Origin of the sequence: Kitasatospora sp. NPDC057940 (assembly GCF_042887425.1) — a bacterium.
Taxonomy (GTDB): domain Bacteria; phylum Actinomycetota; class Actinomycetes; order Streptomycetales; family Streptomycetaceae; genus Kitasatospora.
The window spans coordinates 110,147-165,943 of record NZ_JBHVPH010000004.1; the positions used below are offsets into that span (position 1 = coordinate 110,147).

Genomic DNA, 55,797 nt, shown 5'->3' on the forward strand with positions numbered 1-55,797 from the left:
CGGGCGAGGTCGCCCATCCAGCGGTCGCCGGAGGTGGTGACCGGCACCACCTCGGTGCGCAGGCCCGGGTGCAGGGCGGCGAGTTCGGCGCGGACCCGCTCGACCTGGGCGAGCGCCATGGGCGAGGAGCGGGAGACGATGCGGATCAGCTCAGCGGTGGCCATGGCGCGATGATAGGCGCTCGAACGCCGGGCCCTGATCCTGCGTCAGCCAAGCGGCCGAAGGCGTGGCGAACCTGACGGACACGCCGGACGGCCGGGCGACGAACCGCCCGGCCGCCCTCGCGCCGCCCCCGCTCACTCGTTGTGCAGCACCTCGGCGATCGGCAGCCGGGCCGCCGAGCGGGCCGGGACGAGGGCGCCGAGGACGGCGATCGCGACGCCCGCCAGCGCGAGCCCGGCCAGCAGCGGGGCACCCCAGACGTCGATCATGTGCTCCGGGAAGGCCAGGATCCGGACGTTCTCGGCGATCAGCCGGTGCACCACGATCCCGACCGGGATGCCGATGACGCCGCTGAGCGCGCCCTGCCAGGCCACCGAGGTGACCGTCATCGCGACGACCTGGCGGGGCGTCATGCCGATGGACTTCAGCATGCCGATGTCCCGGCGGCGCTCGCGGATGGTGAGCAGCAGGGTGTTGAAGACGCCCAGCGAGGCGACCACCGACAGCAGGACGGTGAAGGTCGTGCTGAAGGTCTGGATCGCGACGACGGGCCCCGCCGAACTCTCCGCGACCACCGAGGGCGTCAGGCTCGGGTCGGCGTCGGTGACCGCCTTCCGGTAGGCGGCGGCGTCGGCGCCGTCGGCGAGCCGCACGTCGTACTCGACCGTGTGCGGGTCGGGGGTGAGCGCGGCCCGGGTGGCGTCGTTGGAGGTGATCGCGTTCGCGTTGCCCTGGATCTCCTCGCCGACGATGGTGACGGCCCGCTGTCGTCCCTCCAGGGTCAGGGTGATCCGGTCGCCGAGCCTGAGCCCGCGCTGGTCGAGGAAGGCCGGCCCGGCCTGGACCTCGTCCGGCCCGGTCGCCGGGCGGCCCTTGACCACCCGCAGCCACCTGGTGCCGGCGATGTCGTCGCCGCCGTAGAAGTCCATGAAGACGGGCTGGGTGTGGCCGACCACGCCCACCCGGACCAGCCCCCGGGTGACGACCTGCGCGGCCCCCGGGGTGGCGCGCAGCATCGCCTCGGTCTGGGCCGGGGTCAGCCGCGGCTCGACCGTGTTGCCCTGGAAGTGGCCGGTCTGCACGTTGACGTGGGTCTTGTCGTCGGCCGGGGCCATGCTCCTGGCCAGGGTGCTGCTCAGGCCGGTGGTGACCGTCACGGTGACCACGCCGAGCACGATCGCCGCCATGGTCAGCGCCGTCCGGCCCGGGCGGGCGAAGGGCTGGCCGAGGCCGAGGCTGACGGCGCGCGGCAGCCGGGTGCCGCTCAGCCGGCGCTGGACCTTCAGCCCACGCCCGGTGCGCGGGGCGCTGCCGGCCGAGATCGCCTGGGCGGCGGAGAGCCGGTGGGCGCGCGAGGCCGGGACGAACGCGGCGGCGACGACCAGCAGCGGGACGCCGACCAGGGTGGCGGCGGGCAGCCAGCCGGCCGGCTCGATCACGGCGGTGCCGGTCGAGATGCCGCTGAAGGCGGTCTCCAGGATCGGGTACGCCCCCGCCCAGCCGGCCGCCGTCCCGAGGACCGTGCCGACGACCGCGGGCACCGAGACCATGGTCAGGTAGACCGTGACCACCTGGCGCGGGGTGAAGCCGATCGACTTCAGCACGCCGATGTGCCGGTAGCCGGAGACCACCGCGCCGCTCACCACGTTGCCGACGATCAGCGCCGCGACGACCAGGCCGAGCACGCCGAAGACCGTCATCACCGGCAGGTAGGCGTCGGCGCCGGCGGAGAAGGCCTGCTTGAGCACCAGGTACGACTGCGCGCTGGCGAGCGCGCCCTCGGGCAGTCCCTCGGTGGCCGCGCCGAGGGAGGCCGTCAGCCGCTGCTCGGTGTCCGCGTCGGCGAAGCGGTAGAGCATCTGACGGCCGGTGGGGTGCAGGGCGGCCGCCTGCTCGGGGACGACCCAGCCGCCGGCGGACTGGCTCATGCCGCTGGCGAAGCCGACGATGGTGAGCTTCAGCCCGGTGGCGGTGGTGAGCGAGGTGCCGAGGAACATCGTCGCGGCGCCGCCGCCCGGCTGCTGGATGACCACCTCTCCGGGCGCCGTGGCCCAGCGGCCGCCCAGCAGCTGCACCCGGTCCACCGGCCCGGCCGGATCGGCCCGGCCGACCAGGGTCAGCGGGCCCGGCGGGCGGCCGACCCAGTCGGTGGGGATCTCCACCACGGCCTGGTCGAACGGCCCGGCGGCCGCCTCCACGCCCGGCCGGTGGGCGGTGGCGGCCAGCTGCTCCGCCGAGACCCTGGCCGGGTCGAAGGCCGCCACGACGTGCGCGCCGCGCTCGGCGTCGAAGGCGTCGTCGAAGGGGGCCCGGGCGGCGCTGATCACCGCCAGGGCGAGCAGCACGGTCGTGGTGGAGCAGAAGACGACCAGGCCGATCACGAAGGTCTGCACCCGGCGGCGCTTCACGGCCGCCCGGGACGCCCGCCACACGGCGCCGGTCATGCGGACGCCTCCAGGGCCCGCTCGCGCGCCACCTTGCCGTCCGCGACCTCGACCAGGCGGCTGGCGCAGCGGGTGGCCAGGTTGGGGTCGTGGGTGACGATCAGCAGGGTCTGGCCGATCTGGTTGAGGTCGATCAGCAGGTCCATCACCTGCTCGCCGGAGCGGCTGTCCAGTGCGCCGGTCGGCTCGTCGGCGAGCAGCAGCGCCGGGCGGTTCATCAGGGCCCGGGCCACCGCGACCCGCTGGCGCTCGCCGCCGCTGAGCGCGGCCGGGTAGGTGTCCTTGCGGTGCGCGACGCCGAGTTCGTCCAGCAGTTCCAGGGCGCGGCGGCGCGCCTGGCGGGCCGTGGTGCCGGTCAGCTGGGCGGCCAGGGCGACGTTGTCGAGGGCGGGCAGGTCGTCGATCAGGTTGAAGAACTGGAAGATCATGCCGATGTGGCGGCGGCGGAACAGGGCCAGCCCGGTCTCGTTCAGCTGCCCGAGGTCCTGGCCGTGCACCCGGACGGTGCCGGAGGTCGGCCGGTCCAGCCCGGCGACCATGTTCAGCAGGGTGGACTTGCCGCACCCGGAGGGGCCCATCACGGCGACCGCCTCGCCCGCCCGGATCCGCAGGTCGACGCCGTCGAGCGCCTTGGCGTCGCCGAACTCCTTGTGGACCCCGGACAGCTCGACGACGGTCTGCACGTCGTCCGGCGGGGTGGTCCCGTCGTGGTCGTTGCTCATGGTGGACGACGGTAGGCGCGGGCCCCCGGGCCGGGCGTCCCACCCGGGGTGTAGCCGGGGCGGCCGTAGTACCCGGGATGTACGCGGGCGGCACCCCCGGATGATGTCGATCATGGCCTGGACTGGGAAACTGGCGGCGTGTGGGGAACGGGGACGGACTGGGCCGCCGTAGCGGTGGCGAGTGCGGCGGTGGCGGGTACGGCGGTCGCGGCGGCCGGCTGGCTGGGCGTCGCGCTCGCCCGGGCGCGGCGGCTGCACCGGGCGGCCATCGGCGAGCGCGGCTGGCTGCTGGAACGGGAGCGGGAGAGCGCCGCCCGTACCGCCGTGGACGCCGAACGGGCGCGCATCGCGGCCGAGTTGCACGACATCGTCAGCCACAACGTGAGTCTGATGGTGGTCCAGGCCGGGGCCGCGCGCGAGGTGATCACCACCCTGCCCGGGGAGGCGGCGGCGGCGATGGGCGCCGTCGAGGCCGCCGGGCGCGACGCGATGACCGAGCTGCGGCACCTGCTCGGGCTGCTCGCCCCGGCCGCCGACGGCACCGAGGAGGAGGCGGACGGTTTCGCGCCGCAGCCCAGTCTGAGCCGGCTCGGGCCGCTGATCGACCGGTTCGCCTTCGCCGGGCTGCCGGTGGAGGTGCGGATCTCGGGTGAGCCGAGACCGCTGCCCGGCGGCGTCGACGTGACGGCGTACCGGATCATCCAGGAGGCGCTGACCAACGCGCTCAAGCACGGGGACGGGGTGACGGCCGAGGTGACGGTGCGCTACGCGGACCACTACCTGCGGGTGGAGGTGCTCAACAGCGGGCCGAGCGTGCTGGCGGGCGCCCACGCCGGGCCCGCGCGGCCCGCCGACGCCGGGTCCGCGCAGCCCGCCCGGCCGGCCGACGGCGCCGGGCGCGGGCTGCTCGGCCTGCGCGAGCGCGTCGCCGTGTACGGCGGCGACCTCGACGCCCGGCGCCGGCTCGGCGGCGGCTACCGGGTCCGCGCCCGCATCCCGCTGGACCGGCCGTGACCGGGGCCGGCGTGGAGCGGGGGCCGGAGCAGCAGCCGGAGCGGGAGCGCCGCCCCCGGGTGGTGATCGCCGACGACCAGGAGCTCGTCCGCACCGGCTTCCGGATGATCCTCACCGCGCGCGGCATCGACGTGGTCGCCGAGGCCGCCGACGGCGCCGAGGCGGTGGCGGCCGCCGTCGCGCACCGGCCGGACGTCGCGCTGCTGGACATCCGGATGCCCGGCATGGACGGCCTGGAGGCCGCCCGCCGGATCCTCGCCCGGGCGCCCGGTTGCCGGGTGATCATGCTGACCACCTTCGACCTCGACCACTACGTCTACGCCGCCCTCGCCGCCGGGGCCAGCGGCTTCCTGCTCAAGGACGTCACCTCCGCCCATCTCGCCGCCGCCGTGCGCCTGGTGGACACCGGGGACGCCCTGCTCGCCCCCTCGATCACCCGGCGGCTGGTCGAACGCTTCGCGGCCGGCGCCCCGCGCCCCGCCCCCGGCGCCGACGGCCCGCCGCTGCACCGCAACCTCGCCCCGCTCACCCCGCGCGAGGCGGAGGTGCTGGCACTGCTCGGACGCGGGCTGTCCAACGCCGAGTTGGCGATGGAACTGACGCTCAGCGAGTCGACGGTGAAGACGCACGTCGCCCGGATCTTCGCCAAGCTCGACCTGCGCGACCGGGCCCAGGCGGTCGTCCTCGCGTACGAGACCGGGCTGGTCTCGCCGGGAGGCGGCACCGAATGACGTCCGGTCAACTCCCCTAATTCGCATGACAATCATCTATCTAACTCGTTAGAGCTAACTCCCGGTCTGATTCACATTTTTGCCAGTTCATGGGGGAACATCTCTCTGTCCGCGCCCGAACCAGAAATGACCGTTCGGGCGGCATTTCCAAGACATCTGGACAGGCCCGTGACTACCTCCGCCCCCGTGTGGGACTGCCCCTTCAACCACACCGACGGCCTGGAGTTCGACCCGCTCCTCAAGCGGCTGCTCACCGAGGCCCCGATCGCCAGGATCCGACTGCCGCACGGCGAGGGCGAGGCCTGGCTGGCCACCCGCTACGAGGACGTCCGGATCGTCACCACCGACCGGCGGTTCAGCCGCGCCGCGGGCATCGGGCGCGACCTGCCCCGGATGACGCCCGCCGCGATCGCCCAGGCCGAGGCGATCAACCTGATGGACCCGCCGGCCCACAACCGGCTGCGCCGCCTCGTCGCCCAGGGCTTCACCAACCGCCAGGTCGAGCGGATGCGCCCCGCCACCCAGCGGATCGTCGACGGCTACCTCGACGAGATGGCCGAACACGGCTCCCCCGCCGACCTGGTGCACTTCCTCTCCAGCCGGCTCCCGCTCACCACCATCTGCGAGCTGCTGGACATCCCCGAGCAGGACCGCGCCGAACTGCGCGGCCACGCCGTCGCCATGATGACGATGGGCCCCGGCAGCCGGGCCGGCCAGGAAGCCGCCAAGGCCGCGCTGCGCGGCTACTTCACCGAGCTGACCGCCGCCCGCCGCGCCCACCCCGGCGAGGACCTGATCAGCTCCCTCGCCACCGCCCGCGACGGCGACGAACTGCTGGACGACCAGGAGCTGGCCGTCATGGCGATGGTCCTGCTGGTCACCGGCCACGACACCAGCACCTACCAGCTCAGCAACATCACCTACACCCTGCTCACCCACCCCGAACAGCTCGCCAAGCTGCGCGCCCAGCCCGAACTGCTGCCGCGCGGGCTGGAGGAGCTGCTGCGCTTCATCCCGTTCCGCCAGGGCGTCGGCATCGCCCGGGTCGCCACCGAGGACGTCGAGCTGGGCGGCGTGCTGATCCGGGCCGGCGAGGCCGTCCACGTCTCCTACCTCACCGCCAACCGCGACCCGGCGATGTACGAGCGCCCCGACGAACTCGACCTCGACCGCGGCGCCCCCACCCACATGGCCTTCGGCCACGGCCAGCACCACTGCCTCGGCGCGCACCTGGCCCGGATGGAGCTCCAGGTCGCCATCGGCACCCTGCTGCGGCGCTTCCCCGGCCTGCGGCTCGCCGTCCCGCCGTCCGAACTCGACTGGCACACCGGGTCGATCTGGCGCTACCCCCGCACCCTGCCGCTCGCCTGGTGACCTCCTCCCCGCGCCGCCGCCTCCGCCACGGAGCACCGCACGGCGCCCGTTCGACGCATCCGTAGGCCGCCTGCCCGGGCCGCTCGCCAGCCCGCCCGGCCAGGCCACCCAGGGGAGACCCGCACCATGGCAACACTCTGCCGCCCTGCCGTCGCCGTACCCGAGAACGTCATCACCCTCGACCAGACCCTCGACCTGGCCCGCAGCCTGCACGCCGGCCACCCGCAACTCGGCCTCGCCCTGCGGCTGATCGAGAACACCGGGGTGCGGACCAGGCACCTGGTCCAGCCGATCGAGCAGACCCTCACCCACCCGGGCTTCACCGCCCGCAACGCGGTCTACGAGCGGGAGGCCAAGCTCCGCGTCCCCGAGGTGGTCGAACGGGCGCTGCGGCACGCCGAGTTGGGCGCCCGGGACATCGACCTGATCATCTACGTGTCCTGCACCGGCTTCATGATGCCGTCGCTGACCGCCTGGCTGATCAACGCCCTGGGCTTCCGCTGCGACACCCGCCAGATGCCGATCGCCCAGCTCGGCTGCGCGGCCGGCGGCGCCGCCGTCAACCGGGCGCACGACTTCTGCCGCGCCTACCCGGGCGCCAACGTGCTGATCGTGTCCTGCGAGTTCTGCTCGCTCTGCTACCAGCCGACCGACCTCGGCGTCGGCTCGCTGCTCTCCAACGGCCTGTTCGGGGACGCCGTCGCCGCCGTGGTGATGCGCGGACACGGCGGCACCGGCGTGCACGTCGAGCGCAACGGCTCGCACCTCGTCCCGGACACCGAGAACTGGATCTCCTACGGGGTCAAGGACACCGGCTTCCACTTCCAGCTGGACAAGCGGGTGCCCGGCACCATGGAGATGCTCGCCCCGGCGCTGCGCGGCCTGGCCGTCGAACACGGCTGGGACGTCTCCGGGTTGGGCTTCTACATCGTGCACGCCGGCGGCCCGCGCATCCTCGACGACCTCTGCCACTTCCTCAACCTGGAGCCGGCCACCTTCCGGTACAGCCGCGCGACGCTGACCGAGCGCGGCAACATCGCCAGCGCCGTCGTCTTCGACGCGCTCGCCCGGCTGTTCGCCGACGGCGGCGTGGCCGACGGCACCACCGGCCTGATCGCCGGTTTCGGGCCGGGCATCACCGCCGAGATCTCGCTGGGGAGTTGGGTCGGCGAGCCGGTCGAGGCCACCCGCCGCCGGCCGCGGGCCATCTCCACCTCGGACATCACACTCGTCCATCCGAGCGCCCCCCGGCGTTTCCCGGCCGGCACTACGATCACCGAATGACTGACACCACGCACCGGGCGGACACCGACGACAGATCCGCCGAACTCGCCACCCTCTTCCCCGCGTTGCACGCCCCGCAGTACTGGACCTGGGGCCGGTACGACGCGCTGTTCTCCACCGTGCTGCCGCCGGACGAGCTGGTGACCAACATCCACCTGGTGGGCTTCGCGGACGACAAGGTGGTCCTCTGCCGGGACGACCGGGACCACTGGTTCCTGCCCGGCGGCACCCGGGAGCAGGACGAGAGCATCGCCACCTGTCTGGCCCGCGAGCTGCGCGAGGAGGCCGGCGCCCGGCTGCTCGGCGAGCCGGACTGGCTCGGCGCGCACCGCTGCCGCACCGAGGACCCGACGCCGTACCGGCCGTGGCAGCCGCACCCGGAGAAGGCGTGGCTGTGGGGCTGGGCGGAGGTCGCGGTGGACTCGACGCCGACCAACCCGGCGGACGGCGAGCAGGTCGTCGAGGTACGGGCGGTGTCGGCGGACGAGGCGCAGCGGCTGCTGCTGGCCGGGCACGACGCCTGGTGGGGCGAGCTGATCGGGCTGGCCGTGGAGCTGCGGCGGCGGGCCGGGCGGGGCTGACCCCCGCCCCTCCGAGCCCCAGCTCCGAGCCCCGCTCCGAGATATTCCCGCTGGGCCGGAAGATCACTGGAACGGCCGAACAGCAGAGAGCATTGTCCGTTTTGCGGTGATATGACTCGGCCATGGACACCAACATGCTGGCCGTGGACTACCCGGTGCTCAACATCTTCTGGACGATGCTGGAGCTGTTCCTCTGGATCCTCTGGTTCTTCCTGCTGTTCAAGATCATCACAGACGTCTTCCGCAGCCACGACCTGGGCGGCTGGGCCAAGGCCGGCTGGCTGCTCCTGGTGATCGTGCTGCCGCTGATCGGTGTGCTGGTCTACGTGATCGCCCGCGGGAAGTCGATGAGCGAGCGGGACGCCGCCCAGGTCCGGCAGAGCGAGGCCGCCGTCAAGGCCTACATCCGGGAGGCGGCCGGAACCGGCACACCCGGGGGCGGCGGCAGCCACGTCGACGACCTGGCGAGACTGGCGGACCTGAAGGAGAAGGGCGCCATCTCCGAGGAGGAGTACCAGAAGGCCAAGGACAAGCTCCTGACCTGACCCTGCCCGACCCGACCCGCACGGCGGCCGGGGCCGGCGGACGCGCAGACGTCCACCGGCCCCGGCCGCGGCGGTCAGCCGCTCAGCTACTCAGCGCCGCAGCGCCGCAGCGCCTCAGCGCCTCAGCCGCTCAGTGCCTCAGCCGCTCAGCGCCGCCCGGAGCGGCGGTCACCCGAGGCGTCGCCGCCGGTCAGGCCCGCCCGGCGCAGCGCGTCCGCCATCGCGCTGTTCGCCAGCGGCGCGCCGCCGCCGGAACCGCCCGAGCCGCCGGAGCCGCCGCCCTGGCCGCGCCGGTCCTGGCCGCCGCCCCGGCGCTCCTGGCGCGGCGGGCGGGCCTGCCGGTCCCCGCGCTCGCCGCCCCGGCCACGGTCGCCGCCGCGCTCACCGCGCTCGCCCCGGTCACCGCGGTCACCGCCCCGGTCGCGACCGACCTCGTCGTCCAGCCGCAGGGTCAGCCCGATGCGCTTGCGCGGCACGTCCACCGAGACGACCCGGACCTTCACGATGTCGCCCGGCTTGACCACCTCGCGCGGATCCTTCACGAAGGTCCTCGACAGCGCCGAGACGTGCACCAGCCCGTCCTGGTGGACGCCCACGTCGACGAAGGCGCCGAACGCAGCCACATTGGTGACCACGCCCTCCAGTACCATCCCGACCTCCAGGTCGCCGATCTTGTCGACGCCCTCCTTGAAGGTCGCGGTGCGGAACGCCGGGCGCGGGTCGCGGCCCGGCTTGTCCAGCTCGCCGAGGATGTCGGTGACGGTCGGGATGCCGAAGACCTCGTCGGCGAAGTCGCCCGGGCGCAGGGCCCGCAGCCGTTCGCCGTTGCCGATCAGCCCGCTCAGCTCCCCGCCGGTGGACGCCAGGATGCGGCGCACCACCGGGTACGCCTCGGGGTGCACGCTGGAGGCGTCCAGCGGGTCGTCGCCGTCGGGGATGCGCAGGAAGCCCGCGCACTGCTCGAAGGCCTTCGGGCCCAGCCGGGAGACGTCCTTGAGCTGGCGGCGGGTGCGGAACGGGCCGTTGGCGTCGCGGTGGGCCACGATGTTGTCGGCGAGCGTGCCGGTGATGCCGGAGACCCTGGTCAGCAGCGGCGCCGAGGCGGTGTTGACGTCCACGCCCACGGCGTTGACGCAGTCCTCGACCACCGCGTCCAGCGAGCGGGAGAGCTTCACCTCGCTCAGGTCGTGCTGGTACTGGCCGACCCCGATCGACTTCGGGTCGATCTTGACCAGTTCGGCCAGCGGGTCCTGGAGACGGCGGGCGATCGAGACCGCGCCGCGGATCGACACGTCCAGCTCCGGCAGCTCCTGCGAGGCGAACGCGGAGGCCGAGTAGACCGAGGCGCCCGCCTCGCTGACCATCGCCTTGGTGAGCTTCAGCTCGGGGTGGCGCTTGAGCAGGTCCTCGGCGAGCTTGTCCGTCTCCCGGGAGGCGGTGCCGTTGCCGATCGCCACCAGGTCGACGGCGTGCTTCTTCGCCAGCGCGGCCAGGGTCGCGAGCGCGGCGTCCCACTTGTTGGCGGGCTGGTGCGGGTAGATCGTGTCGTACGCGACGACCTTGCCGGTGGCGTCCACCACCGCGACCTTCACCCCCGTCCGGAAGCCCGGGTCCAGGCCCATGGTGGCGCGGGTGCCGGCCGGCGCGGCCAGCAGCAGATCGCGCAGGTTGGCGGCGAAGACGCGCACCGCCTCCTCCTCCGCCTCGGCCCGCAGCCGCGACCGCAGGTCGATGCCGAGCCGGACCAGGACGCGGGTGCGCCAGGCCCAACGGACGGTGTCGCCCAGCCACTTGTCGGCCGGGCGGCCGTGGTCGGCGATGCCGAAGCGGGCCGCGATCCGCCGCTCGTAGTCGCTCTCGCCGGGCAGATCGCCCTCCTCGCCGTCGTACGGCGAGAGGTCGAGGTCCAGCACCTCCTCCTTCTCGCCGCGCAGCATCGCCAGGATTCGGTGCGAGGGGAGCTTGGTGTACGGCTCGGCGAAGTCGAAGTAGTCGGCGAACTTGGCGCCGTCCTGCTCCTTGCCGTCACGCACGGTGGCCACCAGGCGGCCCCTGGTCCACATCCGCTCGCGCAGCGAACCGACCAGGTCGGCGTCCTCGCCGAAGCGCTCCACCAGGATCGCCCGAGCGCCCTCCAGCGCGGCGGCCGGCTCGGCGACGGACTCGTTCAGGAACCGGGCGGCCAGCGCCGCCGGATCCTGCGAGGGATCGGCGAGCAGCGTCTCGGCGAGCGGCTCCAGGCCCGCCTCGCGGGCAATCTGCGCCTTGGTGCGCCGCTTCGGCTTGAACGGCAGGTAGATGTCCTCCAGCCGGGCCTTGGAATCGGCGGCCAGCACCTGCGCGCGCAGCGCGTCGTCCAGCTTGCCCTGGGCCTCGATCGACTCCAGGACGGCCGCCCGGCGGTCCTCCAGCTCCCGCAGGTAGCGCAGCCGCTCCTCCAGGGTGCGCAGCTGGGCGTCGTCCAGGGAGCCGGTGACCTCCTTGCGGTAGCGGGCCACGAAGGGCACGGTCGCGCCGCCGTCGAGCAGCTCGACCGCGGACTTCACCTGCCCGTCGCGAACGCCCAGTTCCTCGGCGATCTTGCGCTCGATCGCCTGCTGGGCCTGCCGGGCCACCTGTTCGACTGGCGTGGTCACGAAGCCGGTCACCTTCTCCTTCAGTGCTTTCGCCGTACGCCCTGCATTCTGGCAGGTACCGGGGACAGCTCCCGGCCGCACCCGGGGCGGCCGGGCGTGGCGCCCGCCGCCCGCGGCCCCAACCAGACTCAAGCGGTGCCCCGTTGCGCCTTCCTACGCTGACGCGCATGGACACCTCCCCCGCACTGGACGCCTCCCGCGCGCCGGACGCCGCCGCCCGGCTGGAAGAACTCGCCGCCGCCAAGTACCTGCTGTTCACCACCCACCGCAAGAACGGCACCCCCGTGCCCACCCCGGTCTGGGTGGCGCGCGACGGCGACGCGCTGGTCTTCACCACCGTCACCCGCACCGGCAAGGTCAAGCGGCTGCGCAACCGCTCCGACGTGCTGGTCGGGCCGAGCGACATCCGCGGCACCCTGCTCGGCGAGCAGGTCCCGGCCACCGCCGTCCTCGACCCCGGCCGCGCGCCCGCCTACCGGAAGCTGCTGCGCCGCAAGTACGGGCTGCTGTGCGCGATCGCGCTGACCGCGAACGTGCTGCGCTTCGGCAAGGGCGGGACGATCGGCGTGCGGGTCACGCTGAGCTGAGGCCGGCCGTACGCATTCCGGGAATCCGCTGAAGGGCACCGATCCGCGCTGTACGCTGCCGGGCATGTGCGCTGCCACCCGGATGCACCCCGACGGACTGGTCATCGACGCGGCCCTGGTAAGGCGGTTGATCTCCGCCCAGTTCCCGGACTGGGTCGGGCTGCCGGTCACGCCGGTCGCCTCCACCGGGACGGACAACGCGATGTTCCGCCTCGGACCCGAACTCGCCGTCCGGCTCCCCCGGGTGGAATGGGCGGCCGGGGACGTCCGCCGCGAGAAGCAGTGGCTGCCCGCGCTGGCCCCCCGACTGCCGCGGCCGATACCCGCCCCGCTCGCGGTCGGCCGGCCCGCCGCCGGCTACCCCTGGGAGTGGTCGGTGCTCCGCTGGTTCGAGGGCGCCAACCCGGTCGTCGGCGCCCTCGCCGCTCCCGGCGCGCTCGCCCGCGACCTCGCCGCCTTCGTCAACGCCCTGCGCGCCGTCAACCCGGCCGGCGGCCCGGCCGGCCACCGCAGCGTCCCGCTCGCCTCCCGCGACGGCGCCACCCGCGCGGCCATCGCCCAACTCGCCGGAGCGGTCGACACCCACGCCGCAACCGCCCTGTGGGACAAGGCACTTCGCCTCTCCGAGTACGCCGGCCCGCCCTCCTGGATGCACGGCGACCTCACCCCCGGGAACCTCCTGCTCGACCGGTCCGGCCGGCTCGGCGCCGTCCTCGACTTCGGCCTGATGGGCGTCGGCGACCCCACCGCCGACCTGATCGTCGCCTGGAACCTGCTGCCCGCCTCGGCCCGCCCCGCCTTCCGCGCCGCGCTCCACGCCGATGACGCCATGTGGGCCCGCGGCCGCGCCTGGGCCTTCTCCATCGCGCTGGTGACGATCCCCTACTACCGTCACACCAATCCGGGCCTCACCGCCAACGCCCGCCACGTCGTCCGCGAGGTGCTCGCCGACCGCAGCACCTGAGCGGGCCCCGCTGCCGACCGGGCCCCGCTGCCGACCGCGCACCGCCGCCTGACCAGCGGGGCGGCACTCCCGTCGGCACCGTCGGCGGCCGTTGCTATGGTTCTCCCCGCCACTACGGGTAGGGGGACGCCTTGGCACGCAGAAGCAGTGTGATCGACGTCAGAGTCAGCCGGCGGGTGCTGTGGGTGGGCGGCGACGCCTATCCGCTCCACAACATCGCCCGGGCCCGGCAGTTCCAGCTGCTGCCGCCCAAACGCGCGCGGGTGATCATCCGGTTCTCCCGGCAGGTGATCGGCCTGCTGGTGGCCACCGCCCTCCTCGGTTCGCTGCTCGGGCGCGGCGCGAACCAGGAGACGACCAAGAACGTGATCGGCCTCGTGGCGCTCGCGCTCTTCGCGGTCAGCCTCTACCGGCTGGTCAAGCGGCTGCAGATGCGCACGGTGTACCAGCTGGTCATCGAGACCTCCAGCTCCTCGAACACGGCGGTGGTCAGCCACGACGCCCAGCAGGTCGGCAACCTGATCCAGCTGATCATGGAAGCGATCGACAACCCGCTGGCCGAGTTCGCCCTCCAGGTGGAGAACGTCCACATCGGCGACCAGATCAACCAGTACGGCGACCACAACACCGGAAAGAAGGTCAGCCTGTGAGCGGCGGCATCCACTTCGGGGACTCGGTCACCCAGCACGGTGACCACAACATCGGCATCATCAAGCACCAGGGCCCGGCCGACCCGCAGGCCGCGATGCGCGAACTCATCGCCGCGGTACGCCAGTTGCGCGAGCAGGTGCCGGCCGAGGACCGCGAGGTGCTGGACGAGTCGCTGGCGGACCTCGGCGGCGGGCAGGCCACCCCGCCCGCCACCCTGCGCCGCGCCCTGCGCAACATCTCCGGCGTCGCCGCCCTCGCCGCCGCCGGCGCCCCGGTGGTGGAGTCGATCCGCCGCATCCTGGACTCGCTGAGCTCCTGAGCGCCTGGGATCCCGAGTGCCCGGGCTCCCGAGCAGCGGATGGCGGGCGGCAGGCGGCACCCCACCCGGGGGAAATGTCATACCAGGTTAGAAATCTGCCCGGGTCAGGACCTGCTGCTAGCCTGACGCCATGAGCGGACTGCGGGAACGGAAGAAGGAACGGACGCGGCGGGCGATCTCCGAGGCCGCGATCGCGCTCTTCCTGGAGCACGGCTTCGACGCGGTCCCGGTGGCGGACGTCGCGGCCGCCGCCGAGGTGTCGAAGCCGACGCTGTTCAGCTACTTCCCCACCAAGGAGGACCTGGTCGTCCACCGCTTCGCCGACCACCAGGACCAGGCCGCCGACGTGGTCCGCGGCCGGGCGGCCGGCGAAACGGTGCTGGCCGCCCTGCACCGGGACTTCCTGGACGGGCTCGCCCGGCGCGACCCCATCACCGGGCTCAACGACGACCCCCGGGTCCTGGCGTTCAGCGATCTGGTGTACTCCACGCCGAGCCTGAGGGCCCGGGGCGCCGAATACCTCGCCCGCGCCGAACAGTCCCTCGCCCGGGCGCTGCACGAGGCCCCCGACCTGGCCCCGCCCCGGCACCTCACCGCCCCCCTCCTCGCCGCCCAGGTCACCGCCACCCAGCGGGTCCTCGCCGAACACAACTGGCACCGGATCCGGGACGGCGGCCGGACCGCCGACGAACTCCACTTCGAGGCCACCACCAACGCCGACCGCGCCTTCGAACTCCTCACCGCCGGCTACGAAGGCGCCGGACACCCGGGCCCCACCGGGCGCCGAGGCCCCACTGGTTAGAGTGCCGCGCATGACAACGCGTCAGCTCACCTTCGAACGGCTGCACAACTTCCGCGACCTGGGCGGGCTCCCCGCCGCCGACGGCCGGTCCGTCCGCCGGGGCCTGCTCTACCGCTCCGACTCGCTCGGCAAGCTCACCTCGCCCGCCGACCTCGACCGGCTCCAGGCCCTCGGCGTGCGCACCGTGATCGACCTCCGCTACCCCTGGGAGATCGCCGCCAAGGGCCGGGTGCCCGACTACGAAGGGCTGGTCTACCACAACCTCTCGATCGAGCACCGCCCCTACGACCAGGCCGAGATCGACCCGGACGTCGACCCCTGGCGCTACCTCGCCGACCGCTTCGCCGAGGTCGCCGAGGACGGGGTGGAGGAGATCCGCGAGGCCCTGGAGGTGATCGCCGCCGCCGAGGAGCCCGTGGTCTTCCACTGCGCCTCGGGCAAGGACCGCACCGGGCTCATCGCCGCCCTCGTCCTCACCCTGCTCGGCGTCACCGAGGACGTCATCGCCGCCGACTTCGCCCTCACCGAGCTGGCCACGCCGCACCTCATCGCCGAATGGCACGCCGCCCACCCCGGCCGCACCCTCCGCTGGCCCGGCTACGGACGCGCCCCCGAGACGGTCATCCGCCTCGCCCTCGCCGACCTCACCGCCCGCCACGGCTCGGTCGAGGCCTACGCCACCGGCGCCCTCGGCCTCTCCCCCGCCCGGGCAGCCGCCCTCCGCTCCCGCCTGCTCACGGCCTGACCCCACCCGACGGACCGTCAACGGAACGGCTGTCAGCACCGGGCAGCAGGCACCGGACGCCAGGAACACCGAGCCCGCCCGGCGGACAGCTGCCGGGCGGGCTCGACCGTTGGCGCGGCGGGCCTCAGCGGCGGCGCGGGCCGCCCGGACGGCCGCCGCTGCGCGGCTTGCGGGGGCCACGCGCGCCGGCGGCGGCGGACGCCGGGGCGGAGGCCGTGGCGGGCCAGTGGGTGGGCCGGGCGAGGGCGCCCGGCAGGCGGGTGGCGGCGTCGCCGCGGGCCGCGTTCAGCTGGGCCTGGGTGAGGAAGAGGGCCTCGGTGAGGTCGGCGCCGGAGAGGTCGGCGTCGCGCAGGTCGGCGCCGACGAGGTCGGCGAGGCGCAGGTCGGCACCGCCGAGGTCGGCGGCGACGAGCAGGGCGCCGCGCAGGTTGGCACCGCGCAGGTCGGCGCCGCGCAGCCGGGCGCCGAAGAGGTCGGCGCCGCGGTGTTCGCGGCGGCGGGGGACGGCGGCGCGGACGAGTTCGCTGGCGCGCAGCAGCAGGTCGCTGACCCGCTGCCGGTGGGCGGGGACGTCGACGGCGAGGATCTCCTCGGGGGTGCCGCCGGCGAGTCGGTCGGTCGCCTCCAGGGCCTGCCGCAGCTCGGCGTGGACCGGGCGGGCGGGGGCGTAGCCGAGCGCCTCGGTGAGGTACCAGAGCAGTTCGTGGAGCTGGCGCACCACCGGGAAGACGTCGTACATGGGCTTGGCGTCGGCCGGCGCCTCGCGCCAGCTGCGGCCGCCGAAGGTGACCTGGGAGACGCGCTGCCCGGCGCCGAAGCAGTCGTAGACGGTGCAGCCCTGGAAGCCCCGGTCGCGGAGGCGTTCGTGGATGCCGCAGGTGAAGTCGGTCTGCAGGTTGCGGCAGGCGCTGCCGGCGGCCTTGTCGACGGCGAAGTCCGTCCCGGCGCCGAAGGGCAGGGCGACGCAGCAGAGGCCGAAGCAGCTGGTGCAGTCGGAGCGCAGCTCGGTCGGCTGAGCCGCCGTGGGGTGCTGCGGCGGCTCGGTCTCGCGCACGTCGCGTGGTCCTTCCAGCGTGGGCACCGGCCGTCCGGTGCGTCGAACCGCCAAGCCTACTGGGCACTGGCCACACCCACCCCACCGTCGGTAAGGTGTCAACTGGCAGTGCACCTATTACGAGGTGCACGCCCACGGCATACGGGGGTAGGAGTGCAGGACCCGACCGTCAACGAACTCGTCCGGATGTGGATCGCCGGCTGGAGCGTCTCGCGCGGCGCGGCCGAAGCGGTGGACGAGCCCTGGGGCTGGACGATCGACGTCGGCGTGGTCGGCCACGTCGCCCGGCACGTGCTGCCCGAACCGGCCGAACCCGACGTCCGCAAGATCGCCGAGGCCACCACCGCACCGGGCACCTGGCTGAAGCTGTTCACCGAGGACGCCGTCGTCCGGCCCTGGCTGGGCCCGCAGTGGCGGCTCGACCGGCCGGGATACCTGATGACCGTCCCGCTGGCCGCCGAGCGGCCCGAGGTGCCGGCCGGCTACACGGTGACCACCTGGACCCGGGGCGGGACCGTCCGGACCCTGGTCCGCACCGAGGCCGGACACCTCGCCGCACGCGGCCAGGCGGGCCTGGCCGGCCCCGTGGCCGTCCCGGACCAGATCCTGACCGCGCCCGAGCACCGGCGCCGGGGCCTGGGCGCCCTGGTGATGCGGACCCTCCAGAACGCCGGGCACGAGGCGGGCGCCGACACCGCCGTCCTGGTCGGCACCCCGGACGGCCGGGCGCTCTACGCCTCGCTCGGCTGGACCACCCGCTCCCCGATGGCGAGCCTGGTCTACGAGCCCGCAGCCGGATCCGCCGCCGAGTCCGCCACCGAACCCGGAGCCGAACCCGCAGCCGTCCCCGGAGCCGAGTAGGGCAGCAGCTCGGCCCGCTTCGGCGGCCGGCCGTCGCCGGAGGAGCGCCCGGTCAGCCGGCGGCCGATCCACGGCCCCAGGTGGCCGCCGAGCCAGCGGGCGTCGGCACGCAGCCGCTCGGCCCGGCCGGGCGGGGCGGCGGGCGGCAGCGGGGCGCGCCAGTCGGAGGCGGCGGGGCGGCCGAGAGCCTCCAGCACCCCTTCGGCGACCCGGCGATGGCCCTCGGGCGACAGGTGCAGGCGGTCCTCGGCCCAGAGCCGGCGGTCGTCGAAGCAGGGGGCGGCGAACAGGTCGACGACGGCGACGCCCTCGTCCTGGCCGAGCTCGTGCACGAAGGCCTTCATCCGCAGGATGGCCGGGAGCAGCCGGGCGCTGCCCGCCATCCTGCGGGTCGGGTCGGTGCTGGTGAACAGCACCACGGTGGCGCCGGTGGCGCGCAGCTCCTCGGTGCAGCGGCCGAGCAGCCGCTCGACCCGGGCGATGTCGCAGCCGGGGCGCAGCGCGTCGTTGAGGCCGCCGACGAGGGTCACCAGGTCGGCGCCCATCGCGGTGGCGGCGGGGAGCTGCTCGTCGTGGATCTGGCCGATGAGCTTGCCGCGGACGGCGAGGTTCGCGTAGCGGAAGCCGCCGTCGCCCCCGGCCTCGACCTCGGCGGCGAGCGCGTCGGCGAGCCGGTCGGCCCAGCCCCGGTAGTGGCCGTCGGGCAGCAGGTCGTCGCACATGCCCTCGGTGAAGGAGTCCCCGACGGCGACGTAACTGCGGTAGGTGGTGGGCACGGGCGGTCTCCGCTCTCCTCCGATGGCTCCGTGGCCCGACGATGCTACGCGCGGCCGGTCCGGGCACCGGCAGCGGACCCGGCAGCGACGCCGGCACCGGCCCCTAACCCGCGACGGGCGCCCCGTCGTCCGCCGGGCGGGGGGTGAACCAGTGCTCGCGGACGGCGTCGGTGGGCCGCTGCTCGCCGAGGGCGGGCAGGCCCCACTCCCCCAGCGCCTCGATCACCGGGCGCAGTTCGCGGCCGCGTTCGGTGAGCTCGTAGACCGTGGCGTTGGCGGGCCGTTCGAGCCGGCGGCGCAGGGCCAGGCCGTCGCCCTCCAGCTGCTTGAGCCGGGCCGCGAGGATGTCGGTGGAGACGCCGGGCAGGTCGGCGTGCAGGTCGGTGTAGCGGCGCGGGCCGCCGAGGAGTTCACGGACGATCAGGAGGCTCCAGCGTTCCCCCACCGCGTCCAGGGCGCGGGCGACGGCGCAGTACTGGTCGTAGCTTCGGCGTGACATGTGGATCAGCATAGCCAAAAGGTTGGACTTTCCAAGTGCCAACTTGGTAGAACAAAGCATCAGCAACGATGCGGTGGTAACGGTCGGGAGGCCACAGTGGAGTTTCGGCAGTCCAGCAAGCTGAACAACGTGTGCTACGAGATCCGCGGCCCGGTGGTCGACCAGGCCAACGCCCTGGAGGAGGCCGGGCACAGCGTGCTGCGGCTGAACACCGGCAACCCGGCCCCGTTCGGCTTCGAGGCGCCCGAGGAGATCATCCAGGACATCATCCGCAACCTGCCCAAGGCGCACGGCTACAGCGACTCCCGCGGCATCCTGCCCGCCCGCCGCGCGGTGGTGCAGTACTACCAGCAGCGCGGTGTGACCGGAGTCGGCGTCAACGACGTCTACCTCGGCAACGGCGCCTCCGAGCTGATCCAGATGGCCGTCACCGCGCTCGTCGACGACGGCGACGAGGTGCTCGTCCCGATGCCGGACTACCCGCTGTGGACGGCCGTGGTCCGGCTGGCCGGCGGCAAGGCCGTGCACTACCTGTGCGACGAGCAGGCCGACTGGTACCCCGACCTCGACGACATCGCCGCCAAGATCACCGCCCGCACCAAGGCCATCGTCGTCATCAACCCCAACAACCCCACCGGCGCGGTCTACCCGAAGGAACTGCTGGAGGGCATCCTCGACCTGGCCCGCCGCCACCAGCTGATGGTCCTGGCCGACGAGATCTACGACAAGATCCTCTACGACGACACCGAGCACCACTGCCTCGCCGCCCTCGCCGACGACGTCCTCACCCTCACCTTCAACGGCCTCTCCAAGGCCTACCGGGTGGCCGGCTTCCGCAGCGGCTGGCTGGTCGTCTCCGGGCCCAAGCAGCACGCCGCCGACTACCTGGAGGGCCTGACCATGCTCTCCGGCATGCGGCTGTGCCCCAACGTGCCCGCCCAGTTCGCCGTCCAGGCCGCGCTCGGCGGCCACCAGTCCATCAACGACCTGGTGCTGCCCGGCGGCCGGCTCACCGAACAGCGCGACGTCGCCTTCAGGGCCCTCAACGAGATCCCCGGCGTCAGCTGCGTCAAGCCCAAGGGCGCCCTGTACGCCTTCGCCCGGCTCGACCCGGCGGTGCACCGGATCGTCGACGACGAGCGGTTCGTGCTGGACCTGCTGCTCCGCGAGAAGATCCACGTCGTCCAGGGCACCGGCTTCAACTGGCCCCGCCCGGACCACTTCCGCTTCGTCACCCTGCCCCGCGCCGACGACCTGGAGACGGCCATCAACCGCATCGGCCGCTTCCTCGCGACGTACCGCCAGTCCTGACGCCTAGGGTTGTCGGTCATGACCGTCCTGCGTTCCGTCGCCCTGTTCGTCGTCGCCGCCCTCGCCGAGATCGGCGGCTGCTGGCTGATCTGGCAGAGCGTGCGCGAGCAGCGGCCGTGGTGGCTGGCCGGACTGGGGGTGGTGGTGCTCGGCGGGTACGGCTTCGTCGCGGCGCTGCAGCCGGACAGCCACTTCGGCCGGGTGCTGGCCGCGTACGGCGGGGTGTTCGTCGCCGGGTCGCTGCTCTGGGGCGTGGTCGTGGACGGCTTCCGGCCGACCCGCTACGACGTGGTGGGCGCGCTGGTCTGCCTGGCCGGGGTCGCGGTGATCATGTACGGGCCCCGACGCTGAGCGCACCGGGCCCCTGATCGGCCCCGCACGCACGGGGCCCCGGCGTCGAGGTGCGGACTTCCTCGACGCCGGGGCCCGGCGAGCCGGTTCGGGGACTACCAGCCCCAGCCGCCGCCCTGACCGTCGTCGTCGTGGTCCGAGTCCCAGCCCTCGCCGACCTTGCGCAGGATCGTGTAGTTGTCGATCTGCGTGCCGTCCTCGGCCAGCGCGGTCACCTTCATGGACGACTTCTGGCCCAGGTGGGCCGGGGTGACGTCGACCTTGATGAAGGAGTAGCCGGTGTAGCGCACCCGCGACCACTGGATGGTCTCGGGGACCTTCACCTTGCCCTTGCCCCAGTAGTAGGTCTTCACCTCGTCCTGGTGGTTCTCGTGCCCCTCGTAGGTGTCCGGCACGTCGAACTTGTACAGGCTGCGGCCGGCCGCGCCCGCGGTCACGTAGACGACGCCGTCCTTCGCCGGCTCGATGGTGGCGCCGCTCGGCACCTGCTTCGAGACCTTGTTGCCGAGGATCGCGTCGGTGCGCTCGTAGATGTGGTTGTGGCCGTTGATGACCAGGTCCACCCGGAACTTCTCGAACAGCGGCACCCAGGCCTCGCGGACGCCGCCCTCGGAGGCGTGCGCGACGGTGGTGGAGAAGGCGCAGTGGTGGAAGAAGACCACGACGAAGTCGATCGTCTCGTCGTTGCGCAGGTCCTTGAGGGTGCGCTCCAGCCACTTGGTCTGCTTGTTCGCCGAGATGCCCAGGTTGGCCGGGATCTCGTAGGAGACGTCGTTGGCGTCGAGCGAGATGACGCCGACGTTCTTGTAGCGGAAGGTGTAGACGCCGGGGACCTTGCGCGGGTCCGGGCCGTTGTCCGGGAGGAAGAAGCGGGTGTTCTCGCCGCCGTACCCGTTGGGCGAGTACCAGGCCTCGATGTCGTGGTTGCCGTACGCGACCATCCACGGGATCTCCGCGGCGACCGTCTCGGTCTGGACCAGGAAGTCGTCCCAGGTCTTCGCGTTGTACGAGGCCTTGTCCGGGTCGGTGCCGGAGCCCGCCGGGTCGGCGTAGCAGATGTCGCCGGCGTGCAGGTGGAAGGACGGCTTCTGGGCCTTGATGATGTGGTCGTTGCCGGCCGCGTGCGAGCTGACGCCCTGGTCGCCGAAGGCGGTGAAGGTGAACGGCTCGTAGACCTTGCCCCAGCGGTGGTCGCGGGAGGGCGCGGTGCGGAAGGTGTGCAGGGTGGAGATCTGCTGCTGCGAGGCCGGGTCGAAGCCCTCGTGGCCGACACCGTAGTAGTAGGTGGTGTCGGGGTGCAGGTCCTCCAGCGCCACGTGCAGGTAGTACTGGTCCACCGGCTGGCTGTTCGGGGTCAGCGCCGGGGTGTGCAGGGTGCGGACCTCGGCCTGGAGCTTGTGGCTGAGCTCCCACGGGGTCTTGCCGAAGCGCAGGAACGGCTTCTTGACCGGCGCCGGGACCTGCCAGGAGATGCGGAACTGGGTGTCCGGCTCGGGGCCGAACTGGAGGTGGCGCCCGATCGGCGCGACCAGCGAACCGTCGACACCGGCCGTCGTGGCACCGGTCAGCAGCTGCGGGCTCGCCGGCGCGGCGAAGGCCGTTCCGCTGCCCAGCGCGCCGCCGACGGCGACGGCACCGACGGTCACGGCGCCGGCGCGCAGCATCCGGCGGCGGGAGAAGCGGGCCCGCAGGTACTCGTGCTGCTCGGCCGTGCTCATGCGGTCAGCGAGCTTGGCCGGTACGCCCATGTGAGGGATATCCATGCGCGGGACTCTTCCAGCGACGCGTTGACCGCACACGGACGCGGGGTGAACGGGCCGCAGCGCGTCGCCCATTCGAACACCAATGTTCGACCATGATCAGGTAAAGAACGCGCCCGCACCGGGCCGACCCCGGATCATGGCCGCCGCCGGCGGCGCGGCCTGAGCCCCCGTCGGCGCCGGCGCGGACGGGGGCGCTCAGCCGGAGGGCTCGTCCCAGGTGGAGGGGGACCGGTTGCCGGTGCCGTCGCAGGTGCGGCAGATCTCGTCCCGGTAGGCGTGCTTGGCGCCGGTCGCGTCCACCCGGTAGCGGACGTACACCCCGGTGCCGTCGCAGAGGAAGCAGTTGCCGCCCCCGCCGCCCACCTCGGTGGTCCCGGTGCCCTGACAGGTCCGGCAGCTGAGACCGGCGGTCCGGCCGGTGCCCGCGCAGATGCGGCAGACCGTCGTCATCGTCGTCCTCCCTGGGCGGAACCGCTGGCAGCCACCGGTCATGCTAGTGGGACCGCCGAGGGCGGCGTCCAGCGGATCCTGCTCGGCCGCCGGATCGGCCAACCCCGCTGCGTCCCAACCGTGATGAGGACGGATCGGCTCCACCGTCCGCTACTCCGCCAGGCCCTCGCGGACCCGGCGGGACACCGAGATCAGCTGGAGGTCGAGCAGTCCGGGCGGGTCGGCCAGCCCGGGGCCGCCCGCGTGCACCCAGGCGGCTATCTCGTCGATCATGTCGTCCGCCAGCACGAAGCCCAGCCAGACCGGGCGCCCGCCCGCCGCCCGCCCCTCCCCGGAGGGGCCGACCACCACCACGTTGGACTGGGTGCACACGTCCAGGCACTTGACCGCGCGGACCCGGCCCGCCGTACCCACCGCGGCCCGCAGCCGCTCGTACTGCCCGGCGTGGTCCACCCCCGGGTGCTTGGCCTCGGTGCCGCAGCAGCAGCCCCGGCAGACGGTGACGGTCACCGGGGAGGCGGCCGCCTGCTTGCGGTCCCGGTCTCGGCGGCTCATCGGCTCTGGAACTCCTCCTGGTCACGGGGCACGCTGCACGCGCAGCCTACCTGGCATGCCCAGAGTCACCGCCGGGTACCGGGTGCCGGGGTTCGGCGGCGGTCCGTAGGATGCCCCCATGGGACACGCGACCACCGAGAAAGCCGTACCGCGGATGCGCCTGGACGCCTCCAACGCGGCCAAGGTCGCGACCACCCTCCAGGCGCTGGCCACCCCCTCCCGACTGCTGATCCTCGCCGAGCTGCGCGAGGGCCCGCGCGCGGCGACCGAACTCGCCGACGCCGTGGGCATGGAGCAGTCCGCCTGCTCCCACCAGCTGCGGCTGCTGCGCAACCTCGGCCTGGTCGTCGGCGAGCGCCGGGGCCGCTCGGTGGTCTACTCCCTGCACGACGACCACGTCGCCGCCCTCCTCGACCAGGCCGTGTACCACGTCGAGCACCTGCGGCTGGGCCTCACCGACGAGCGCTGAGGCCGCACCCGCCCGTACCCCGGGCCGCTACGCCGTGGCCTGCGCCGCCGCGCGGCCGGCGGTGCGGCCGGAGAAGAGGCAGCCGCCGAGGAAGGTGCCCTCCAGGGAGCGGTAGCCGTGGACGCCCCCGCCGCCGAAGCCGGCGGCCTCGCCGGCGGCGTACACGCCCGGGAGGGGTTCGCCGTCGGGGCGCAGGACGCGGGCGGAGAGGTCGGTCTCCAGGCCGCCGAGGGACTTGCGGGTGAGGATGTTGAGCCGGACGGCGATCAGCGGGGCGGCGCCGGGGTCGAGGATGCGGTGCGGCGGGGCCACCCGGATCAGCTTGTCGCCGAGGTAGCGGCGGGCGCCGTGGACGGCGGTGACCTGGAGGTCCTTGGAGAAGGGGTTGGCGAACTGCCGGTCGCGGGCCTCGACGGTGCGGCGCAGTTCGGCGGGGTCGATCAGCGATTCGCGGGTCCTGGCGTTCATGCCGCGGGCGAGGTCGGCGAGGTTGCTCGCGACGACGAAGTCGGGCCCGTGCCGCAGGTGGCTGCGGACCGGACCGGGGGCGCCGGGCAGGGCGCGGCCGAGGACGCCGCGCACGGACTTCCCGGTCAGGTCCGGGTTCTGCTCCGAGCCGGAGAGGGTGAACTCCTTCTCGATGATGCGCTGGTTGAGCACGAACCAGGTGTGCCCGAACCCGGTGGACATGATGTGGTCGAGCGTGCCGAGGGTGTCGAAGCCGGGGAAGAGCGGGACGGGCAGCCGGTTGCCGCGCGCGTCCAGCCAGAGCGAGGACGGGCCGGGCAGGATGCGGATGCCGTGCCGGGCCCAGATCGGGTCCCAGTTCTCGATGCCCTCGGTGTAGTGCCACATCCGGTCGCCGTTGATGAGGCTGGCACCGGCGTCGCCGGCGATGCCGAGCATCAGCCCGTCGACGTGGGCGGGGACGCCGGAGAGCAGTTTGGCGGGCGGGGTGCCGAGCCGGGCGGGCCAGGCCTTGCGGACGAGGTCGTGGTTGCCGCCGATGCCGCCGGAGGTCACGATCACGGCCTGGGCGCGCAGTTCGAACCGTCCGGCGGCCTCGCGCGAGCTGGCCTCGCCGCGGGCGGCCGAACTGGGCACCAGCACCTCGCCGGTGACGGTGTCGGTGACGCCCGCGGTGGCGGCCAGGCCGGTGACCCGGTGCCGGAAGCGCAGGTCGACCAGCCCGCGGGCGGCGGCGGAGCGGACCCGGCGGACGAAGGGCTCCAGCAGTCCGGGCCCGGTGCCCCAGGTGATGTGGAAGCGGGGCACCGAGTTGCCCGGGCCGTCGGCGAGCAGGCCGCCGCGCTCGGCCCAGCCGACGACGGGGAAGAACCGGACGCCCAGGCCGTACAGCCAGGAGCGCTTCTCGCCGGCCGCGAAGTCGACGTAGGCCTCGGCCCAGCGGCGCGGCCAGGCGTCCTCGGGCCGGTCGAAGCCGGCGGTGCCGAACCAGTCCTGGCGGGCGAGGGCGTGCGAGTCGCGGATCCGCATCCGGCGCTGCTCGGGCGAGTCGACCAGGAAGAGGCCGCCGAAGGACCAGTGCGCCTGGCCGCCGAGCGAGGCCGCGGGCTCCTGGTCGAGCAGGATCACCTTCCGTCCGGCGTCGGCGAGTTCGGCGGTGGCGGCGAGTCCGGCGAGTCCTGCTCCGATGACGATGACGTCGGCGTCCAGGGCCATGCGCAGTCCTCCGTCGCGGCGAGCGGGACGGCGCGCGCGGGGTGGGCGCCGTCGCTGTGCGCCCGATACTGCGGCCTGCGGTGACGTCCGGTCAACCGGCCGGTAACAACCGACTGCGGCAATTCCGCTCCACACCGTTTCGGAAATGTCTTCGACACACGGTGGAGCGAAATGCGAAATGCGATCTGACGGAATTTCGGAAATTTCCGCGCACGGCATGGACGTCCACGAAACCAACAAGTAACTTACCTGCGAGTAGCCGCGGCCCGGCACGACCCCCACCCGTCGTTTCTCTCCCCCCAGGAGGAACCGTGCTCCCCCCTGCCCGGAAGCCCCGACACCTGCGCAGCTCCACCGCACTCGCCACCGTCGCCCTGGGCGCCGCCCTCGCACTCACCTCCACCAGCGCCCAGGCCGCCACCCCGACGCCCAGGCACCTCGTGGCGCTCGGCGACTCCTACGCCGCCGGCGCGGGCGTGCCCGGCCAGTCGGCCGGCCTGTGCCTGCGCTCCGACCGCAACTACGGCCACCTGGTCGCCGCCGCCCTCAAGGCCGGCGCGTACACCGACGTCACCTGCGCCGCCGCCAAGGTCAAGGCCATGACGCAGCCGCAGTACGACGCCTTCATCCGGGTCAACGACCCGCAGCTGGACGCGGTGACCCCCGACACCGACCTGGTCACCCTCGGCATCGGCGGCAACGACCTCGCGGCCAGCGACCTCGGCCTCGGCGAACTCGTCGCCACCTGCATCGCCGGCGCGGTCGTCAACCCGCTCGGCACGCCCTGCAAGGACGTCTACCACCACGGCTACTGGGACTGGAGCAGCTGGTCCTGGCAGTACGGCAACGACGACCTGGCCGAGCGGATCACCAGCAGCATCGCGCCGCAGGTCGCCGACACGCTGCGGCGCATCCACGCCAAGGCGCCGCGGGCCCGGGTGCTGCTGGTCGGCTACCCGTCCGTGCTGCCCGCCGACGGCCGCTCGTGCATCCTGCGCCAGCCCGTGACCCCGGGCGACGTCGAGTACATGCACGGCGTGCTCGACAAGCTGAACGCCGCGCTCAAGTCCACCGCCGCGGCCGGCGGCGCGACGTACGTCGACACCGCCACGCCCACCGCCGGGCACGACGTGTGCTCGGACGACCGCTGGATCGAGGGCGCGCTGCCCGGCTCGCCCGCCGTGCCGTTCCACCCGAACGCCACCGGCGAGAAGGTGATGGCGGACGCGGTGCTCGCCGCGCTGCGGTAGGCCCCGGAAACCCGAGGGGGGCGGTGACCGGACTCCGGCCACCGCCCCCCTCGGGGTCCGCGCTACTCCGACTTGGCGGCCGCGGCGGCCAGGCCGGCCGACCACTTCTCCTCGACCTTGCCGAACTTCCAGTAGGCGATCGCCCCGACCCAGGTCAGCACGAACAGGCCGACGATCGCGTAGCCGACGAAGTTGAGGTCCAGCCCGCCGATCCAGGCGATCGGGCCGCTGGTGATGTCCAGCTTCTCGCCGAGCAGGCCGATCAGCTCGACCAGGCCGATCACCAGCGCGACCAGCACCGACAGGCCGGTGACGGTCAGGTTGTAGTAGATCTTGCGGACCGGCTTGGAGAAGGCCCACTCGTAGGCGAAGTTCATGAACGAGCCGTCGATGGTGTCCAGCAGGCTCATCCCGGCCGCGAACAGGATCGGCAGCGTGAGCAGCGCGTACCAGGGCAGCGAGAACGCCGCCGCGCCGCCGGCCAGCACCAGCAGCGACACCTCGGTCGCGGTGTCGAAGCCGAGGCCGAACAGCAGGCCCACCAGGTACATGTGCCAGGGCTTGGTGACGGCCCTGGTCACCCGGCCGAGGATGCGGTTCATCAGCCCGCGCCGCTCCAACTGGCGCTCCAGCTCGGCCTCGTCGTACTCGCCCACGCGCATCCGGCGGAACACCTTGAGGATGCCGTTGAAGGCGCCCAGGTTGATCAGGCCGAGGAGCAGCAGGAACGTCCCGGAGACGGTGGTGCCGATCAGGCCGGTCATCGTGTGCAGGGTCGAGTCGTCCGCCTCCACCTGGTCGGCGAGCGAGCGGATGCCGAAGGCGAGCAGCGCGCAGAGGCCGAAGACGATCGAGGAGTGCCCGAGCGAGAACCAGAAGCCGACCGACAGGGGCCGCTTGCCCTGGCCCATCAGCTTGCGGGTGGTGTTGTCGATCGCCGCGATGTGGTCCGCGTCGAAGGCGTGCCGCATCCCGAGGGTGTAGGCGGTCAGGCCCATGCCCGCGCCGAACACCTGCCCGCCGACGTCGTAGTGCTCGGGCGCGACCAGCGCGAGCAGGGTGAACCAGCCGACGACGTGCAGCGCGAGGATGAACCCGCCCATTCCGGCCAGGCGCATCCACTCCTCCCGGGTGAGCCGGTCACGCCATCTGACGGGCGAGGCACCTGCGGCGGGGCTGGACATCCTGTGGTCCTTTCGGGTGGTCCGGGCGAAGCTGGGCCATCTTTCCCCCCTCGGGGAAGCAGTTGCAAGTCATGTGCAAATGCCGGACGACGGCGAACGGGGGCACGCGGGCGCGGACGAGGGGCGTACGGCAGCGGGCGCACGCCCGTTCGCACCGGGCTCCGTCCGGCCACCCCATCCGGCCCCCGACCCGGCCGCCCCGAACGGCGGGCCGCGACCACCGCGCCGCCTTCGTCAGGAAATCGGACGATTCCTCCCCTAGGGTCGAGATGCCGACGCCCGCGGCACGCTCCCCCCACGCGCCGCGGGCCCTCCGGCGCTCACCGGCCCGGGATCCGATGGGAGCGGCCATGCCGTCCTACCCCTTCCGCACCACCCGCGAGGACGTCCGCATCCCGCTGCCCGACGGCACCCGACTGGCCGCCCGGCTGTGGCGCCCGGTCAGCGACGAACCCGTCCCCGCCCTGCTGGAGTACTCCGCCGGCCGGCTCACCGACCGCACCGCCGCCGAGGACGCCCGCCGCCACCCCTGGTACGCCGGCCACGGCTACGGCGCCGTCCGGGTCGACACCCGCGGCCACGGCAACTCCGACGGCCTGCCCGGCGAACCCGGCGGCGACCAGGAGCTCGACGACGGCGCCGCCGTCCTCGACTGGCTCGCCCACCGCCCCTGGTGCAGCGGCCGGGTCGGCCTGCTCGGCGTCGGCGCCGCCGGCACCACCGCCCTGCTGCTCGCGGCCCGCGCCCCCGACACCGTCGGCGCCGTGGTCACCGTCTGCCCCGAAGGCGGCCACCGCCTCGGCGGCGCCCTGCTCGCCGCCGACCTGCACACCCGGCTCACCGCCCTGGTCGCCGGCGCCGCCCTCCCGCCCGACCCCCGGCACGTCGGCGACGCCTGGCGCGCCGACTGGCTGGCCCGCCTCGAATCCCTGGACCCGCCCGTCGACGCCTGGCTCGCCGCCGGCGAGACCACCGTCCCCGTCCCCGCCCCCACCTTCGCCGTCGCCGGCTGGGGCGACCCGTCCTGCTCCTTCGTGCTGCGCCTGCTCGCCACCTCCCCCACCGCCCGCGCCCTGCTCGGCCCCTGGCCGCACGGCCTGCCCGAGGACACCCTCCCCGAGACCCTGCGCTGGTGGGACCACTGGCTGCGCGACCTCGACACCGGCGCCCTGGCGGAGCCCGCCCTGCGCAGCTGGATCGGCACCCGCTGGACCGGCGAGGACGCCTGGCCCTCCCCCGACGTCCGGGAGATCCACTACGGCCTCGACGGCCCGTTGCGCACCGCCGGCACCGCCTCCGACGACCGCCACGTCCGCGTCCGCTCCCCGCAGCACACCGGCCTCAACGCCGGCGCCTACGTCCCGCTCGGCCGCCCCGCCGACCAGCCGCCCGACCAGCGCGAGGAGGACGGCCGCTCGGTCTGCTTCGACTCCCAGCCGCTGCCCGAACCGGTCGAACTGCTCGGCATCCCGACCGTGCGGCTGCGCCTGCGCGCGGGCGGCCCGCCCGCCCAGATCACCGCCCGGCTCTGCGCCGTCGGCCCGGACGGCACCTCCACGCTGCTCACCCGGGGCGTCCTGGTCGCCACCGGCCCCGACGCGGACGTCGAGCTCGCCGCCTGCGCCGGCACCCTCCCGGCCGGGCACCGGCTGCGGCTCGCCCTCTCCTCGGTCTACTGGCCGTGGGTGTGGCCCACCCCGGACGACGCCGGCTACGCCATCGACCCGTCCCGCTCCGCCCTCACCCTGCCCACCCGGCACCTCGCCGCCGACGTCGGCGCCGCCCCCGTCGCCTTCGAGGCCCCCGCCCTGCCCGAGCCGCTCGACATCCACCGCACCGAGCCGCTGACCGCCCGGCCCGAGCACGTCACCGTGCACGACATCGGCCGCCGGGAATGGCGCTCCGAACTCTCCCCCGCCACCGACGGCAGCCGCACCCACCCCGACGGCCTGGTCCGCGACGAGCACACCGTCACCGCCTACCGGGTGCTCACCGACGCCCCGCTCAGCGCCCAGGCCCGCACCGACCACACCGTGCGCCTCGAACGCCCCGACATCGGCTGGGACGTCACCGTCCAGACCCGCACCCAACTGCGCTGCGACGCCGGGCACTTCCTCAGCATCGTGCAGCTGCGCGCGCTGGAGGCCGGTTCGGTGGTGTTCGCCCGGGAATGGCAGCACCGCGTACCGCGCTGGATTCCTCAGGGCAATTCCAAGTAATCCTTATACCTTTGCTTTCAATTCCCGCATTGCTTTATAAATGGCGGTATGAAGACCCTCGGCCTGATCGGCGGCATGAGCTGGGAATCCACTGCCGAGTACTACCGGCTCCTCAACGAACTCACCCGCGACCGCCTCGGCGGCCTGCACTCCGCGCCGCTCGTGCTGCACTCGGTCGACTTCGCCGTCATCGAACGGCTCCAGGCCGACGGCCGCTGGACCGAGGCCGGCGAGGTCCTGGCCGGCGCGGCGCGGTCCCTGGAGGCGGCCGGCGCCGAACTGCTGCTGATCTGCACCAACACCATGCACAAGGTCGCCGACCAGGTCGCGGCCGCGACCCCCGTCCCGCTGCTGCACCTCGCCGACGCCACCGCGGACGCCGTCCGGGCCGCCGGACTGCGCCGGATCGGGCTGCTCGGCACGGCCTTCACCATGGAACAGGACTTCTACCGCGGCCGGCTGGCCTCCCACGGCCTCGACGTCCTCGTCCCCGGTCCCGACAGCCGCGCCCTGGTCCACCGGGTGATCTACCAGGAGCTGTGCCTCGGCGTGGTCCGCGAGGAGTCCCGCGCGGCGTACCGCCGGGTGATCGACGAACTGGTGGCCGCCGGCGCCCAGGGGGTCGTCCTCGGCTGCACCGAGATCGAACTGCTCGTCCGCCCCGAGGACAGCCCCGTCCCCACCTTCCCCACCACCCGCCTGCACGCCGAAGCCGCCGTCACCGCCGCCCTGGCCCCGTAACGGGCCCGCGGCGGCCCCGCGACGACCCGACGGCCCCGAACCACGATCCGCGATCCGTACGCAGGACACGCCCCCGCCCCCCGGTCAGAGCCGGTCGTAGATGGCGACCAGCTGCCGCAGCACGTCGGTCGCGGCGTCCAGGGCGGGGGCGTCGTGGTGCGCGAGGGCGGTGTCGAGCGCCTGCGCCAGGGCGTCCTGGCGTTCGCCGTGGCGGCGCCGGCCCGCGTCGGTGAGGGCGACCAGGACGGACCGCTTGTCGCCCGGGGGGCGCTCCCGGGTGACGTAGCCGGCGGTGGCGAGGTTGTTGACCAGCTGGGTGGTGGCGGCGCTGGTGGTCTCGGTGGCGGCGGCGAGCTGGCCGATCGACAGCGGGCCCGCCTCGGCCAGGACGCGCAGGGCCCGGGCGTGGGTGAGGGAGAGTGCGCCGGGGGTGCGGGTGGCGCGTCCGCGCAGGCGGGAGTCGGCGGCGCTGAGGCTGTAGGCGGCGCGGGCGAGCCGGTCGAGGGCCTGCTCGCGGGCGGGGGCGGGTTGGGGCTGCGACATGGGGGCGGCCTCCGTGGCTCGATCGATGGGCGGGTTGACAGCAGAATATCCTAAGTACTTAATAGATAAGTACTTAGCGACTCGGGCGGCACCGCCACCGAGCCCCCTATCCGCATGGAGGACACCCGTCATGACCGTTCGTTCGACCGGACAGAGCTGGGCCCTGGACATCGCCCTCGCCCAGGGCGGCTTCGACGCCCTGCACCCCCAGGCCAAGGGCACCCTGGAGCAGCTCGGCCACGACCACACCGACTTCGACAAGGTCTTCGCGCTGGTGCAGAGCGGAGCGATGCTCCCCAAGGCCTGGGCCACCGTGGCCGGGCAGGCCGAGGAGCGCGCCGCCCACCACGAGCGGGGCGGCTTCGCCCAGACCGCCGCCGACCTGTACGTGCGCGCCGCGGTGATGTGGGGCCGCGCCCAGTACTCCGTCTTCGACGCCACCGACCCGCGCAAGCTCGCCTTCCGCGAGCACGCCAACCACTGCGTGGAGCGCCTGGGCGCGCTGCGCGACGACCGGGTCCGCCGGGTGGAGCTGGACTTCGAGGGCGGCCGGATCTACGGCCTGCTGCACCTGCCGGCCGGCGAAGTGCGCAACGCCCCCGCGGTGATCCTCGGCCCGGGGATGGACATGATCAAGGAGGACTACATCTACGCCGCCGAGCGGTACTACACCTCCCGCGGCATCGTCGCCCTGTCCATCGAGGGCCCCGGCCAGGGCGAGACCCGGGCCAACGGGCTCACCGTCGACCTCACCAACTACGAGCGGGCGATCGGCCGTTACCTCGACCACCTGGCCTCGCTCCCGGAGGTCGACCCGCAGCGGATCGGCATGTTCGGCATCTCGATGAGCGGCTACTGGGGCTCGCGCGCCGCCGCCACCGACCGCCGGCTCGCCGCGCTGGCCGCCTTCGAGGCCGTCACCGGCGACTTCCAGACGATCTTCGAGCAGGCCCAGCCGACCTTCAAGAACAACTACATGTACATGGCCGGCTACACCGACGAGGAGGCCTTCGACCGCGAACTGGTCGCCCGGATGCCGCTCGGCGACCTCGTCCAGGAGATCGACTGCCCGGTCCTGTACGGCATCGGCGAGTTCGACGAACTGACCCGGCTGGAGCAGGCCCTGGCCAACTACGAGCGCGTCCGCGCGCCCAAGGAACTGCGCGTCTACGAGAACGAGTTCCACCCGCTGGGCGGGGTCGCCGCCGAGGTCTTCCGCTTCGGCGCCGAGTGGATCGAGCGCGCCCTGAACGGCGAGTTCGCCGAGGCCGGGCGCGACGTGCGGCACTACGTGCACCACGACGGCCGCACCACCGACGGCACCGCCGACCCCACCTGGTGGCTCGGCGCCGTCCCCGCCCGGATCACCGACGCCCGCCGGGCGTGACACCGGGCGCACGGTCCGGCCCCGGGGCGTGGGAGCCCCGGGGCCGGACGGTGTACCGGTGGCGCGTCAGCTGGTCTGGATGGAGGTGTCGTCGATCACGAAGCTCGTCTGCAGCGAGGCGTCCTCGGTGCCGGTGAACTTCAGGGTGACGCTCTGGCCCGCGTAGGACGAGAGGTCGAAGGTCCGCTGCTGGTAGCCCGCCGCCGCGTCCACGTTGGAGTACGTCTTCAGCGTCGTCCCGTTCACCGCCACGGTCAGCTTGTCGTACGCGGTGCTGCCCGTCTCAGCGGTGTCGATGTGCAGCCAGAAGCTCAGCGTCGCCTTGCAGCCCGCCGGGATCGTCACCGTCTGCGCCAGCGTGTCGGTGTGCGAGGAACCGTAGCCGTTCAGCCACGCCTTCCACGAACCACCGTGCGCAGCCTGCGAGGAGCTGTTGTCCACCACGCCGGAGCTGGTCGTCCACGGCGCCGCCGAGCCCGTCTCGAAGCCCGCGTTGCCCAGCAGCTGCGCCGGCGTGCAGGTCCCGCCACCGCCACCGGTCACCGTCCACGTGAAGCTCGCCGTACCCGACTTGCCCGCCGAGTCCTTCACCGTCACCGTCACGTTCGACGAGCCCGCCGTGGTGGCGGTACCCGTGATCGCGCCGGTGGAGGCGTTGATCGCCAGCCCGGCCGGCAGACCCGTCGCACTGTACGACAGCGGCGCCGTACCACCGGAAGCGTTGATCTGGAGGTTCACCGCACCGCCGACCGCCGTGGACTGGTCACCGGGGCTGCTGACGGAGACCGCGCCGCTGCCGGCCGGCTTGGTGAGCAGGCAGCCCGCCACGTTGAGGTCGATGACCCGGCCGTTGCCGAGGCAGGTGGTGAACCAGTAGGTCTCCTCACCGTAGCTCTGGCCCTTGACGGCCTTGGTGGTGCCGTCGGCGGCGACCTCGCAAGGGTTGTCCAGGGTGCACATCTCGCCGTTGTCGTTGCCGGTGTTGTTGATGCCGATGATCCGCCCGCTGGCGGAGTCGATGATCGGCGAACCGGAGGTGCCGTGCGTGGTGTTGCAGCCGGAGCTGTAGCGCAGCGAGTCGTGCCAGGTCCACTGGTCCTCGCGCAGGGTGGGCACGAACCCGTTGACGGAGCAGTTCCACACCTGCTTCCAGTACGAGGAGGGTATGTACATCGCGGCGCCGTCGGTCGGGTGCGTGTCGTTGACCGTCAGCGCGGTGGCGCCGTACTTGGAGCTGATCGAGCCGTAGGTGTCGGTGAGTTGGTAGAGCGCGACATCGGTGCCGGTCATGGTCGCGTAGACGACCTTGTCGGCCTGGACGGTGCCGAGGCTGTTGCCGGCGCCGTCGAGCAGGGTGCCGCTGCGGCTCGCGCTCGCGTTCTGGATGACCTGGCCGGCCGTGGGCATGGTCGGCAGGCAGTGGCCGTTGGTGAGCATCAGGGCCCGGTCGCCGGCCACCGAGGTGGGGTAACGCACCAGCGAGGCCGAGCAGTTGCTCAGCGCGATGGTGGAGGTCAGGTCGCTGGCCTGGACGGCGTGCGCGGGGACGGCGGCGAGGGTCAGCCCGCCCGCGACGACGGCGCCGACGCCGGCCATCGCGGCAAGTCTCTTGAACATGGCTCTCCTTGTGGGGGATCGCGGGGTGTACGACTGGTCGCCGAGGCCCGCGCCGCACGAAAGTGCCATGGTCACTTCAAGTGGTCAACCGTATTGGCCGAACTCGCCGACGGCAATCGGCCGTTGCGGCCCGGGGCGGCAACCATCCGCCCCGGTATGCCCGTTAAGGGCGGGCGCGATGACACCCCACGGCACCGGCCGTGCCCGTCCGTCGGGGCCTCGTGTCGGCCCGCCCGCTCGCCCGGGCTACGGCTGCGGGAAGGAGTTCGCGTCCACCTCGTCGGTCTTGGCGTTGCCGCCGACCGTCGGCTGGAGGGTGATCGACCAGGACGTCGCGGTGCGCCCGGTCTCGAACGCCAGCGTGTCCTGGAACTTGGTGAACCGGCAGCTCTGCGTGAACGCCTTCGCGTCGGAGTCCCAGTCCACCCCGCCCGCGAAGTACACCTCGTACGTGCCGTCCTCGACGCCCTCGATGCTGGCCTTCTGCCCCTTGGCCACGTACACCGAGTGCACCGACTTGCCGTTCAGCGCGAGCGAGACGACCGCGTCCCCCCTGCCGCCGTTGTCGACCTTGAACACGCCCTCGCCACGCAGCCGCCCCTCGCGCACCAGGGTGCCGTTGTCCAGCGACCGGGACTGCTGCTTGGGGGTCTGCGGGACGGCGAAGGTCGTCGGGTAGCCGGCCGCCGCCATCTTGGCCAGGGCCGCCGACACCGCCGCCAGGCCCTGCGAGGCGCCCAGCTCGGCCTGCGCGGAACCCACCGCGCAGACGGCCCTGCTCTTGATGTCGCCGCGGACCTTCGTCGCGTCGGCGGCCAGCGAGGTCAGCGCCGCCACCAGCTCGGTCCGCGCCGTGGTGACCGCGGCCGGCTCGGTCACCAGGCCCAGGCCCCGCCCGGCCGTCCGCGCGCTGCCGGCGATGCCGCCGAGCACGCCGTCGAGGTCGCCCAGGGTCCTGGCCCCGGCTACCTGGCCGAGCGCGGTGTTCACCGGGTCGATGTTCGTGCCGAGCACCGGGCCGTACGGCGGCGGCGTCGGGGTGGGGGTCGGCGTCCGCGTCGGCGCGGGCGGGGCCGGGGCCGCGCCGGTGGACGGCCCGCCCGCGGCGCTCCCCCCGCCGCCCCCGGTACCGCTGGAGCAGGCCGCGAGCAGCAGTATGGTGCCGACGGCCAGACCGGCCTTGGTGATGGACTTCATGAACCCCGCCCCCGTGACGCCCCGCGCACACAGCGTGCACGTGTCCGCCGCCATGCTGGCGGGCCCGCCCGGCGCGGTCAACCGGATTCCGAGGGCGTGCGGAGGGCGTGCGGGGAGCGCGCAGGGGGCGCCCGGGGGCGCTGATCGAGGTCAACTACGATCGGGGCGTGCTCAGCCTCACCGGACTCCCCCTCCAGATCGTCGCCTCGGTCGTCGCGATCCTCGTCTTCGGCGCCACCATGTGGCTCTGGCCGCGCTTCGGCGGGAAGGGCTGGAAGTCCTGGACGGGCCGGATCGGCGCCTTCCTCGCCACCCAGATCGCCGTGCTGGTCGCCATGGGCCTGATCGCCAACGGCTACTTCGGCTTCTACAGCTCCTGGAGCGACCTGCTCGGCACCGACGGCAAGCCGGGCACGGTCGTCGACCACACGCCGAACGCCGCCGTGGCCGTCACCGGCGAGCAGAAGTTCTACTCGGCCCAGGGCTCCGACCGGGAGCGCTCCGGGCTGATCCAGCAGGTCGCCGTCAAAGGAGCCTCGACCGGCCTGAGCACCGAGGCGTTCGTCTACCTGCCCCCGCAGTACTTCCAGCCGGACTACGCGCAGCAGCGGTTCCCGATGGCCCTGGTGCTCACCGGCTACCCGGGCACCCCGGAGAAGCTGATCTCGCTGATGCAGTACCCGGCCTCCACCCTCACCGCGATCGAGCAGAAGAAGCTGCCGCCGACCGTCCTGGTGATGATGCGCCCCACGGTCGTCGGCAACCGGGACACCGAGTGCGTCGACGTGCCGGGCGGCCCCCAGGCGGAGACCTTCTTCACCACCGACCTGCCCAAGGCCCTCGCCACCACCTACCGGCTCGGCACCGACCCGGCGAGCCGCGCCGTGATCGGCAACTCGACCGGCGGCTACTGCGCGCTCAAGTTCGCGATGCGCAAGCCCGACTCCTACCGCGCGGCGGTCGCGCTCTCCGGCTACTACAGCGCGGCCCACGACGAGACCACCGGCGACCTCTTCGGCGGCAACGACCAGCTGAAGGAGCAGAACGACCTGCTGTGGCGGCTGAAGAACCAGCCGGCCGCCCCCGTCTCCCTGCTGCTCACCACCAGCTACGACGAGAACAACTACGCCGACACCCAGGCCATGGTCGGCGCCTTCAAGGCCCCCACCAAGCTGTCCACCATCACCCTGGACACCGGCGGCCACAACTTCCACACCTGGACCCGGGAGATCCCCCCGGCCCTGGAGTGGCTCGGCCAGCACCTCACCATGCCGAAGGCCGCCTGACCACGCCGAAGGCCGCCCGACCGGCCCCCCGGCGGCCCCGCCCGATCACGCGATCACCCGAACGCCCCGCAGATCACACCCGTCTCACAGCGTCGTCTCACGCTCCTCTCAGCCGCACCACGCACGGTATGGCGCATGACCACGACCAGCTACTCCACACCGGCCGGCGAACCGTGGCCCGAGGCCGCGGACTTCCCGCCGCCGGAGGTGCCGCAGCCGGACCCCGCCCGGCCGGACCCGGCGCCGCTCTTCCCCGAGCAGCCCCTGCCACCCACCGGCCCCAAGGGCCCCGCCTCCTGGTCCGGCCGGCTGCGCACCCTCCCCGCCCGCGCCTGGCGCGGCCGCGCGGACGACCCGCGCTGGGTGCGCCCGGCCCTGCTGGCACTGCTGGCCGCGACCGTCGTCCTCTACCTCTGGGGCCTGAGCGCCTCCGGCTGGGCCAACGCCTTCTACTCGGCCGCCGTCCAGGCCGGCAGCCAGAGCTGGAAGGCCTTCTTCTTCGGCTCCTCCGACGCCGGGAACTTCATCACCGTCGACAAGCCCCCGATGTCGCTGTGGCCGATGGCCCTGTCGGTGCGGGTCTTCGGCCTGTCCTCCTGGTCCGTGCTCGCCCCGCAGGCCCTGATGGGCGCCGCCACCGTCGGCGTCGTGTACGCGACGGTGCGCCGGCGCTTCTCCCCGCTCGGCGGCCTGCTCGCCGGGGCCGCCCTGGCGCTCACCCCGGTCGCGGCGCTGATGTTCCGCTTCAACAACCCCGACGCGCTGCTGGCCCTGCTGCTCACCCTGGCCGCGTACGGGCTGGTGCGGGCCATCGAGGCGGCGGGCACCCGGTGGCTGGTGTTCACCGGGGCGATGTTCGGCCTGGCCTTCCTGACCAAGACCCTGCAAGCCTTCCTCGTGCTGCCCGCCTTCGCGCTGGTCTACCTGGTCGTCGCGCCCACCGGCCTGTGGCGGCGGGTGCGGCAGCTGCTGCTCGCGGGCGCGGCCATGGTGGTCGCGGGCGGCTGGTGGGTCGCGGTGGTCGAGCTGCTGCCGGCCTCGGCCCGCCCGTACGTCGGCGGCTCGCAGGACGACAGCTTCCTCTCCCTCACCTTCGGCTACAACGGCCTCGGCCGGATCAACGGCGACGAGACCGGCAGCGTCGGCGGCGGCGGGCGGCTCCCGGCCGGGCTCGACCTGCCCGCCGGGGCGATGCGCGGCGGCCGCGGCTGGGGCCAGACCGGCCTCACCCGGCTGTTCGGGAGCGACATCGGCGGGCAGATCGCCTGGCTGCTGCCGGCCGCGCTGATCCTGCTGGTCGCCGCCCTGTGGGCGACCCGCCGCTACGCCCGCACCGACACCGCCCGCGCGGCGTTCCTGGTCTGGGGCGGCGCGATGCTGTCCACCGCGCTGGTGTTCAGCTTCATGTCCGGGATCTTCCACCAGTACTACACGGTGGCGCTCGCCCCGGCCGTCGCGGCGCTGGTCGGCATGGGCGTGGACGGCCTGTGGCGGGCCCGGCACCGGCTTCCGTGGGCGCTGGTGCTGGCCGGCACCCTCGCGGTGACGGCGGTGTGGGCGTTCGTCCTGCTCGGGCGGAGCGCGGAGTTCCTGCCCTGGCTGCGCTGGGCGGTGCTGGTCGGCGGGCTGGTGGCGGCGGCCGCGCTGGTCGCCGGACAGCTGGCCGGGCGGGCCGACGGGCGGCTCGGGGCGCGGATCGCCTCGGTCGCCGGCCTGGTCGGCCTGGCGGCCGCGCTCGGCGGGCCGGCCGCGTACGCGGTGGACACCGTCAACACGGCGCACAGCGGCTCCATCGTGACGGCCGGGCCGGCCGTCCAGGGCGCCTCCGGCCCGGGCGGCGGCGGCCGGCACGGCGGGCAGGGCTTCGCGGGCAACGGGCGGGGCTTCCAGCCCGGCCAGAACGGCGGCGGGCAGAACGGGGGCGCACCCGGCTTCGGCCAGGGCGGCGGCAACGGCTTCAACGGCGGGGGCAACGGCGGCGGCCAGGGCGGCCAGCGCGGCTTCAACGGCGGCAACGGCTTCAACGGCTTCAACGGCGGCTGGCCGGGCGGCGGTTCGGGCAAGGGCCCGGACGGCGGCAACGGTCACCGCGAGCGCGGCACGGGCGCCAACCCTGGCACCGGCAACCCCGGGACCGGCAACCCCGGGACCGCCGACCCGGGCACCGGCAACCCCGGCGGCGGCGAGGACCCGGGCGCCTTCGGCCCCGGCGGCATGGGCGGCCCCAGCGGCTCGGGCGGCATGGGCGGAGCGGGCGGCATGGGCGGCCTGCTCGGCGGCACCAAGGTGAGCGAGGAGGCCGCCGCCCTGCTCGAGGAGAACGCCGACCAGTACACCTGGGCGGCCGCCACCAGCGGCTCGCAGAACGCCGCCAGCTACCAACTCGCCACCGGAAAGCCGGTGATGGCCCTCGGCGGCTTCAACGGCACCGACCCCTCGCTCAGCCTGGCCGGCTTCCAGAAGTACGTCCAGGAGGGCAAGGTCCACTGGTTCATCGCCGGCGGCTCCCACCGCGGCTTCGGCGGGGCCGAGAGCGGACGGGGCGACACCGGGGAGAAGGAGTCGGAGACCTCCCAGATCGAGAGCTGGGTGACGAGCCACTTCACCGCGAAGACGGTCGGCTCCACCACCTTCTACGACCTGACGGCCCCGACCTCCTGACCGTCCCACCCCAGGGGGCGCACCGCAGCCGGCGGTGCGCCCCTTCGCGTTGCCCCCGCGGGAAAGCCCCCGTCAGACCGCGCCAGCCCCCGTCAGGCGGACGGGCAGTGCGTCCCGGCGGCGGGCAGCGTGCCGTCCACCAGGAACGCCGCCACCGCGTCCCGCACGCACCCGCTCTTGTCGTAGCCGGTGTGCCCGTCGCCGTCCCGGGTGAGCAGGACGGCGTCGGCGAGGTTGGAGGCCATCCGCTGCGCCCACGGGTACGGCGTGACCGGGTCGGCGGTGGAGCCGACCACCAGGATCGGGGCGCTGCCCTCGGCCCGGATCCGGGCGGGCCGTTCGGCGGTGCGGTACGGCCAGGAGCGGCAGTCCGGGGCGAACAGCGCCGCCGAGGTGTCGTGCCGGCTCATCAGCGGGGCGCGGGTGGCGAGTTCGGCGCGGTCGGTGCGCAGGTCCCCGGCGCCGGGGGCCATCAGGGCGTCCGCGCAGCTGATGGCGACGAAGGCGTCCGCCGCGGTGGAGTATCCGCCGTCCTCGGCGCGGCCGTTGGCGCCGTCGGCGAGGGCGAGCAGTTCGGCGGCGTCGCCGCGGGTGATCGCCGGGTCGAGGGCCTGGCGCAGCCGCTCCCAGGAGCGGTGGCCGTCGTAGAGGGTGTCGAGGGTGCCGTTCCAGGCCAGGGTGGCGGTGAGGCGGCGGCCGTCGGCGGCGGGCAGCGGGTGCGCGCGCAGGCCGTCCAGGAAGTCGGCGAGCCGCTGCGGGGCGGCGGCGCGGTCGCGGCCGAGCGGGCAGCCGTCGCGGCCCGCGCAGTCGGCGGCGAAGTCCCGCAGCGCGGTCTCGGTGGCGGCGGCGGCCTCGACGTTCATCCGGACCGGGTCGAGGCTGCGCTCGAAGGCGCCGTCCAGGGCGAGGCGGCCGGTGCGGGCGGGGAACTCCTCGGCGTAGAGGGCGCCCAGGTAGGTGCCGTAGGAGCTGCCGAGGAAGTCGAGCCGCCGTTCGCCCAGGGCGCCGCGCAGCACGTCCAGGTCGCGGGCGGTGTCACGGGTGGAGAGGTGGGGCAGCAGGGTGGCGTACCGGGCCTGGCAGGCGTCGGCGAGCACCCGGCCGCGGTCGTAGCCGGGGTCGTCGGTGCTGGTCCACTCGTCCCGGGTGCGGTCGTCGAGGCAGTGCACGGGGGTGGTGCGGCCGGCGCCGCGCGGGTCGAAGCCGACCAGGTCGAAGTGGTCGGAGAGGGTGCCGCGGTAGTCCTCCCAGCCCCAGACCACCCGGTCCACGCCGGAGTTGCCCGGCCCGCCGGGGTTGAGCACCAGTGCCCCGATCCGCCGGTCGGCCTCGGTGGCGCGGATCCGGGAGACGGCGACGTCGATCGTCTCGCCGCCCGGATCGGCGTAGTCCAGCGGGACCTTGAGTCCGGTGCACTGCGCGACCGGCTCCCCGGCCGGGCGCTCGGGCCGGTCCGGGCAGTCCTTCCAGTCCAGCGGCTGGAGGTACAGGGCCGCGAGCGCGGGGGCGGCCGTGCCGGGCACCAGGTCCTGGGGCCCGGCCGCGGCCGCGGCCGCTGTGCCGGGCCGGCGGGCGCCCGGGTCGGACGGCCCGGTGCAGCCCGCGGCGAGCACGAGGAGGGCGACGGTGAGCAGGACGCGGAGCGGGCGGCGGGGGTTCGACGAGTGCACCGCCCACGAATACCACCCGGCGCCCGCCCGCGTCACACCAGCACCTGCCGTAACGATTCCTCAGCCTCCGCACTGCTGCAGCATGGCCTGCTTGTCGGCCACGGTGACGGGGAGCTGGTACTTCAGGGAGACCTGGGCGAAGCGGACGGCGTAGGAGCAGCGGACGGCGGTGTTGGCGGGCAGCCAGGTGGCCGGGCCGGAGTCGCCCTTGGAGGCGTTCTGCGAGCCGTCGGCGGGGATCAGGTTGAGCGGGTCGTTGGCGATCTGGACGCGCTTGGCCTTGTCCCACTTGGCGGCGCCCAGCTGCCAGTCGTAGGACAGCGGCATCACGTGGTCGATCTGGATCTTCGTGGCCTGCTGCTTGGTCCACTGGACGTTCTTGCCGGTGTACGGGTCGTAGATGGTCATCGCGGTGACGACGCAGTTCGAGCCGTCCTTGCGCTCGACGGCGGTGCCGTCGCGGGCGAGCAGGTCGTTGCGGGTGTCGCAGTTGTTGTGGCCGAGCGGGACGCCGTCGACGTTGTCCGTCCAGGCGGGGCCGAACTCGTTGCGGTCGTAGCCGTCCTTGGGGCCGGCGGCGGCGGTGGCGACCTTGGCTATCACGTCCCGGCCCGCCTTCTGCTCCTCGGGCGTGGTCAGCGGGGCCAGGCCCGGCTTGGTGCCGTCCGGGTTCTGCAGCGGGCTGGTGCCCAGGCCCCCGGCGGGTGCGGCGGAGTCGCCGCTCTTGTGGTCACGGCCGCCGAGCAGCCAGCCGGCCAGCGCGAGCGCGCATATCAGGAACACGGTGGCGGCGGACAGGGCGGTGCGGCGGGCGGGCACGGATAACTCCCGGGATCTGGGGCGGGTTGACGGCGAACCAGCAGATCAGCCACCCCAAGAGCAGGTCAAGGCGGCGCCACGCGAACCCCGCCGACCATGTCGAAGCTCACACCCCGGGCGTCAGCCGCCGATGGCGGACATCGGGCGGTCGGGCCGGACGAAGTCCGCGGAGTTGACGGCGTGTCCGGGCCCCTTCCCGGCCACCGAGGCCCGCCAGGCCGCCTCGATCCGGTCGTCGTCGGCACCGCCGCGCAGCAGCGCCCGCAGATCGGACTCCTCCGTCGCGAACAGGCAGTTGCGCAACTGGCCGTCGGCGGTGAGCCGGACCCGGTCGCAGCCCCCGCAGAACGGGCGGGTCACGGAGGCGATCACCCCGATGACGGCGTCCGTGCCCGCGACCCGCCACTCCTCCGCCGGGGCGTTGCCCCGCCGCCCCACGGGCACCAGGTCGAAGCGCTCCCCGAGCCGCTCCAGGACCTCCGCGGCGGTGACCATCGCCGAACGGTCCCAGGCGCCCTGCGCGTCCAACGGCATCGACTCGATGAACCGCATCCGGTACCCGTGCTCCACCGCGAAGGCCGCCAGCTCCGGGATCTCGTCCTCGTTCACCCCGCGCACCGGCACCGCGTTCACCTTCACCGGCCCCAGCCCCGCCGCCCGCGCCGCCGCCAGGCCCGCGAACACGTCCTCGATCCGGTCCCGCCGCGTGATCCGCGCGAACCGCTCCGGGCGCAGCGTGTCCAGGCTGACGTTCACCCGCTCCAGCCCCGCCGCCCGCAGCGCCACCGCCGTGCGGGCCAGCCCGATCCCGTTCGTCGTCAGCGACACCTCCGGCCCCAGCGCGGCGATCCGCCCCACCAGGTCCGGCAGGCCCCGCCGCAGCAGCGGCTCCCCGCCGGTCAGCCGCACCGAGGCGATCCCCAGCCGCCCGACCGCGATCCGCACCAGCCGCACCACCTCGTCGTCGTCCAGCGTCTGCGCCCTCGGCAGCCAGTCCAGGCCCTCGGCCGGCATGCAGTAGGTGCAGCGCAGGTTGCAGCGGTCGGTCAGCGAGACCCGCAGGTCGGTGTGGACGCGGCCGAAACGGTCCAGAAGCGGGCGCGGTGCGGTGTTCATCGACCCAGGTGCGGTGTTCATCGACCCAGTACAGGGGCCGGCGGGCCGCAGGACCAGCGGCCGAACCGCCGGGGGGCGGCCACCACCTGCGGGTTCCCCTTGTGCATTCGTACAACTGTGGGTTCGTACGGCTGCGCGGCGGCGGCCCCGGCGGGCAGGCTGGGCCCATGCAGACCACCGAAGACCCGACCGGGCCCGTTGCCGCGCTGGTGCTCGCCGCCGGGGGCGGGCGACGCCTCGGCGGGCGGCCCAAGGCCCTGATCCGGTACGCGGGCCGCCCGCTGGTCGAGCACGCGGTGGCGGTGGTGCGGGCGGGCGGCTGCGCGGACGTCACGGTGGTGCTGGGCGCGGCCGGCGACCGCGTCCGCTCGACGGCGCACCTGCCGGGCTGCCGGCTGGTGGCCAACCCGGACTGGGCGGGCGGCATGGGCTCCTCGCTGCGCGCCGGGCTGGCCGCGCTGGCGCCGGAGGTGTCGGCGGTGCTGGTGATGCTGGTGGACACCCCGGGCGTCACCGCGGCCGCGGTGGCCCGGTTGCTGGCCGCGCACCGGGCCGGCGCGGAACTGGCCGCGGCGGCCTACGGCGGGCGGCGCGGGCACCCGGTGCTGATCGGCGCCCGGCACTTCGCGGAGGCGGCCGCGGGCGCGTCCGGCGACGCCGGGGCCCGCACCCTGCTGGCCGCGCACCCGGACGCGGTCACGCTGGTCGAGTGCGCCGACGTCGCCGTCCCGGACGACCTGGACACCCCCGCCGACCTGGCCCGCTGGTCCGCCGGCTGACCGCACCCCGCCGACCGGGGTGTCCGAAGCACCCGTGGTGGGAACCGACCGGGCGCACACCCCTGATCCGACCCTGAGGATTGCCCCATTCCGCGCCAAGGACCCAACGTTTCGGGGAGCATGGAAACCGTTCCACCACCCGACTCGAACGGACGGAGCCCGCGATGGCCGGACTGCCCGAAGACTTCACCGGACACGACCCCGCGAGGCCAGGGCACGGGGCGGGCGGTGGCGCCCGGGCGATCCGCTGCCCCGCCTGCCGCCGCGAGCACCTCTACGAGCCGCCGTCGCTGCCCTGTCCGTGCGGCGCCTCGCTGAAGGTGCCGCTGCTGCGCGGCGGGGTGCCGGTGCAGGTGCGGTTCCGCTCCTGGGAGGACTCCTGGCTGAGCATGCGCTGTCCGCACTGCGGCCGCTCCGACCAGTGGCCGCAGCCCGAGTTCACCTGCAACTGCGGCGCCACCGTCCGGCTGCCGGTGGACCGCACCACCCGGCTCGGCGGCGGCACGGCCGGCCCGCTCGCCACCCCCGGCCCGCAGGCCTCCCGCCCCTACCCGGCCCACCCGATGGGCGCCCCGGTGCCCGCCCCGCCCGGCGGCTCCGGCGGCCAGCCCAAGCCGTTCCGCCACCGCGCGCCGTTCCGCCCGCACCCGGTGCGCACCTCGCAGGACGCGGTCTTCACCGCCGCCCGGTACCTGGAGTGGCTCGGCTTCGACGACCTGGAACTGACCGAGGCCCAGGAGCGCGACGGGGTGACCCTGCTGGGCAGCCGGATGGTCGCCCAGGTGGACACCTGGACCGAGCCGGCCGACGTGAAGTCCGTCGAGTGCCTGTGGCTGCAGACCCTGCACGCCGAGGAGATGGCCGCCGCCATGTTCACCCTGGCCGGCTACTCCCACCAGGCCACCGTGCGCGGCGAACAGCTGCTGGTCGCCCTGTTCAGCCTGGACCTGGCGGGGGTGCCGCAGCCCGCCAACGGCGCCGCCGAGGCCCTGATGGAAACCGGCTGGACGTCCTGACCGACCGCCAGCCACCGGGGCGCGTCCGCCAGGACGTGCCTTGTGGATCAGGCGAGCCCTAGATCATTTCCCCCGCGAATGCAAGAACCTCCGCTCGTGATCTGGTGCACAAGCTCACCCCCGTGTTGAATTGCCGCCACAGCGCGGGCCCTTGCGCTGCCGTCGCCGTGCCGCCGACAGTCGACGGCGGCGACGCGGGCAGGGCCGCGCCCCGCTGGATGGCGCACACAAGGAGGTGGCGTTGTCAGAGCACGGATGGGGCCCGAACGGCCCGAACGGGCGGGGGCGGGCGGCAGCGGAGGAGCCGGGCGACACCGTGTGGCGACTGAGGTCCCGGGGGTGCTGGCAGGAGGCGGCCGAACTGCTGCGCCCGGCCGCCGAACAGGACCCGACGGCGGCCCTGGCACGGGCCGAACTCCTCATCGAGCAGTGCCTGTTCACCGCCGCGCAGTGGACCCAGGCGGAACAGGCGCTGCGCCTCGCGGAGGCCGTGGTGGCCAGCACCGAACAGCGCGCGGCCGCATCCTGCGCCCGCGGCTTCCTGGCGTACGTGGCCAGCGTGCTCGGCCCCCGGGACCGGCTGGACGAGGCGCAGGCCGCACTCGGACGCACCTCGGCACTGCTGCCGCCGGACGCGCCGGGCCGCCCGCTGCTGGACTTCCGGCGCGGACTGGTCGCCGAGAACCTGCTGCGCGACCGCGGCGCCGCCTGGATCGCCTACCGCCGGGCGCACGACGGCGCGGGCGAACGCGGGGACGAGCTGCTGCGCTCGTACACCTGGCGCCACCTGGCGGCGCTCGCCCTGGCCCGGGGGGACCGCGACCACGCCCGCGAGGGCTTCGACGCCTCGCTCCGGCTGCGCGAGCAACTCGGCTTCACGGTGGGGGTGGCGCCGGCGCTCGCGGCGCTCGCCGAGGTGTCCGAGCCGGCCGAGGCCGCCCGGTTGCGCGCCGAGGCGGCCCGGCTCGTCCACGCCCTGGGCGGCGTGCCGGTCTGGCTCGCGCGCCAGTTGGGCACCACCCGCACGCCGGGGCCCCTCCCGGACGGGGCCCGCACGCCGGGGCTCCCCCCGGAAGGGGCCCACGCGCCGGGGCCTCCCCCGGACGGGCGCATCACCCGCGAGACCTGGGGGACGATCAGCTAAGGTGAGCCTAACCTGGCCGGGGTGAGCAGTACCCCGGCCGGGTTCGCCTTGCCGTTCCCCGGGCACCGCCTTGCCCCGGTCCGGCCGGGCCCGGGCGGGCCACCACCCCGACCGGGCACCGCCGGGCGGTCCATGGGCGGCCCCCCGGTCGACCCGATGGGGCCCGCCCATGACCGCGAGCAGCACCCGGCCCGGCCCCACGCCGTGCGCCCCCCGCACCACCGAGGCGCACGCCCTCGCCCCCGCACCACCCGCCGACGCCCCCGGCGCGACCTCGTACCACCGGCTCACCGCGCTCGCCCCCGTCCTGCGGGTGCGCTGCGCCCCGCCCCGCCGCGGCGACGGCTGGATCCCCGCCGCCGACCTGACCACCCGGCCCGAGGCGGTCCGCGAGCTGATCGCCCACGACGCCCGGCAGGGCCTGGCCCGCTACGGGCGGCCGCTGCGCCCGGACGTGGCGGCCGGCTTCGGCCTGCACCGCGTCGTGTGGCCGCTCTCGCTGCTGTTCACGCTGCCGTGGTTCCTGGAGCGCCGGGTCCTGCTGCTCGGCCCGGAGGACGTCTCGGTGCGCCGCGGTGCCGACCGGGTGGAGCTGACGGTCCGCCCGGAGGCGTTCGCCTGCCTGCCGGACGACCCGGCGGCCGGCGCGCCGCAGGCCCGTACGGTGCCGGACGCGGACGCGTTGGCCGGCGAACTGCGGTGCGCGCTGGGCGGGTTCCTGGAACCGGTGCTGGCCGCCTTCCGGCCCGAGGTGCGGCGCGGGCCGCGGGTGCTGTGGGCGATGGCCACGGACGCGGCGGTGGAGGGGCTCTGGTACGCCGGCGGGCTGCTCGGGGAGCAGGAGCGGGCGCGCGCCGAGCTGTCCGCGCTGTTGGAGCCCCCGCAGGCGGGCGGCGCGGCGTCGGCACCGGCGTGCGCGCCCGGCGTGACCGGCGGCCACGCTCCGGCCCCGTCCCCCTTCACCCCGGGCGCGGGTTTCGCCGCGCCGGCGGCCGGGTGCGGGGATGCTTCGGGCACCGACCGGGCCCGGGCCAGCTGCTGCCTCGTGTACACCGCCCAACCGGAGGACATCTGCGGCGGCTGCCCCCGCGTCATGCGGGGTTGACGAAAACACGTGCGATTACCGGCCTGGAAAAGCCCGGAATTCCGGGAACAACCCGCTTCGAATGCGTAAGAAAATGCGATTGTCGCGGGGTCAGAAATCCCCCTACTCAGCGCATTGGCACCGAATCAGCCATTCCCCCGCCGAGCATCCGCCATGATGGTCCCCGCCATCACGACGCAGGAACGCGACGCAGGAAAGCGAGGCTGGTTCCGGCGATGAAATTGTCCGACATACCGCTCGGCTGGGCCGTCACCGGAGGTGCGGGCCTGCTGGTCAGCGCGCTCCTGGTGGCCCTGGTCCGGAGCCGGGGATCCGCCGCCGCCGGAGGGCCGGATTCCTGGGAGCGTTCCGAGGAACGGCGCCGCCGCAAGGAATCGCTGTACGGCGGCGCCTCGTACACGCTGCTGTTCTGCTGCGCCGGTGTCGCCGCCGCGCTGTCCTTCCACGGGCTGGTCGGCTTCGGGGTGCAGAACCTCGGGCTGTCCGGCGGCTGGGAGTACCTCGTGCCGTTCGGCCTCGACGGCGCCGCGATGTTCTGCTCGGTGCTCGCCGTCCGCGAGGCCAGCCACGGTGACGCCGCGCTCGGCTCCCGGCTGCTGGTCTGGCTGTTCGCCGGCGCCTCGGCCTGGTTCAACTGGGTGCACGCCCCGCGCGGCTTCGGCCACGCCGGCGCCCCACAGTTCTTCTCCGGCATGTCCCTCTCGGCGGCCATCCTGTTCGACCGGGCGCTCAAGCAGACCCGCCGGGCCGCGCTGCGCGAGCAGGGGCTCGTCCCCCGCCCGCTGCCGCAGATCCGCATCGTGCGCTGGCTGCGCGCCCCCCGCGAGACCTACGCGGCCTGGTCGCTGATGCTCCTGGAAGGCGTCCGCAGCCTCGACGAGGCGGTGGACGAGGTCCGCGAGGACAAGCGGGAGCGGGCCGTGGAGCGGGAGCGCCGCAGGCTGGCCGGCCGCCGCGAGCGGGCGGAGATCCGGGCGATCAGCCGCAGCAACAGCGCCTGGCGCGGACGCGGCGGCGCCGCACGGCAGTTGGAGTCCGGCTCGGAACCCGCCATAGCCGGCGGGCCCGCGGCGGAGCGGCCCGCCGGGCCGCGCGAGGTCGAGGCCGCCGAGGGCACGGTGGTGCCCGCCGAGGGCACGGTGGCGCAGCCGGGCCTGCCCGCCCGCCCGGAGCGGCGCACCATCGACCTGACCGTCGACGAGGACACCGTGACGCTGCCGCGGCTGGACTCGCTGGAGCGCAAACTGAAGGACCTGGAGCAGCAGTTCGGGTAACCGGATTCAGGCTACGGGAGTGCCGCTGAGCTCGAACCACATCCGCTTGCCGGACCCGCGCGGCTCCACGCCCCAGGAGTCCGCCAGCGCCTCGACGAGCATCAGGCCGCGCCCGGAGGAGGCCTGCTCCCCCGGGGTCCGGCGGGTCGGCCACAGGTCCGACTCGTCCTCCACCTCGACCCGCAGCCGGGCCCGGCCGCCGTCCGAGGCCGGTTCCCGGTAGAGCCGGGCGGTGAACATGGCGTCCCGGTCGGTGTGCCGGATGGCGTTGGTGACCAGTTCGGAGGAGAGCAGTTCGGCGGTGTCGATGAACTCGGCGACGCCCCAGCGGCGCAGCGCGTCGCGCAGTTCGGCCCGGACCTCGGAGATCCGCGCCAGGTCGGCCTGGCCGATCCGGCGGCGCAGCTGCTGGGCGGCCAGGCCGCCGGCCGGACCGTCCCAGCGCAGGAGCAGGAGCGCTATGTCGTCCTCGCGCTCGCTGGAGTCGGCGGCCTGGGAGGCGATCCGGTCGGCCAGGTCCTCCAGCGGGTCGCGGGCCGACTCCTCGGCGGGCGGCAGCGGGCGGGCGAACGCCCGGGTGAGCCGGGCGATGCCCTCGTCCAGGTCCATGCCGCGCGCCTCGACCAGGCCGTCGGTACAGAGCAGCACCGTCTCGCCCGGGTCCAGGCTGAACCGGGTGACCCGGTACTCCTGGTCCGGGTCGATGCCCAGCGGCAGCCCGCCGGCCACCGGCACCACGGCGGCGGTGCCGTCCGCCCGGCGCACCACCGGGTCGAGGTGGCCGGCCCGGACGGCGTAGACCACGCCGTAGTCCACGTTGACCTCGGCGTAGGCGCAGGTCGCGAAGTGGTCGGTGTCCAGGTCGGCGAGGAAGCGGGAGGCGCGGGCCATCACCGCGGCCGGCGGGTGCCCCTCGGCCGCGTAGGCGCGCAGCGCGATCCGCAGCTGGCCCATGATCCCGGCGGCGTGCACGTCGTGGCCCTGGACGTCCCCGATCACCAGGCCGACGTGCCCGCCCGGCAGCGGCACCACGTCGTACCAGTCGCCGCCGATCTGCAGGCCGGAGCCGGCCGCCAGGTAGCGCACGGCGGTCGTCACCCCCGGCACCGACGGCACGGTGCGCGGCAGCATCACCCGCTGGAGGCCGGCCGCCAGTTCGTGCTCGGCGTCGTGCAGCCGGGCCCGGGCCAGGGACTGGGCGACCAGCCCGCCCAGGGTGGACAGCAGGGTGCGCTCGTCCGCGTCCAGCTCCCGCTCGTCGTCGAAGCTGACCACGCAGACGCCGATCGCCCGCCCGCTGGCCACCAGCGGCAGGAACGCCCAGGAGCCGCGCCCGGTACGGCTGGTGGGCTCCCAGACCTCGGGGTAGGACGCGCGGAACTCCTCGCGGGTCGGGATGAACACCGGCGCCCGGTGGCGCACCGCCTCGGCGGCCGGGTGCCCGGCCGGCAGCACCGTGCGGTCCCAGACCGCCAGCGCCTCCGTCCGGTAGCCGGAGGCGCCGAGCACCTGCGCCCGGCCGGCCTCGAAGGAGGCCAGCACCAGGCCGTCCGGCGGCAACCCGGGCAGCGGCAGTCCGGTGAACACCCGGGCCACGTCGCGGACGGTGACGGCTTCGGAGAGGGCGCGGGCCGCCTCCTTGATGAACCGGGAGCGCTCCTCGCGCAGCAGGGCCATCCGGTCGGCGCGGTCGCGCTTGTGCAGTTCGACGGTGGCGTCCCAGACGAAGCCCACCATCCGCGAGGCCCGGCCGAAGGCGTCCGCGAGCACCCGGCCGCGGAAGCGCACGGCGCGCATGGTGCCGTTGGGCCCGACGGTGCGGTAGTAGGCGCCGCACTGGCCCAGTTCGGCCACCGCGCGCTCGACCCGGCGGCGCACGACCGGCGCGTCCTCGGGGTGCAGCAGGGCCAGGAAGGAGCCGGCGGTGCGGTCGAAGCGGCCCTGGTCCATGCTGTCCAGGCCGATGATCGCGCAGGCCCGGTGGTCGCCCTCCAGGACGTCGCGGCGGATGTCCCAGTCGAAGGAGCCGATGCCGTTGGCGGCCATCGCGGGCTCCAGCCAGTCCGGCATGGTGTCCGCGGAGGCGGGCGGCAGGCTGCCGGGGAGCACCGTCGCCAGCCGTCCGGCGGCGAGCGCGGGCGCCGGGCGCGGCACGGGCCGGCGCACCGTCTGCGCGGGCGGCTTCGCCCGGCCCGGCCCGGCCGCGGCGGGGCCGGCGGGGGGCTGGTCGACCGTCACGGGAGCGGTGGGGCCGGCGGGGTTCGGACCGGCGGTGTGGGTGGAGGCTGCCTGCTGCGGTTCGGCGGTGGGCGCACCGGGTGGAAGCGCCGGCCCCGGCGACTCGGGCTCAGTGGGCATGCTGCTCCTGCCGCTGCCGTGGCGGACCGTGCCGACCGTCCGGACGGGCCGCGTGGCGGTGTGATGGGTGGTGCTGGATCGGACGGTGTCGACGGGCGGGGTCGGTCGAGGTTCGGTCTCCCCGCTGCTTCCCGCACGTGGACACACATTCCCACCATCCTGTCCAATGTTGGGCCGAGCGGCAATGGCAACGGGCCGGAAATCTTCCGCTCCGCCTTCTGTTCTGGGCATGCTTCGACGGCGAATGAATCGACGGCGAACGGTGCGGCGGGCCGCGCGCCCTCGCCCACCCCGCGCCCCCACACGCCCCGAGCGCCCCGTGCCCGTGCCCGTGTCCGCGCCCCGCGCCCGTGCCCCGCGCCCGTGCTCCGCGAGCGGCCGGGCTCAGGGCAGGGTTCAGGGCAGGGCGAGCTCGAACCAGGTGACCTTGCCGTCGCCCCGCAGCTGCACGCCCCACGCGTCCGCGAGCGACTCCACCAGCAGCAGGCCGCGCCCCGAGGTCGCGTACTCGGCGTCCGGATCGCGGCGCCGGCCGGGCAGCCGGGTCGTGCCGTCCTGCACCTCGATCCGCAGCCGGTGGTCCGACCCGAGCACCGCGTCGAACACCGCGCCCTTGCCGGTGTGCAGCAGCGCGTTGGTGACCAGCTCGGAGGAGAGCAGTTCGGCGGTGTCCGACAGCTCCGGCACCCCCCAGTGGCTGAGCGCCGTCCGCAGCCGCCGGCGGACCGCGCCGACCGCGACCAGGTCGGCCGGGTCGAGCGTCAGGTGCAGCCGGCGGTGCAGGGCGCAGCCGGGGGCCGAGGTGCCCGGCAGGGTCGTCCCGGTGCCACCGGCGGCGCCCGGGGCGGGCCCGGACCGGTAGGTGTCACCCGAACTCGTCCGCTGCCGCGGGAATCGCGACTGACCGTCCATCAACACATGCCCCCGCCCTCGAATCCGGGCCCCCGCCTCCGGATCCCCCGCCGGCCGGGTGGCCCCCACGTTCTGACCACCCATCCTCATGCCCAGTTGACGGCGTTTGCAACAGTGTGCGTCCGATCACGTGGGGTGAAAGGGGCACGGGGAGGTTCACGTGATCCAACTGCCCGCGCCGGACAGGTTTGCGAAGCGCAGAGCCTGTTTTCGAGCCCGCCCCTGCTCGATCCCGCGCACGCCCGGCGCCCGGGCGCCGGCCCGCGCCGCCCTCCCGCTCCCCGTCGCACCCCGCCGAGCGCCGGGCCCCGGCCGGCCCCGGCTCGCTCCGTGCGCCCGGCGCACCCCGGCCGCGCCGCCTTCCCCGCAGGCCTTCACCCCCGCCGCCCCGGGCCTTCACCCCCGCCGCGCGCCCGGCGAGCCGAACCCCTGCGGAGCGGCAACGCTGGACAGGGCGGCCCGGTCCGGGTTCAATGGCCCGAGATGTTTGAACGACGTTCTAACATTGCCCCCGAAAGCCGACCCCCTCCCCCGGCGACCGCGAGCGAGGAACCGTGCGACTGACCCCCACCGAGCGGGACCGGCTGCTGATCTTCACAGCAGCCGAACTGGCCCGCGCCCGCCGCGCCCGGGGCGTACGCCTCAACATCCCCGAGGCCACCGCCCTGATCGCGGACGCCGTCTGCGAGGCCGCCCGCGACGGCCGGCGCCTGGCCGAGGCCATCGAGGCCGGTCGCAGCGTGCTCACCGCCGCCGACGTGCTGCCCGGTGTGCCGGACGTCGTCACCGTCGTCCAGGTCGAGGCCGTCTTCGACGACGGCACCCGCCTGGCCGTCGTCAACGACCCGTTCCGGGGCGCCGGCTCGCTCGGCGACGAGGCCCCCGGCGGTGCGCTGATCGGCGACGGCGCCGGCTACGACCCGGTCGAGGAGACGGTGCTGCTGCCCGTCCACAACACCTCCCAGGTGCCGATCTCGGTCACCTCCCACTTCCACTTCTTCGAGGCCAACCCGCGCCTCGCCTTCGACCGCGCCGCCGCCTACGGCACCCACCTGGCCGTCCCGGCCGGCTCCTCGGTGCGCTTCGACCCGGGCGCCACCGTCCAGGTCGGCCTGGTGCCGATCGGCGGCGAGCGCGTCGCGATCGGCTTCGCCGGCCTGGTCGACGGCCCGCTGGACGCGCCCGGCGCGAAGGACGCCGCCCTGGCCAAGGCCCGCGCGACCGGCTACCTGACCGCCTTCGACGACGCCGAGGTGCCGTCATGACGTCCATCACCCCCCATGACTACATCTCGGTGCACGGCCCCCGGGCCGGCGACCGGATCCGGCTCGGCGACTCCGGCCTGATCGTCCGGGTCGAGTCCGACTCGCAGGCCCCCGGCGAGGAGTTCCTGGCCGGCTTCGGCAAGACCGCCCGCGACGGACTGCACCTCAAGGCCGCCGCCGTCCGCGACACCTGCGACGTGGTGATCAGCAACGTCCTGGTGATCGACGCCGTCCAGGGCATCCGCAAGACCTCGATCGGCCTGATCAACGGCCGGATCGCCTCGATCGGCCGCGCCGGCAACCCCGACACCCTCGACGGCGTGGACGTCGTCGTCGGCACCGGCACCACCATCGTCTCCGGCGAGGGCATGATCGCCACCGCCGGCTCCATCGACCCCCACGTCCACCTGCTCTCGCCGCGGATCATGGAGGCCTCGCTGGCCTCCGGCGTCACCACGATCATCGGCCAGGAGTTCGGCCCGGTCTGGGGCGTCGGCGTCAACTCCCCCTGGGCGCTGCGCCACGCCTTCAACGCCTTCGACGCCTGGCCCGTCAACATCGGGTTCCTGGCCCGCGGTTCGTCCTCCGACGCGGCCCCGCTCGTCGAGGCCCTGGCCGAGGGCGGCGCCTCCGGCTTCAAGGTCCACGAGGACATGGGCGCCCACACCCGCGCCCTGGACACGGCGCTGCGCGTCGCCGAGGAGTACGACGTCCAGGTCGCCCTGCACACCGACGGCCTGAACGAGTGCCTGTCGGTGGAGGACACGCTCAAGGTGCTGGAGGGGCGGACGATCCACGCCTTCCACATCGAGGGCTGCGGCGGCGGACACGTCCCCAACGTGCTGAAGATGGCGGGCGTGCCCAACGTCATCGGCTCCTCCACCAACCCCACCCTGCCGTTCGGCCGCGACGCGCTCGGCGAGCACTTCGGCATGATCGTCTCCGCCCACGACCTCAAGACCGACCTGCCCGGCGACGCCGCCATGGCCCGCGACCGCATCCGCGCCGGCACCATGGGCGCCGAGGACGTCCTGCACGACCTCGGCGTCATCGGCATCACCTCCTCCGACGCCCAGGGCATGGGCCGCGCCGGCGAGACCGTCCGCCGCACCTTCGCCATGGCCGGCAAGATGAAGGCCGAACTCGGCCCCCTGGACGGTGGCTACGGCACCACCGAGGGCGGCGACGACAACGAGCGCGTGCTGCGCTACATCGCCAAGCTCACCATCAACCCGGCCATCGCCCACGGCCTCTCCCACGAGGTCGGCTCCATCGAGGTCGGCAAGCTCGCCGACATCGTGCTGTGGCGCCCCGACCACTTCGGCGCCAAGCCGCAGCTCGTCCTGAAGGCCGGCTTCCCCGCCTACGGCGTGGTCGGCGACCCCAACGCCTCCACCGACACCTGCGAACCCCTCGTCCTCGGACCGCAGTTCGGCGCCCACGGCGCCACCGCCGCCGACATCTCGGTCGCCTTCGTCGCCCAGGCCGCCGCCGACGGCGCCTACCTCGACCGCCCCGCCGACGGGCTGCCCACCCGCCGCCGCCGCGTCGGCGTCCGCAACACCCGCGGCATCGGCCCCCGCGACATGGTCCGCAACGCCCGGGTCGGCCGCGTCGACGTCACCCAGACCGGCCTGGTCTCGCTGGACGGCGAACCGCTGCGCTCCGAACCCGCGGACAGCGTCTCGCTCAGCCGCCTCTACTTCCTCTGACACCTCCGCCGACACCTCCACCGACGCTTCCGTCGGCACTTCCCCCCGAACGCCTCCCCCTAGGACTCCCGGATGACCACCCCCACGCCCGCCTCCCTCGGCTACCGGATGCCCGCCGAGTGGCACCCGCACGACCGCACCTGGATGGCCTTCCCCACCACCAACCCCACCTTCGACACCCCCGAGAACCTGCACGCGGGCCGCGAGGCCTGGGCCGCCGTCGCCAACACCATCGTCCGGTACGAGCCGGTCACCCTGGTCGTCAACACCGGCGAGACCGCGGACGCCCGCCGGTACGTCTCCGAGCAGGTCGAGATCGTCGAGCGCCCGCTCGACGACGCCTGGATGCGCGACATCGGCCCGTCCTTCCTGATCGACGGCAAGGGCTCGCTGGCCGCCACCGACTGGATCTTCAACGGCTGGGGCGCCCAGTCCTGGGCCCGCTGGGACAACGACCAGCACATCGCCGAGCACATCAGCGAACTGACGGGCGTCCAGCGCTTCGCCTCCCGGCTGATCAACGAGGGCGGCGGCATCCACGTCGACGGCGAGGGCACCGTCCTGGTCACCGAGACCGTCCAGCTCGGCGAGGGCCGCAACGCGGACTGGACCAAGGAGGAGGTCGAGGCCGAGCTGCACGCCTTCCTCGGCACCACCAAGGCGATCTGGCTGCCGCGCGGACTCACCCGCGACTACGACGAGTTCGGCACCCGCGGGCACATCGACATCGTCGCCTCCTTCGTGCGCCCCGGCGTCGTCGTCGCCCACGTCCAGCCGGACCCCGCCCACCCGGACCACGCGGTCTGCCAGGAACTCGTCGCCATCCTGCGCGCCGCCACCGACGCCCGGGGCCGGGCACTGGAGGTCATCGAACTGGCCGCCCCCACCGTCCTGCTGGACGAGGACGGCGAACCGGTCGACTACTCCTACATCAACCACTACGTGGCCAACGGCGCCGTGATCCTGTGCGCCTTCGACGACCCGCGCGACCAGGAGGCCGCCGCCGTCCTCGGCCGCGCCTACCCGGGCCGCACCGTCGAACTCGTCGACGCCCGCGAGATCTTCGCCAACGGCGGCGGCATCCACTGCATCACCCAGCAGCAGCCGAAGTCCGCCTGATCCCAGGCCACTTGGGGCACCTGGACCACCTTGGACACCAGGGCCACCCGGCTGCCGGGGCGGGGGCACCTCCCCCGCCCCGGCAGCCTT

Annotated in this window: 48 protein-coding genes and 3 pseudogenes (1 of these 51 running past the window's edge); 30 read left to right on the top strand and 21 right to left on the bottom strand. The window is 74.0% G+C overall.

Annotated elements, in window-relative coordinates:
* The 3 genes from hemC to ACFVTF_RS08790 all read right to left on the bottom strand — a co-directional run.
* A protein-coding gene (gene hemC, locus ACFVTF_RS08780; protein ID WP_350886445.1) for a hydroxymethylbilane synthase crosses the window boundary here: on the bottom strand, nucleotides 1-164 show its beginning. It extends 772 nt beyond the left edge of the window; 164 of the gene's 936 nt are visible here — the first part of the coding sequence; it begins with the start codon at nucleotides 162-164; its stop codon lies beyond the left edge, outside the window.
* Nucleotides 165-296: 132 nt separating this feature from the next.
* Complete coding sequence (locus tag ACFVTF_RS08785) at nucleotides 297-2,606, bottom strand: ABC transporter permease (protein WP_387811045.1); 2,310 nt, start codon at nucleotides 2,604-2,606, stop codon at nucleotides 297-299.
* A complete protein-coding gene (locus tag ACFVTF_RS08790; protein ID WP_387811048.1) occupies nucleotides 2,603-3,328 on the bottom strand; it encodes an ABC transporter ATP-binding protein in 726 nt (241 codons plus the stop codon). The genes ACFVTF_RS08785 and ACFVTF_RS08790 overlap by 4 nt, the downstream gene beginning before the upstream one ends.
* 138 nt (nucleotides 3,329-3,466) lie before the next feature.
* Here ACFVTF_RS08790 and ACFVTF_RS08795 point away from each other — a divergent pair, with 138 nt between their 5' ends.
* The 6 genes from ACFVTF_RS08795 to ACFVTF_RS08820 all read left to right on the top strand — a co-directional run bounded on the left by ACFVTF_RS08795 (nucleotide 3,467) and on the right by ACFVTF_RS08820 (nucleotide 8,857).
* Nucleotides 3,467-4,342, top strand: a complete 876-nt coding sequence (locus ACFVTF_RS08795) for a sensor histidine kinase (RefSeq protein ID WP_387811051.1) — start codon at nucleotides 3,467-3,469, stop codon at nucleotides 4,340-4,342.
* On the top strand, nucleotides 4,339-5,073 hold the full coding sequence (locus ACFVTF_RS08800) for a response regulator (protein WP_387811054.1): 735 nt from the start codon (nucleotides 4,339-4,341) through the stop codon (nucleotides 5,071-5,073). Before ACFVTF_RS08795 ends, ACFVTF_RS08800 begins: the two co-directional genes overlap by 4 nt.
* Nucleotides 5,074-5,199: 126 nt before the next feature.
* The gene (locus tag ACFVTF_RS08805) at nucleotides 5,200-6,447 is read left to right on the top strand and encodes a cytochrome P450 (RefSeq protein ID WP_387811057.1); all 1,248 of its coding nucleotides are present in this window, start codon (nucleotides 5,200-5,202) and stop codon (nucleotides 6,445-6,447) included.
* 126 nt (nucleotides 6,448-6,573) lie between these two features.
* Nucleotides 6,574-7,731: a type III polyketide synthase gene (locus tag ACFVTF_RS08810; protein WP_387811060.1), complete on the top strand. Its 1,158-nt coding sequence runs from the start codon at nucleotides 6,574-6,576 to the stop codon at nucleotides 7,729-7,731.
* Nucleotides 7,728-8,312, top strand: coding sequence for an NUDIX hydrolase (locus tag ACFVTF_RS08815; RefSeq protein WP_371516447.1), 585 nt, complete (start codon nucleotides 7,728-7,730; stop codon nucleotides 8,310-8,312). Before ACFVTF_RS08810 ends, ACFVTF_RS08815 begins: the two co-directional genes overlap by 4 nt.
* Nucleotides 8,313-8,434: 122 nt before the next feature.
* Nucleotides 8,435-8,857 carry an SHOCT domain-containing protein gene (locus ACFVTF_RS08820; RefSeq protein WP_371516448.1) on the top strand — a complete coding sequence of 141 codons (423 nt, stop codon included), beginning with the start codon at nucleotides 8,435-8,437 and terminating at the stop codon, nucleotides 8,855-8,857.
* A 146-nt stretch (nucleotides 8,858-9,003) separates the two neighbouring features.
* Here the strand turns inward: ACFVTF_RS08820 and ACFVTF_RS08825 are convergent, their stop codons facing one another.
* Nucleotides 9,004-11,493 carry a Tex family protein gene (locus ACFVTF_RS08825; RefSeq protein WP_387811064.1) on the bottom strand — a complete coding sequence of 830 codons (2,490 nt, stop codon included), beginning with the start codon at nucleotides 11,491-11,493 and terminating at the stop codon, nucleotides 9,004-9,006.
* A 167-nt stretch (nucleotides 11,494-11,660) separates the two neighbouring features.
* Here ACFVTF_RS08825 and ACFVTF_RS08830 point away from each other — a divergent pair, with 167 nt between their 5' ends.
* From ACFVTF_RS08830 to ACFVTF_RS08855, 6 genes are all read left to right on the top strand, one after another.
* The gene (locus ACFVTF_RS08830) at nucleotides 11,661-12,080 is read left to right on the top strand and encodes a PPOX class F420-dependent oxidoreductase (RefSeq protein WP_387811066.1); all 420 of its coding nucleotides are present in this window, start codon (nucleotides 11,661-11,663) and stop codon (nucleotides 12,078-12,080) included.
* 64 nt (nucleotides 12,081-12,144) lie between these two features.
* Complete coding sequence (locus ACFVTF_RS08835; protein ID WP_371516451.1) at nucleotides 12,145-13,044, top strand: aminoglycoside phosphotransferase family protein; 900 nt, start codon at nucleotides 12,145-12,147, stop codon at nucleotides 13,042-13,044.
* A gap of 149 nt (nucleotides 13,045-13,193) precedes the next feature.
* Nucleotides 13,194-13,694, top strand: a complete 501-nt coding sequence (locus ACFVTF_RS08840; RefSeq protein WP_387811069.1) for a DUF6232 family protein — start codon at nucleotides 13,194-13,196, stop codon at nucleotides 13,692-13,694.
* On the top strand, nucleotides 13,691-14,014 hold the full coding sequence (locus ACFVTF_RS08845; RefSeq protein ID WP_363619038.1) for a hypothetical protein: 324 nt from the start codon (nucleotides 13,691-13,693) through the stop codon (nucleotides 14,012-14,014). Before ACFVTF_RS08840 ends, ACFVTF_RS08845 begins: the two co-directional genes overlap by 4 nt.
* Before the next feature lie 130 nt (nucleotides 14,015-14,144).
* Nucleotides 14,145-14,816 (top strand): TetR/AcrR family transcriptional regulator, encoded by a 672-nt coding sequence (locus ACFVTF_RS08850; protein ID WP_387811072.1) that lies wholly within the window; start codon nucleotides 14,145-14,147, stop codon nucleotides 14,814-14,816.
* Between the two features lie 10 nt (nucleotides 14,817-14,826).
* Complete coding sequence (locus ACFVTF_RS08855) at nucleotides 14,827-15,561, top strand: tyrosine-protein phosphatase (protein WP_387811075.1); 735 nt, start codon at nucleotides 14,827-14,829, stop codon at nucleotides 15,559-15,561.
* A gap of 124 nt (nucleotides 15,562-15,685) precedes the next feature.
* Here the strand turns inward: ACFVTF_RS08855 and ACFVTF_RS08860 are convergent, their stop codons facing one another.
* Complete coding sequence (locus ACFVTF_RS08860) at nucleotides 15,686-16,615, bottom strand: pentapeptide repeat-containing protein (protein ID WP_387811078.1); 930 nt, start codon at nucleotides 16,613-16,615, stop codon at nucleotides 15,686-15,688.
* Between the two features lie 153 nt (nucleotides 16,616-16,768).
* Between ACFVTF_RS08860 and ACFVTF_RS08865 the strand changes: the two genes are divergently transcribed.
* Nucleotides 16,769-17,476, top strand: coding sequence for a GNAT family N-acetyltransferase (locus tag ACFVTF_RS08865; RefSeq protein ID WP_387811081.1), 708 nt, complete (start codon nucleotides 16,769-16,771; stop codon nucleotides 17,474-17,476).
* Here the strand turns inward: ACFVTF_RS08865 and ACFVTF_RS08870 are convergent.
* Together ACFVTF_RS08870 and ACFVTF_RS08875 are read right to left on the bottom strand one after the other, a co-directional pair.
* Complete coding sequence (locus tag ACFVTF_RS08870) at nucleotides 17,395-18,252, bottom strand: SGNH/GDSL hydrolase family protein (protein ID WP_387811084.1); 858 nt, start codon at nucleotides 18,250-18,252, stop codon at nucleotides 17,395-17,397. The genes ACFVTF_RS08865 and ACFVTF_RS08870 overlap by 82 nt on opposite strands.
* Nucleotides 18,253-18,397: 145 nt before the next feature.
* Nucleotides 18,398-18,751 (bottom strand): annotated as a pseudogene (locus ACFVTF_RS08875) (winged helix-turn-helix transcriptional regulator); the annotation flags it as partial.
* Nucleotides 18,752-18,847: 96 nt separating this feature from the next.
* On the opposite strand from ACFVTF_RS08875, the gene ACFVTF_RS08880 reads away from it, so the two are divergent.
* Entirely contained in the window at nucleotides 18,848-20,062 is a 1,215-nt protein-coding gene (locus ACFVTF_RS08880; RefSeq protein WP_387811087.1) for a pyridoxal phosphate-dependent aminotransferase, read from the top strand.
* Nucleotides 20,063-20,080: 18 nt separating this feature from the next.
* On the top strand, nucleotides 20,081-20,413 hold the full coding sequence (locus ACFVTF_RS08885) for a YnfA family protein (RefSeq protein WP_063347058.1): 333 nt from the start codon (nucleotides 20,081-20,083) through the stop codon (nucleotides 20,411-20,413).
* A gap of 95 nt (nucleotides 20,414-20,508) precedes the next feature.
* Here ACFVTF_RS08885 and ACFVTF_RS08890 read toward each other — a convergent pair whose 3' ends face one another.
* From ACFVTF_RS08890 to ACFVTF_RS08900, 3 genes are all read right to left on the bottom strand, one after another.
* Nucleotides 20,509-22,176, bottom strand: a complete 1,668-nt coding sequence (locus tag ACFVTF_RS08890; RefSeq protein ID WP_387811090.1) for a fibronectin type III domain-containing protein — start codon at nucleotides 22,174-22,176, stop codon at nucleotides 20,509-20,511.
* Nucleotides 22,177-22,371: 195 nt separating this feature from the next.
* Nucleotides 22,372-22,626 (bottom strand): hypothetical protein, encoded by a 255-nt coding sequence (locus ACFVTF_RS08895; protein WP_063347060.1) that lies wholly within the window; start codon nucleotides 22,624-22,626, stop codon nucleotides 22,372-22,374.
* Between the two features lie 150 nt (nucleotides 22,627-22,776).
* Nucleotides 22,777-23,181, bottom strand: coding sequence for a (2Fe-2S) ferredoxin domain-containing protein (locus tag ACFVTF_RS08900; protein WP_350886398.1), 405 nt, complete (start codon nucleotides 23,179-23,181; stop codon nucleotides 22,777-22,779).
* A gap of 118 nt (nucleotides 23,182-23,299) precedes the next feature.
* On the opposite strand from ACFVTF_RS08900, the gene ACFVTF_RS08905 reads away from it, so the two are divergent.
* Nucleotides 23,300-23,650, top strand: coding sequence for a metalloregulator ArsR/SmtB family transcription factor (locus ACFVTF_RS08905; RefSeq protein WP_063347062.1), 351 nt, complete (start codon nucleotides 23,300-23,302; stop codon nucleotides 23,648-23,650).
* Between the two features lie 27 nt (nucleotides 23,651-23,677).
* Here the strand turns inward: ACFVTF_RS08905 and ACFVTF_RS08910 are convergent, their stop codons facing one another.
* Nucleotides 23,678-25,333: an FAD-binding dehydrogenase gene (locus ACFVTF_RS08910; RefSeq protein WP_387811094.1), complete on the bottom strand. Its 1,656-nt coding sequence runs from the start codon at nucleotides 25,331-25,333 to the stop codon at nucleotides 23,678-23,680.
* Between the two features lie 311 nt (nucleotides 25,334-25,644).
* Between ACFVTF_RS08910 and ACFVTF_RS08915 the strand changes: the two genes are divergently transcribed.
* A complete protein-coding gene (locus ACFVTF_RS08915; RefSeq protein ID WP_387811097.1) occupies nucleotides 25,645-26,583 on the top strand; it encodes an SGNH/GDSL hydrolase family protein in 939 nt (312 codons plus the stop codon).
* Nucleotides 26,584-26,645: 62 nt separating this feature from the next.
* Here the strand turns inward: ACFVTF_RS08915 and ACFVTF_RS08920 are convergent, their stop codons facing one another.
* On the bottom strand, nucleotides 26,646-27,767 hold the full coding sequence (locus ACFVTF_RS08920; protein ID WP_387811100.1) for a HoxN/HupN/NixA family nickel/cobalt transporter: 1,122 nt from the start codon (nucleotides 27,765-27,767) through the stop codon (nucleotides 26,646-26,648).
* Nucleotides 27,768-28,117: 350 nt separating this feature from the next.
* Here ACFVTF_RS08920 and ACFVTF_RS08925 point away from each other — a divergent pair, with 350 nt between their 5' ends.
* Nucleotides 28,118-29,986, top strand: a complete 1,869-nt coding sequence (locus ACFVTF_RS08925; RefSeq protein WP_387811103.1) for a CocE/NonD family hydrolase — start codon at nucleotides 28,118-28,120, stop codon at nucleotides 29,984-29,986.
* Between the two features lie 48 nt (nucleotides 29,987-30,034).
* Entirely contained in the window at nucleotides 30,035-30,727 is a 693-nt protein-coding gene (locus tag ACFVTF_RS08930; protein WP_387811106.1) for an aspartate/glutamate racemase family protein, read from the top strand.
* 84 nt (nucleotides 30,728-30,811) lie between these two features.
* Here ACFVTF_RS08930 and ACFVTF_RS08935 read toward each other — a convergent pair whose 3' ends face one another.
* Nucleotides 30,812-31,270: a MarR family winged helix-turn-helix transcriptional regulator gene (locus tag ACFVTF_RS08935; protein ID WP_387811109.1), complete on the bottom strand. Its 459-nt coding sequence runs from the start codon at nucleotides 31,268-31,270 to the stop codon at nucleotides 30,812-30,814.
* A 130-nt stretch (nucleotides 31,271-31,400) separates the two neighbouring features.
* On the opposite strand from ACFVTF_RS08935, the gene ACFVTF_RS08940 reads away from it, so the two are divergent.
* Nucleotides 31,401-32,657: an alpha/beta hydrolase gene (locus ACFVTF_RS08940; protein WP_387811112.1), complete on the top strand. Its 1,257-nt coding sequence runs from the start codon at nucleotides 31,401-31,403 to the stop codon at nucleotides 32,655-32,657.
* Nucleotides 32,658-32,723: 66 nt separating this feature from the next.
* Here ACFVTF_RS08940 and ACFVTF_RS08945 read toward each other — a convergent pair.
* The 3 genes and pseudogenes from ACFVTF_RS08945 to ACFVTF_RS08955 form a co-directional block, all read right to left on the bottom strand.
* Nucleotides 32,724-33,443, bottom strand: a pseudogene (locus tag ACFVTF_RS08945) (putative Ig domain-containing protein); the annotation flags it as partial.
* Nucleotides 33,444-33,656: 213 nt separating this feature from the next.
* Nucleotides 33,657-34,343, bottom strand: a pseudogene (locus ACFVTF_RS08950) (serine protease); the annotation flags it as partial.
* Between the two features lie 177 nt (nucleotides 34,344-34,520).
* On the bottom strand, nucleotides 34,521-35,471 hold the full coding sequence (locus ACFVTF_RS08955) for a hypothetical protein (protein WP_387811115.1): 951 nt from the start codon (nucleotides 35,469-35,471) through the stop codon (nucleotides 34,521-34,523).
* A gap of 167 nt (nucleotides 35,472-35,638) precedes the next feature.
* On the opposite strand from ACFVTF_RS08955, the gene ACFVTF_RS08960 reads away from it, so the two are divergent.
* Complete coding sequence (locus tag ACFVTF_RS08960; protein ID WP_371516469.1) at nucleotides 35,639-36,757, top strand: alpha/beta hydrolase; 1,119 nt, start codon at nucleotides 35,639-35,641, stop codon at nucleotides 36,755-36,757.
* Between the two features lie 135 nt (nucleotides 36,758-36,892).
* Nucleotides 36,893-39,418, top strand: coding sequence for an ArnT family glycosyltransferase (locus ACFVTF_RS08965; protein WP_387811118.1), 2,526 nt, complete (start codon nucleotides 36,893-36,895; stop codon nucleotides 39,416-39,418).
* Between the two features lie 92 nt (nucleotides 39,419-39,510).
* Here ACFVTF_RS08965 and ACFVTF_RS08970 read toward each other — a convergent pair whose 3' ends face one another.
* The 3 genes from ACFVTF_RS08970 to moaA all read right to left on the bottom strand — a co-directional run bounded on the left by ACFVTF_RS08970 (nucleotide 39,511) and on the right by moaA (nucleotide 43,044).
* Nucleotides 39,511-41,088 carry an alpha/beta hydrolase gene (locus ACFVTF_RS08970; protein WP_371516471.1) on the bottom strand — a complete coding sequence of 526 codons (1,578 nt, stop codon included), beginning with the start codon at nucleotides 41,086-41,088 and terminating at the stop codon, nucleotides 39,511-39,513.
* 60 nt (nucleotides 41,089-41,148) lie between these two features.
* The gene (locus tag ACFVTF_RS08975; RefSeq protein WP_350881552.1) at nucleotides 41,149-41,907 is read right to left on the bottom strand and encodes an HNH endonuclease family protein; all 759 of its coding nucleotides are present in this window, start codon (nucleotides 41,905-41,907) and stop codon (nucleotides 41,149-41,151) included.
* Between the two features lie 120 nt (nucleotides 41,908-42,027).
* The gene (gene moaA, locus ACFVTF_RS08980) at nucleotides 42,028-43,044 is read right to left on the bottom strand and encodes a GTP 3',8-cyclase MoaA (RefSeq protein ID WP_387811121.1); all 1,017 of its coding nucleotides are present in this window, start codon (nucleotides 43,042-43,044) and stop codon (nucleotides 42,028-42,030) included.
* A 146-nt stretch (nucleotides 43,045-43,190) separates the two neighbouring features.
* On the opposite strand from moaA, the gene ACFVTF_RS08985 reads away from it, so the two are divergent.
* From ACFVTF_RS08985 to ACFVTF_RS09005, 5 genes are all read left to right on the top strand, one after another.
* Complete coding sequence (locus ACFVTF_RS08985) at nucleotides 43,191-43,802, top strand: NTP transferase domain-containing protein (RefSeq protein WP_371516473.1); 612 nt, start codon at nucleotides 43,191-43,193, stop codon at nucleotides 43,800-43,802.
* A gap of 164 nt (nucleotides 43,803-43,966) precedes the next feature.
* Nucleotides 43,967-44,818 (top strand): hypothetical protein, encoded by an 852-nt coding sequence (locus ACFVTF_RS08990; protein ID WP_387811124.1) that lies wholly within the window; start codon nucleotides 43,967-43,969, stop codon nucleotides 44,816-44,818.
* Between the two features lie 241 nt (nucleotides 44,819-45,059).
* Nucleotides 45,060-45,962, top strand: coding sequence for a hypothetical protein (locus ACFVTF_RS08995; protein ID WP_387811127.1), 903 nt, complete (start codon nucleotides 45,060-45,062; stop codon nucleotides 45,960-45,962).
* Nucleotides 45,963-46,131: 169 nt separating this feature from the next.
* Nucleotides 46,132-47,067 (top strand): (2Fe-2S)-binding protein, encoded by a 936-nt coding sequence (locus tag ACFVTF_RS09000; RefSeq protein WP_387811129.1) that lies wholly within the window; start codon nucleotides 46,132-46,134, stop codon nucleotides 47,065-47,067.
* Between the two features lie 215 nt (nucleotides 47,068-47,282).
* On the top strand, nucleotides 47,283-48,341 hold the full coding sequence (locus tag ACFVTF_RS09005; protein WP_371516477.1) for a DUF2637 domain-containing protein: 1,059 nt from the start codon (nucleotides 47,283-47,285) through the stop codon (nucleotides 48,339-48,341).
* 6 nt (nucleotides 48,342-48,347) lie between these two features.
* On the opposite strand, the gene ACFVTF_RS09010 is transcribed toward ACFVTF_RS09005, so the two are convergent.
* Together ACFVTF_RS09010 and ACFVTF_RS09015 are read right to left on the bottom strand one after the other, a co-directional pair.
* Nucleotides 48,348-50,699 carry a SpoIIE family protein phosphatase gene (locus ACFVTF_RS09010; protein ID WP_387811132.1) on the bottom strand — a complete coding sequence of 784 codons (2,352 nt, stop codon included), beginning with the start codon at nucleotides 50,697-50,699 and terminating at the stop codon, nucleotides 48,348-48,350.
* Nucleotides 50,700-51,095: 396 nt separating this feature from the next.
* The gene (locus ACFVTF_RS09015) at nucleotides 51,096-51,611 is read right to left on the bottom strand and encodes an ATP-binding protein (RefSeq protein ID WP_371516479.1); all 516 of its coding nucleotides are present in this window, start codon (nucleotides 51,609-51,611) and stop codon (nucleotides 51,096-51,098) included.
* A 554-nt stretch (nucleotides 51,612-52,165) separates the two neighbouring features.
* Between ACFVTF_RS09015 and ACFVTF_RS09020 the strand changes: the two genes are divergently transcribed.
* The 3 genes from ACFVTF_RS09020 (at nucleotide 52,166) to ACFVTF_RS09030 (ending at nucleotide 55,707) form a co-directional block, all read left to right on the top strand.
* On the top strand, nucleotides 52,166-52,876 hold the full coding sequence (locus tag ACFVTF_RS09020; RefSeq protein ID WP_371516480.1) for an urease subunit gamma: 711 nt from the start codon (nucleotides 52,166-52,168) through the stop codon (nucleotides 52,874-52,876).
* Nucleotides 52,873-54,588, top strand: a complete 1,716-nt coding sequence (locus ACFVTF_RS09025; protein ID WP_387811137.1) for an urease subunit alpha — start codon at nucleotides 52,873-52,875, stop codon at nucleotides 54,586-54,588. Before ACFVTF_RS09020 ends, ACFVTF_RS09025 begins: the two co-directional genes overlap by 4 nt.
* Nucleotides 54,589-54,660: 72 nt before the next feature.
* Complete coding sequence (locus ACFVTF_RS09030) at nucleotides 54,661-55,707, top strand: agmatine/peptidylarginine deiminase (RefSeq protein WP_371516482.1); 1,047 nt, start codon at nucleotides 54,661-54,663, stop codon at nucleotides 55,705-55,707.
* Nucleotides 55,708-55,797: the final 90 nt, after the last annotated feature.

What these genes read in the sequence shown, in the direction of transcription:
- ACFVTF_RS08785 (WP_387811045.1), bottom strand. Translation starts at nt 2,606, where the DNA reads ATGACCGGCGCCGTGTGGCGGGCGTCCCGGGCGGCCGTGAAGCGCCGC.
- ACFVTF_RS08790 (WP_387811048.1), bottom strand. Translation starts at nt 3,328, where the DNA reads ATGAGCAACGACCACGACGGGACCACCCCGCCGGACGACGTGCAGACC.
- ACFVTF_RS08805 (WP_387811057.1), top strand. Translation starts at nt 5,200, where the DNA reads ATGACCGTTCGGGCGGCATTTCCAAGACATCTGGACAGGCCCGTGACT.
- ACFVTF_RS08810 (WP_387811060.1), top strand. Translation starts at nt 6,574, where the DNA reads ATGGCAACACTCTGCCGCCCTGCCGTCGCCGTACCCGAGAACGTCATC.
- ACFVTF_RS08815 (WP_371516447.1), top strand. Translation starts at nt 7,728, where the DNA reads ATGACTGACACCACGCACCGGGCGGACACCGACGACAGATCCGCCGAA.
- ACFVTF_RS08820 (WP_371516448.1), top strand. Translation starts at nt 8,435, where the DNA reads ATGGACACCAACATGCTGGCCGTGGACTACCCGGTGCTCAACATCTTC.
- ACFVTF_RS08830 (WP_387811066.1), top strand. Translation starts at nt 11,661, where the DNA reads ATGGACACCTCCCCCGCACTGGACGCCTCCCGCGCGCCGGACGCCGCC.
- ACFVTF_RS08835 (WP_371516451.1), top strand. Translation starts at nt 12,145, where the DNA reads ATGTGCGCTGCCACCCGGATGCACCCCGACGGACTGGTCATCGACGCG.
- ACFVTF_RS08850 (WP_387811072.1), top strand. Translation starts at nt 14,145, where the DNA reads ATGAGCGGACTGCGGGAACGGAAGAAGGAACGGACGCGGCGGGCGATC.
- ACFVTF_RS08855 (WP_387811075.1), top strand. Translation starts at nt 14,827, where the DNA reads ATGACAACGCGTCAGCTCACCTTCGAACGGCTGCACAACTTCCGCGAC.
- ACFVTF_RS08885 (WP_063347058.1), top strand. Translation starts at nt 20,081, where the DNA reads ATGACCGTCCTGCGTTCCGTCGCCCTGTTCGTCGTCGCCGCCCTCGCC.
- ACFVTF_RS08890 (WP_387811090.1), bottom strand. Translation starts at nt 22,176, where the DNA reads ATGGATATCCCTCACATGGGCGTACCGGCCAAGCTCGCTGACCGCATG.
- ACFVTF_RS08895 (WP_063347060.1), bottom strand. Translation starts at nt 22,626, where the DNA reads ATGACGACGGTCTGCCGCATCTGCGCGGGCACCGGCCGGACCGCCGGT.
- ACFVTF_RS08900 (WP_350886398.1), bottom strand. Translation starts at nt 23,181, where the DNA reads ATGAGCCGCCGAGACCGGGACCGCAAGCAGGCGGCCGCCTCCCCGGTG.
- ACFVTF_RS08905 (WP_063347062.1), top strand. Translation starts at nt 23,300, where the DNA reads ATGGGACACGCGACCACCGAGAAAGCCGTACCGCGGATGCGCCTGGAC.
- ACFVTF_RS08910 (WP_387811094.1), bottom strand. Translation starts at nt 25,333, where the DNA reads ATGGCCCTGGACGCCGACGTCATCGTCATCGGAGCAGGACTCGCCGGA.
- ACFVTF_RS08920 (WP_387811100.1), bottom strand. Translation starts at nt 27,767, where the DNA reads ATGTCCAGCCCCGCCGCAGGTGCCTCGCCCGTCAGATGGCGTGACCGG.
- ACFVTF_RS08925 (WP_387811103.1), top strand. Translation starts at nt 28,118, where the DNA reads ATGCCGTCCTACCCCTTCCGCACCACCCGCGAGGACGTCCGCATCCCG.
- ACFVTF_RS08930 (WP_387811106.1), top strand. Translation starts at nt 30,035, where the DNA reads ATGAAGACCCTCGGCCTGATCGGCGGCATGAGCTGGGAATCCACTGCC.
- ACFVTF_RS08935 (WP_387811109.1), bottom strand. Translation starts at nt 31,270, where the DNA reads ATGTCGCAGCCCCAACCCGCCCCCGCCCGCGAGCAGGCCCTCGACCGG.
- ACFVTF_RS08940 (WP_387811112.1), top strand. Translation starts at nt 31,401, where the DNA reads ATGACCGTTCGTTCGACCGGACAGAGCTGGGCCCTGGACATCGCCCTC.
- ACFVTF_RS08955 (WP_387811115.1), bottom strand. Translation starts at nt 35,471, where the DNA reads ATGAAGTCCATCACCAAGGCCGGTCTGGCCGTCGGCACCATACTGCTG.
- ACFVTF_RS08965 (WP_387811118.1), top strand. Translation starts at nt 36,893, where the DNA reads ATGACCACGACCAGCTACTCCACACCGGCCGGCGAACCGTGGCCCGAG.
- moaA (WP_387811121.1), bottom strand. Translation starts at nt 43,044, where the DNA reads ATGAACACCGCACCTGGGTCGATGAACACCGCACCGCGCCCGCTTCTG.
- ACFVTF_RS08985 (WP_371516473.1), top strand. Translation starts at nt 43,191, where the DNA reads ATGCAGACCACCGAAGACCCGACCGGGCCCGTTGCCGCGCTGGTGCTC.
- ACFVTF_RS08990 (WP_387811124.1), top strand. Translation starts at nt 43,967, where the DNA reads ATGGCCGGACTGCCCGAAGACTTCACCGGACACGACCCCGCGAGGCCA.
- ACFVTF_RS09000 (WP_387811129.1), top strand. Translation starts at nt 46,132, where the DNA reads ATGACCGCGAGCAGCACCCGGCCCGGCCCCACGCCGTGCGCCCCCCGC.
- ACFVTF_RS09005 (WP_371516477.1), top strand. Translation starts at nt 47,283, where the DNA reads ATGAAATTGTCCGACATACCGCTCGGCTGGGCCGTCACCGGAGGTGCG.
- ACFVTF_RS09010 (WP_387811132.1), bottom strand. Translation starts at nt 50,699, where the DNA reads ATGCCCACTGAGCCCGAGTCGCCGGGGCCGGCGCTTCCACCCGGTGCG.
- ACFVTF_RS09015 (WP_371516479.1), bottom strand. Translation starts at nt 51,611, where the DNA reads ATGGACGGTCAGTCGCGATTCCCGCGGCAGCGGACGAGTTCGGGTGAC.
- ACFVTF_RS09025 (WP_387811137.1), top strand. Translation starts at nt 52,873, where the DNA reads ATGACGTCCATCACCCCCCATGACTACATCTCGGTGCACGGCCCCCGG.
- ACFVTF_RS09030 (WP_371516482.1), top strand. Translation starts at nt 54,661, where the DNA reads ATGACCACCCCCACGCCCGCCTCCCTCGGCTACCGGATGCCCGCCGAG.